General features: G+C 44.0%; 57 protein-coding genes and 1 pseudogene. 7 read left to right on the top strand and 51 right to left on the bottom strand.

The features are described 5' to 3' along the window. Positions 1-220: hypothetical protein (locus tag QM657_RS18630; RefSeq protein WP_415068204.1), on the bottom strand; the 220-nt coding region annotated here is incomplete at its 3' end. Between the two features lie 206 nt (positions 221-426). Here QM657_RS18630 and QM657_RS18625 point away from each other — a divergent pair. After that, positions 427-642, top strand: a complete 216-nt coding sequence (locus tag QM657_RS18625; RefSeq protein WP_415068203.1) for a helix-turn-helix domain-containing protein — start codon at positions 427-429, stop codon at positions 640-642. Between the two features lie 218 nt (positions 643-860). On the opposite strand, the gene QM657_RS18620 is transcribed toward QM657_RS18625, so the two are convergent. The 46 genes and pseudogenes from QM657_RS18620 to QM657_RS18395 all read right to left on the bottom strand — a co-directional run bounded on the left by QM657_RS18620 (position 861) and on the right by QM657_RS18395 (position 35,487). Then, positions 861-1,286, bottom strand: a complete 426-nt coding sequence (locus QM657_RS18620; RefSeq protein WP_415068202.1) for a holin family protein — start codon at positions 1,284-1,286, stop codon at positions 861-863. 5 nt (positions 1,287-1,291) lie between these two features. Beyond that, entirely contained in the window at positions 1,292-1,429 is a 138-nt protein-coding gene (locus QM657_RS18615; RefSeq protein ID WP_415068201.1) for an XkdX family protein, read from the bottom strand. A gap of 3 nt (positions 1,430-1,432) precedes the next feature. Beyond that, the gene (locus QM657_RS18610; RefSeq protein WP_415068200.1) at positions 1,433-1,744 is read right to left on the bottom strand and encodes a hypothetical protein; all 312 of its coding nucleotides are present in this window, start codon (positions 1,742-1,744) and stop codon (positions 1,433-1,435) included. Positions 1,745-1,761: 17 nt separating this feature from the next. Further along, positions 1,762-2,964: a glycine-rich domain-containing protein gene (locus QM657_RS18605; RefSeq protein ID WP_415068199.1), complete on the bottom strand. Its 1,203-nt coding sequence runs from the start codon at positions 2,962-2,964 to the stop codon at positions 1,762-1,764. A gap of 2 nt (positions 2,965-2,966) precedes the next feature. After that, positions 2,967-3,410, bottom strand: a complete 444-nt coding sequence (locus QM657_RS18600) for a hypothetical protein (RefSeq protein WP_415068198.1) — start codon at positions 3,408-3,410, stop codon at positions 2,967-2,969. Further along, on the bottom strand, positions 3,411-3,809 hold the full coding sequence (locus tag QM657_RS18595; RefSeq protein WP_415068197.1) for a hypothetical protein: 399 nt from the start codon (positions 3,807-3,809) through the stop codon (positions 3,411-3,413). Then, the gene (locus QM657_RS18590) at positions 3,787-6,021 is read right to left on the bottom strand and encodes a hypothetical protein (RefSeq protein ID WP_415068196.1); all 2,235 of its coding nucleotides are present in this window, start codon (positions 6,019-6,021) and stop codon (positions 3,787-3,789) included. Before QM657_RS18590 ends, QM657_RS18595 begins: the two co-directional genes overlap by 23 nt. Continuing rightward, positions 6,021-6,398, bottom strand: coding sequence for a hypothetical protein (locus tag QM657_RS18585; protein WP_415068195.1), 378 nt, complete (start codon positions 6,396-6,398; stop codon positions 6,021-6,023). Before QM657_RS18585 ends, QM657_RS18590 begins: the two co-directional genes overlap by 1 nt. Positions 6,399-6,412: 14 nt before the next feature. Beyond that, the gene (locus tag QM657_RS18580; protein ID WP_415068194.1) at positions 6,413-9,622 is read right to left on the bottom strand and encodes a hypothetical protein; all 3,210 of its coding nucleotides are present in this window, start codon (positions 9,620-9,622) and stop codon (positions 6,413-6,415) included. A gap of 15 nt (positions 9,623-9,637) precedes the next feature. Beyond that, a pseudogene (locus QM657_RS18575) lies at positions 9,638-9,958 on the bottom strand (Gp15 family bacteriophage protein); the annotation flags it as partial. Positions 9,959-9,968: 10 nt separating this feature from the next. Beyond that, positions 9,969-10,265, bottom strand: coding sequence for a hypothetical protein (locus QM657_RS18570; protein ID WP_415068193.1), 297 nt, complete (start codon positions 10,263-10,265; stop codon positions 9,969-9,971). A 14-nt stretch (positions 10,266-10,279) separates the two neighbouring features. Further along, a complete protein-coding gene (locus QM657_RS18565) occupies positions 10,280-10,756 on the bottom strand; it encodes a phage tail tube protein (protein ID WP_415068192.1) in 477 nt (158 codons plus the stop codon). Continuing rightward, on the bottom strand, positions 10,740-11,147 hold the full coding sequence (locus tag QM657_RS18560; RefSeq protein WP_415068191.1) for a minor capsid protein: 408 nt from the start codon (positions 11,145-11,147) through the stop codon (positions 10,740-10,742). Before QM657_RS18560 ends, QM657_RS18565 begins: the two co-directional genes overlap by 17 nt. Continuing rightward, entirely contained in the window at positions 11,147-11,527 is a 381-nt protein-coding gene (locus QM657_RS18555; RefSeq protein ID WP_415068190.1) for a hypothetical protein, read from the bottom strand. The genes QM657_RS18560 and QM657_RS18555 overlap by 1 nt, the downstream gene beginning before the upstream one ends. Then, positions 11,527-11,772 (bottom strand): hypothetical protein, encoded by a 246-nt coding sequence (locus QM657_RS18550; protein WP_415068189.1) that lies wholly within the window; start codon positions 11,770-11,772, stop codon positions 11,527-11,529. The genes QM657_RS18555 and QM657_RS18550 overlap by 1 nt, the downstream gene beginning before the upstream one ends. 96 nt (positions 11,773-11,868) lie before the next feature. Further along, on the bottom strand, positions 11,869-12,255 hold the full coding sequence (locus QM657_RS18545) for a hypothetical protein (protein WP_415068206.1): 387 nt from the start codon (positions 12,253-12,255) through the stop codon (positions 11,869-11,871). Between the two features lies 1 nt (position 12,256). Then, a complete protein-coding gene (locus tag QM657_RS18540; RefSeq protein WP_415068188.1) occupies positions 12,257-12,565 on the bottom strand; it encodes a hypothetical protein in 309 nt (102 codons plus the stop codon). 2 nt (positions 12,566-12,567) lie between these two features. Continuing rightward, positions 12,568-13,461, bottom strand: coding sequence for a capsid protein (locus QM657_RS18535; RefSeq protein WP_415068187.1), 894 nt, complete (start codon positions 13,459-13,461; stop codon positions 12,568-12,570). A gap of 13 nt (positions 13,462-13,474) precedes the next feature. Beyond that, a complete protein-coding gene (locus tag QM657_RS18530; protein WP_415068186.1) occupies positions 13,475-14,104 on the bottom strand; it encodes a hypothetical protein in 630 nt (209 codons plus the stop codon). 319 nt (positions 14,105-14,423) lie between these two features. After that, positions 14,424-14,582 carry a hypothetical protein gene (locus QM657_RS18525; protein WP_415068185.1) on the bottom strand — a complete coding sequence of 53 codons (159 nt, stop codon included), beginning with the start codon at positions 14,580-14,582 and terminating at the stop codon, positions 14,424-14,426. Next, the gene (locus QM657_RS18520) at positions 14,548-16,176 is read right to left on the bottom strand and encodes a phage minor capsid protein (RefSeq protein WP_415068184.1); all 1,629 of its coding nucleotides are present in this window, start codon (positions 16,174-16,176) and stop codon (positions 14,548-14,550) included. Before QM657_RS18520 ends, QM657_RS18525 begins: the two co-directional genes overlap by 35 nt. Before the next feature lie 149 nt (positions 16,177-16,325). Further along, positions 16,326-17,888: a capsid protein gene (locus QM657_RS18515; RefSeq protein WP_415068183.1), complete on the bottom strand. Its 1,563-nt coding sequence runs from the start codon at positions 17,886-17,888 to the stop codon at positions 16,326-16,328. Then, positions 17,885-19,246, bottom strand: a complete 1,362-nt coding sequence (locus tag QM657_RS18510; protein WP_415068182.1) for a terminase — start codon at positions 19,244-19,246, stop codon at positions 17,885-17,887. The genes QM657_RS18515 and QM657_RS18510 overlap by 4 nt, the downstream gene beginning before the upstream one ends. Beyond that, complete coding sequence (locus QM657_RS18505) at positions 19,236-19,736, bottom strand: terminase small subunit (protein WP_415068205.1); 501 nt, start codon at positions 19,734-19,736, stop codon at positions 19,236-19,238. The genes QM657_RS18510 and QM657_RS18505 overlap by 11 nt, the downstream gene beginning before the upstream one ends. 83 nt (positions 19,737-19,819) lie before the next feature. Continuing rightward, entirely contained in the window at positions 19,820-20,404 is a 585-nt protein-coding gene (locus QM657_RS18500; protein ID WP_415068181.1) for a hypothetical protein, read from the bottom strand. Positions 20,405-20,701: 297 nt separating this feature from the next. Beyond that, positions 20,702-21,229 (bottom strand): hypothetical protein, encoded by a 528-nt coding sequence (locus QM657_RS18495; protein ID WP_415068180.1) that lies wholly within the window; start codon positions 21,227-21,229, stop codon positions 20,702-20,704. A gap of 90 nt (positions 21,230-21,319) precedes the next feature. Next, positions 21,320-21,751: a hypothetical protein gene (locus tag QM657_RS18490; RefSeq protein ID WP_415068179.1), complete on the bottom strand. Its 432-nt coding sequence runs from the start codon at positions 21,749-21,751 to the stop codon at positions 21,320-21,322. A gap of 80 nt (positions 21,752-21,831) precedes the next feature. Continuing rightward, complete coding sequence (locus QM657_RS18485; RefSeq protein ID WP_415068178.1) at positions 21,832-22,398, bottom strand: phage tail protein; 567 nt, start codon at positions 22,396-22,398, stop codon at positions 21,832-21,834. 72 nt (positions 22,399-22,470) lie between these two features. Then, entirely contained in the window at positions 22,471-22,962 is a 492-nt protein-coding gene (locus tag QM657_RS18480; protein WP_415068177.1) for a hypothetical protein, read from the bottom strand. After that, positions 22,959-23,207: a hypothetical protein gene (locus QM657_RS18475; protein WP_415068176.1), complete on the bottom strand. Its 249-nt coding sequence runs from the start codon at positions 23,205-23,207 to the stop codon at positions 22,959-22,961. Before QM657_RS18475 ends, QM657_RS18480 begins: the two co-directional genes overlap by 4 nt. Before the next feature lie 532 nt (positions 23,208-23,739). Beyond that, positions 23,740-24,309: a hypothetical protein gene (locus QM657_RS18470; protein WP_415068175.1), complete on the bottom strand. Its 570-nt coding sequence runs from the start codon at positions 24,307-24,309 to the stop codon at positions 23,740-23,742. Between the two features lie 24 nt (positions 24,310-24,333). Then, a complete protein-coding gene (locus QM657_RS18465; protein ID WP_415068174.1) occupies positions 24,334-24,540 on the bottom strand; it encodes a hypothetical protein in 207 nt (68 codons plus the stop codon). 585 nt (positions 24,541-25,125) lie between these two features. After that, positions 25,126-26,274, bottom strand: a complete 1,149-nt coding sequence (locus QM657_RS18460; RefSeq protein ID WP_415068173.1) for a hypothetical protein — start codon at positions 26,272-26,274, stop codon at positions 25,126-25,128. Between the two features lie 467 nt (positions 26,275-26,741). After that, complete coding sequence (locus QM657_RS18455) at positions 26,742-26,960, bottom strand: hypothetical protein (protein ID WP_415068172.1); 219 nt, start codon at positions 26,958-26,960, stop codon at positions 26,742-26,744. Continuing rightward, positions 26,957-27,355, bottom strand: a complete 399-nt coding sequence (locus QM657_RS18450) for a RusA family crossover junction endodeoxyribonuclease (protein ID WP_415068171.1) — start codon at positions 27,353-27,355, stop codon at positions 26,957-26,959. Before QM657_RS18450 ends, QM657_RS18455 begins: the two co-directional genes overlap by 4 nt. Further along, entirely contained in the window at positions 27,342-27,632 is a 291-nt protein-coding gene (locus QM657_RS18445; protein ID WP_415068170.1) for a hypothetical protein, read from the bottom strand. Before QM657_RS18445 ends, QM657_RS18450 begins: the two co-directional genes overlap by 14 nt. A 134-nt stretch (positions 27,633-27,766) precedes the next feature. Then, positions 27,767-27,970 carry a hypothetical protein gene (locus QM657_RS18440; protein WP_415068169.1) on the bottom strand — a complete coding sequence of 68 codons (204 nt, stop codon included), beginning with the start codon at positions 27,968-27,970 and terminating at the stop codon, positions 27,767-27,769. Beyond that, the gene (locus QM657_RS18435; RefSeq protein ID WP_415068168.1) at positions 27,942-30,155 is read right to left on the bottom strand and encodes an AAA family ATPase; all 2,214 of its coding nucleotides are present in this window, start codon (positions 30,153-30,155) and stop codon (positions 27,942-27,944) included. Before QM657_RS18435 ends, QM657_RS18440 begins: the two co-directional genes overlap by 29 nt. 13 nt (positions 30,156-30,168) lie before the next feature. Next, positions 30,169-31,752, bottom strand: coding sequence for a DEAD/DEAH box helicase (locus QM657_RS18430; RefSeq protein ID WP_415068167.1), 1,584 nt, complete (start codon positions 31,750-31,752; stop codon positions 30,169-30,171). Positions 31,753-31,754: 2 nt separating this feature from the next. Then, positions 31,755-32,207 carry a DUF669 domain-containing protein gene (locus tag QM657_RS18425; protein ID WP_415068166.1) on the bottom strand — a complete coding sequence of 151 codons (453 nt, stop codon included), beginning with the start codon at positions 32,205-32,207 and terminating at the stop codon, positions 31,755-31,757. A 14-nt stretch (positions 32,208-32,221) separates the two neighbouring features. Further along, positions 32,222-33,358 carry an ATP-binding protein gene (locus QM657_RS18420; RefSeq protein WP_415068165.1) on the bottom strand — a complete coding sequence of 379 codons (1,137 nt, stop codon included), beginning with the start codon at positions 33,356-33,358 and terminating at the stop codon, positions 32,222-32,224. Next, on the bottom strand, positions 33,358-34,632 hold the full coding sequence (locus tag QM657_RS18415; protein WP_415068164.1) for an AAA family ATPase: 1,275 nt from the start codon (positions 34,630-34,632) through the stop codon (positions 33,358-33,360). Before QM657_RS18415 ends, QM657_RS18420 begins: the two co-directional genes overlap by 1 nt. A gap of 48 nt (positions 34,633-34,680) precedes the next feature. Then, the gene (locus QM657_RS18410) at positions 34,681-34,872 is read right to left on the bottom strand and encodes a DUF6906 family protein (protein WP_415068163.1); all 192 of its coding nucleotides are present in this window, start codon (positions 34,870-34,872) and stop codon (positions 34,681-34,683) included. A gap of 12 nt (positions 34,873-34,884) precedes the next feature. Continuing rightward, positions 34,885-35,112 carry a hypothetical protein gene (locus QM657_RS18405; protein ID WP_415068162.1) on the bottom strand — a complete coding sequence of 76 codons (228 nt, stop codon included), beginning with the start codon at positions 35,110-35,112 and terminating at the stop codon, positions 34,885-34,887. Between the two features lie 15 nt (positions 35,113-35,127). Further along, a complete protein-coding gene (locus QM657_RS18400) occupies positions 35,128-35,274 on the bottom strand; it encodes a hypothetical protein (protein WP_415068161.1) in 147 nt (48 codons plus the stop codon). Positions 35,275-35,319: 45 nt separating this feature from the next. Then, a complete protein-coding gene (locus QM657_RS18395) occupies positions 35,320-35,487 on the bottom strand; it encodes a hypothetical protein (RefSeq protein WP_415068160.1) in 168 nt (55 codons plus the stop codon). Between the two features lie 264 nt (positions 35,488-35,751). Between QM657_RS18395 and QM657_RS18390 the strand changes: the two genes are divergently transcribed. Beyond that, positions 35,752-36,378 (top strand): hypothetical protein, encoded by a 627-nt coding sequence (locus tag QM657_RS18390; protein ID WP_415068159.1) that lies wholly within the window; start codon positions 35,752-35,754, stop codon positions 36,376-36,378. A gap of 117 nt (positions 36,379-36,495) precedes the next feature. On the opposite strand, the gene QM657_RS18385 is transcribed toward QM657_RS18390, so the two are convergent. The 3 genes from QM657_RS18385 to QM657_RS18375 are packed head-to-tail and all read right to left on the bottom strand — an operon-like array spanning position 36,496 to position 37,631. After that, entirely contained in the window at positions 36,496-36,720 is a 225-nt protein-coding gene (locus tag QM657_RS18385) for a carboxypeptidase (protein ID WP_415068158.1), read from the bottom strand. A 27-nt stretch (positions 36,721-36,747) separates the two neighbouring features. Next, complete coding sequence (locus tag QM657_RS18380; protein WP_415068157.1) at positions 36,748-37,395, bottom strand: Bro-N domain-containing protein; 648 nt, start codon at positions 37,393-37,395, stop codon at positions 36,748-36,750. After that, entirely contained in the window at positions 37,392-37,631 is a 240-nt protein-coding gene (locus QM657_RS18375) for a hypothetical protein (protein WP_415068156.1), read from the bottom strand. The genes QM657_RS18380 and QM657_RS18375 overlap by 4 nt, the downstream gene beginning before the upstream one ends. Before the next feature lie 193 nt (positions 37,632-37,824). Here QM657_RS18375 and QM657_RS18370 point away from each other — a divergent pair, with 193 nt between their 5' ends. Genes QM657_RS18370 through QM657_RS18355 form a run of 4 tightly spaced genes read left to right on the top strand, consistent with a single transcriptional unit; the run spans position 37,825 to position 40,090 of the window. Continuing rightward, positions 37,825-38,556 (top strand): helix-turn-helix domain-containing protein, encoded by a 732-nt coding sequence (locus QM657_RS18370; protein ID WP_415068155.1) that lies wholly within the window; start codon positions 37,825-37,827, stop codon positions 38,554-38,556. A 15-nt stretch (positions 38,557-38,571) separates the two neighbouring features. Beyond that, entirely contained in the window at positions 38,572-39,042 is a 471-nt protein-coding gene (locus QM657_RS18365) for a hypothetical protein (RefSeq protein WP_415068154.1), read from the top strand. Between the two features lie 53 nt (positions 39,043-39,095). Next, positions 39,096-39,818 carry an SHOCT domain-containing protein gene (locus QM657_RS18360; protein ID WP_415068153.1) on the top strand — a complete coding sequence of 241 codons (723 nt, stop codon included), beginning with the start codon at positions 39,096-39,098 and terminating at the stop codon, positions 39,816-39,818. 2 nt (positions 39,819-39,820) lie between these two features. Further along, positions 39,821-40,090 carry a hypothetical protein gene (locus QM657_RS18355; RefSeq protein ID WP_415068152.1) on the top strand — a complete coding sequence of 90 codons (270 nt, stop codon included), beginning with the start codon at positions 39,821-39,823 and terminating at the stop codon, positions 40,088-40,090. A gap of 326 nt (positions 40,091-40,416) precedes the next feature. Here the strand turns inward: QM657_RS18355 and QM657_RS18350 are convergent, their stop codons facing one another. Further along, the gene (locus QM657_RS18350; protein WP_158377719.1) at positions 40,417-40,632 is read right to left on the bottom strand and encodes a helix-turn-helix domain-containing protein; all 216 of its coding nucleotides are present in this window, start codon (positions 40,630-40,632) and stop codon (positions 40,417-40,419) included. 209 nt (positions 40,633-40,841) lie between these two features. On the opposite strand from QM657_RS18350, the gene QM657_RS18345 reads away from it, so the two are divergent. Then, the coding region (locus QM657_RS18345; protein ID WP_415068151.1) for a hypothetical protein at positions 40,842-41,061 on the top strand (220 nt) is incomplete at its 3' end.

The following is a 41,061-nucleotide window of genomic DNA, read 5'->3' as shown; positions in this document are numbered from 1 at the left end:
CTGTAAGAACTTCAATTACTGCCTGGAAATATTCGATCTCTGCCTTAGCGTTAGCGATTGCATTCTTGCAGGAGGGTCCCTGTTTCCAAGCTGGCTGATTATTCCAGAACTCAACTACTCTTTCTTTCTGTGCAATAGCTTCGTTACAAAATTCAACGGTTAATGCTCCGTTAGCTTCTTTGATGTTTGCCATTACTCTTTCTCTCATCTTCTCTGTCATTGCCGTGTCCTCCTTGATTTGTTGTATCAACCTTATGGACTTATTATAGCACATCAAAATGTGATGTTCTACTGGCAATATCACTATAAAATGTGATGTTTGTTTGTGCACTTTGTCACATTAAAATGTGATATAAACTATTTGACGAAATAGCACTTGCAAACGTGATAATAATTTGATATGATGACCAAAAGGAGTGTGAGATTATGGCAATTAAATATGATAAGCTGATTCAAAAGCTCAATGAGGGAAAATATACATCTTACAAAATGAAGCAGACCAAGCTAATGAGCCAAGGCACCTACACGGCTATCATGAACGGGGGTGGAAGTTTGAGCTCCGAAGTGATTGACCGCCTATGCAAAGAATTTAACTGTCAGCCTGGTGATCTCATGGAATGGGTGCCAGATGAAGAAGAGTAAAGAACCGTGACCTTTTAGGGGCTACGGTTCTTTTAATTTATACCTACATGTATACCTAAGACATTAAAAAGCAATAAAAAATACAGGAAAACATTGGGTATAATGAGATTTAGGTATAGGATAATTTGGCTTATTTACTGCATTTTAAAACCCTATAAAGATAATTAGGTGTTGATTTTTGTAATGTAATGTCACAACCGTTGCGACGTCGCAACAAATTATCCGGTTACTTCTGCTTTCTTTTTAAGTATGTCAATGGCCCTCACCAAAATATCAGGAAGCGGCACTCCCATAAGTCCTGCATTTTCCACGATGGATATAAGCTCATTTGCCATAAAGCCAATGATCACCGCATCTCTTATGTAACTCGTCCCGATAGACAGATCCAACCGGTGAGCCACCAGGACAAACAGGAGGGTCATGCACTTACGACAGAGCCCCTTAAAGCCGGCTTTTGATTCCAGGGCACCAGTTTCAGTCTTGGTACTTCTTTTGAAGATTCCGGCCACGGCTAATCCGGAAAGAAAATCAATACACATAAAAAGAACCAAGGTACCCAATCCGGTATCCCAGCCCCCAAATAATGACGCTATAAAACTACCGCCTACTCCAACAGCTGTGCATAATATACTTTTCACTTTCATTTTCCTCACTCTTTCTCATATTCTTCTCCGGTAATCTCCCGGAATTCCTCCGCCATGATCCAGCGACCTACCGCATTACGGACCATAGCCAGGGACCACAGGCCTGCCTCATAAAAGCCCTTTACCTTATCAAATTTACTCATGGCTTATACCCCCTCTATATCAATATCTGCCATCATGGACATATATGCGATCTGAGCGCTGAGCACTGGAACCATCTGCTCTGCTGTAGGAATATACTGTATTGCTTCCTCTGCTCCATCTTTATTCACACGGTAAAACTCTCCATCATGATACCTATCCCCTATACCACACGGATATTGCAGGCAATCAACTGCAAAAGCCTCGTCCCCATGGGATGCCCTCGTCAGCCAATTAGCCATTTCATAATTGTCACAAACAATAATATTTTTAATTTCCCCGTCATAAATCTGCGCAAAAACCTGATGTACAATCATATTTTTAAGCTCCTTTCTTAATAACCCCATCTAAAGATAACCACACCGCTACCACCACTACCGCCTGGTCGTCCAGCAATACTACTCCCCGCCCCTCCACCGCCTCCTGCACCAGTACCGTTTGTTCCATTAGATCCGGCTGTCCCACCTGACCCAGAAGTTCCCCCGGCTCCTCCCCCAACAGCTCCGCCAGATGCTCCGCCTAGAAACACGTTTGGGTTGCCATACCAAATACCGCCTCCGCCTCCGCCTGCTCCATATAAAGTTCCAGTAGGTTCACCAAACGCCCTAGTAGTAAATCCCTGACCAGCGCTCGTACTAGTGGATGCTCCATCCTGACCTCCGACTTTCGCGTTTTGAGTTTGCGGTTGATCATTCCTATCCAAGTAAAATGTTGAACCAGTGCCACCACCAGAACCTCCACCCGTACTTTGACCACCATTGGCTGATATTAGGGTCGTAGAGGATTTGGTAACTGATGTTGCCCCGCCAGGCAATCCGCTAAACTGTGAATAACTTGTATTCCCACCAGCCCCCACAGTAATGTTTAAGATGTCTCCCGGATTGACTGAGATACCTTTAGTGGTCTTAGTAAATCCACCAGCCCCTCCATTACCTCCCCAACGTGACGCATTATTACCAGCCCAAGATGGTATAGTCTCACCGTATCCACCACCAGCCCCGGCCCCAACACAGAATATATCAACGCTGCGTACTCCAGCAGGAACAGTAAATGTTCCAGATGACGCAAATGCCTGTTGTCCCTTTGTAGTTTCTACCGTTGCAGTATAGCTAGTTGCATGTATCCATTCCGCATCATCTTTGATTGCATAGGAAAAGGCCCGGAAATAGTAGGATGTTCCTCCTGTAAAACTCGTCACCGTAGCACTGGAGCTTCCTGAAGCTACCATATTATTACCAGAGCCTTTATAATACCTAGTCCCATCTGAAATACTCGTTGGATAGCTGCCTGTCTTACCTATAATAATGACCCCAGAAAACGGACCCTTTTCAGGATTTTTCCAAGTGAATGAAATCGCCGTGGACGAGTACACGGCCGCACTAAAAGAAAGGATACTTTGTACCACCATAGTTCCGGTCTTGGGTTCTCCTTCCTTGTCTATAAAAACTTCACCAGCAAGCACATCGCCAGGTTCAACTGTCACCATTTCAAGGTCTACTCCATCTCCACCACCTTTTAAAACAATACATTCTGCCATTTCTACACTCCTTTCATCTGAATCTGGAAGTCTGCCGCTGGCTTTTTGTTATAGCAATAGACTGTTATACTTCCGGTGCCAGTAACCGCCCTGTCCACGCAGCCATAAGCCTTGCTTTGCAGCTTTACTGCCGCCGCTGTAATGCCATCTGGCAGATATAGGCTTACTATGGGCCTGTCAGATTCAGTTATATCCGGAACACTCACTGTCTGAGTATAGGGAGCGGAGCTACTCCAGCCTGAAGCAGGCAGAGTGACTGTCTTTACAGCCTCCAGCTTATTGACTTCTTTATTTGTCTGGTTGATATCATTCGCCCCAAACTTATCCCCCTGCTGAGTGTAGACAGTTGAATCCGGTATGCTGTAGGTCCCATCCTCATTTGGAATCAGCCGGTACCGGCGCTGTCCATCGTACATAGAATCCTTATAATCTGTTTTTAATCCCATTTAAAATGCACCTCCATTCAGTGTAAATTCTAACATCTTCCGGCCATTGATCCTGCTTTGAATGTTGCTGTAGATCAGCCTGCAGGCCTCCTCAATCCGGTTCAGTTCCCTCCAGTCAATAAAAGGCTGGTTATCGTAAAATGCCTGGCGGCTCCCCACATGGAAAGGAAAGGTCCCGGTACAGATGCGGTCCACATTGGACTCAAACCGGTTGATCTCATCTGCGTGAAATCCATAATCCTGATAGGTCTTGTCAGAACCCATTTCCTCATAAGCAAAATCCGGCCAGAGCATCAGAGCCTGGGACCGGATTTCATTTAAGTTTCCTTTTATACGGTTATAATCTTCTATATTAAAGTAGTCGGATTCTTTCCAGTTAGTTTTTGGTTGCTGCCACATGGCCCATATCCCTCCTTGCCTTTACGGTCCCGCTTAAGGCTCCGTTAAATTTCAAAGTATGCTCATACACCCTCAGAAGCAGATCCGGAACGCCTTTATGCTCCAGGAATGCAATATCATTGGCATCAATCCGGGGCTCGCCGCGGTATTGCAGATCATACTCCCGATCTGCTTTCATGTAGTCCCCAATCCAGTCAGCCAAATCTATGGCATGGATCATATCAGACACCAGGGGATTTTCCCACACCTCCAGGCTGCCGGTGGGGTTTAACTGCCTGCCTATCTTGGTCTGGCCTACATTGTATTCCCGGCCTGTTATAGAGACTTCAACGGCTCCTGTCGCCCCTGTAATCTCCACGGTGACAAAGTAGCTGCTACTCTCCACAATGGTCGCCTGCCCCTCTCCAGAAGCCAGGGCGCAGGATAAGTCATAAACAGGGCTTCCAAAATAAAAAGTATACCGGTTGTCAGCAGAGGTAATGGAGATTGTTTCTTTTGCCAATTCCTTGGCTTCCCCTCTCTGGCTATAAATTGTCCGGATCACCTGCAGCTCTCTCACCTTGGGAAGCTGCGTCCCCTTGGGGGTTTTAATAAGTTCCGGACCGTATCCAAAAACATAGTCCGTACTGTCTCCAAAAGTGATATTGGTAAGCGTCACCCGGTTATTGGGGCAGCCTTTTATAAATTCCAGCACCAACTGATCAAACTCTTGAAACTCATGGCTGATCACTGTTGTTGCGGTTAGGCCTGTTACGATGTAATCCTCCACCAACTCCCCGTCCCGGAAGGCATGAAAAATAATTTCAGAGGGGTTGTTGCGGCCAAATTCCAGAGTAAGTCCAAAGCACTTATAAGATGCCTCCAAAGCGATCTCCACCATGGGATTGGTCAAAAAAAAGCCGTCACCGTCTGCCACTTCCTCAGAAACGTATCCGGTATTTAAGTATTCCTCTGCTCCGGGCCTTGGCAGAAAATATTGTGTGGGGCGTATATCGGTGTGGTCCTGCGCTGCCATGGCATAAGTCTTTTTGACCGTCTTATCCAGGATTCCACCGACATTGCTAAAATAAGTCTCATTGGCAGAACTGGCTTCCATGTCCGGGACAAAGCTGGACTTTAAAAAGATGTTCCCCGCCCGGTCCTGGTAAAGAATGCACCGGCCCGCATTGGCAATCATCTGCAGGGCTTCCTTATGGGCCACCACCGGAACAGGATTATTTACCTTTACGGACTTCAAATAAGGATCAATCCAATAGGTTCTGTAATCGACCCCAGCATCGTCAAACACATCAACAGCCAGATCATAAAGGCTGATTCCCTCCGGACGATACAGACCCCTATAATAGGTTCCGTCCATACCGTCAAAGCGATCTGTTGCAGAAAAGCTCATTTCCTCATCATCAGCAGACCATTCCTTTAATTGTACCGTTGCCCCTGGAATCCACTCCACGGACCCGTCATCAAGCTCCTGGCCATATAAGACCGTGATATCCTGCCCGATCTCCAGAAAGTTTACAGAGCTTTCCGCATTTTCAATATCAAAGGCCCGGTCTTTGTTGTTTACAGTCAGGCTAAAATCAATAGAAGGAAGCTCCTCCATGATCGGACTGATGTATTCTTTCTTGGTCGCAGACAGAATCTTCCGGCTGTCAAAATAGATTCCAATTCCCATGGTTATCATGTGTATCCGGAACCGGCTCTGACCGTTTACCATGGCCGATGGAACAAACCGCAGGAAGGTAGCTCCATTAAATATCTCCTCCGTTGCAAAGTGGCCGCCGGCATTCCCGGTGATCTCCACGGTGTTGTTATCGGATTCGATAGTAAAGTCCACCGGGTAGGACTTACCAAATTCCACTGTCAAACCCTTGATGTCATATTGAATCGGAAACCGTATCTCAATCGGCCCCAGGATCTCCTCTGATACAATCCCTTGGTTAAGAACCACATCCGCTCTCTTCCGGGGAAGAAAATACATGCTGCCATTCGTAGTTGTATAATCCTGATCGCAGGTAGCATAAAGCCCCTGGACTTCATAATTATCCAGGGGCATCTTAAAGCTGCTGTAATAGGTATAGTTTTCCCTTTCGGGAATGAAGGCATCTGCCTGGGCCTGCTGATTGATCAGACCGATGGTTACACGAAGGAAGGAAAAAGGGTTCCTCCATTGCCTCCGCATCAGCTCTTTGTATTTCTGGCTTGCCGGCTGCACTATTCAATCACCCCACAATCCACGATATTCACTTTACAATTCTGATACATAGTGGGTAGTCCATCTTTATCAAATTCAACTGGTGTGGCTGTCCGATCTCCTGGATACATGCGGATCGTCATCATGCGGTTATGTACCATATCCGGAATCCGAGCTGTCACAACAAATTTATCAAATTCCTGTAGCATGGACGCCCAAGTAGCAGCGTCCAGGAATTTCCACTGCAGATTTTCAAATTTGTATTGATCTCTCCCCACTCTCTGTCCAATAAATTCACCTTTGGCGCTTTTTCCCTCACTAACGTTAGTTGCTACTCTTAAATTTCCTCCTATATCAGGAGAAGGAAACTCCCGTCCGTTAATTGTAATTACTGCCATCTATATCACCTCCTTTATGTCACTCTCAGGATGTGGCCGCTCCTTCTATCAAGATCAGCCAGCTTTTTCTTAATTTCCCGAATATCAATATTTACAGTTAAGTCCATAGCCTCAATCAGCTCTATGATCTTCCGAAGAAGGTCCACCATAAGAGACAGGTAATGATCTGACATGTTTTCAGTATGTATGGACATAGCTTGATTTGCCATAGCCTGTACCTGATCAGCAGGGCCGAAGCTGCGCCCTGACGTGCCTACCAGGGACAAATGAGGTGTTGCGCTGCTTGCCATATTACTGATGTTGGCAACCAGAGGCGCTATAGCAGTTCTCATACCATACTGTACAGCCCTGGTGATGCCTTCTGTAATCTGCATATTGTTGGCAACAGCGGCCTTTCCTCCCCAGTTGCCGACCATTTCAGGATTGCCATTTTCATTAGCTACGAACAGACTTCCGGAAGTCGGAAAGCCTCCGGTTGCATGGCCTTTTATATCTCCTGGGCCACCGCTTACATATCCCTTACTGCTTCCTGGTCCGGAAGAACTCTTTTTCTCCTCTTTTTCCTCTGTATCTTCTCTGCCTTTTTTAACTGCACTTTTCACACCATCGACGATCTTATCAAATGCTTCTCCAACTTCCTTGGCTATGCCACCAAGCCAGCCCGTAATACTGGACCATATCTCTTTCATGCCGTCCCAAAGCTTCTTCATTACGGATTTACCGATCTCCAGCATTTCATCCAGTCTGAATACATCTTTGATTTTCTGCCAGATTTCTCCGAACCAGTCCTTGATGGCATTCCACTTTTCTTCTATGGTAGCTTTTACACTGTCCCAAATTTCTGACAGCTTATCCCGGAGGGACTCAAAGATTTCTGCCGCCTTGTTTTTTATAGCATCCCAAACATTTGATGCAAAGGTTTTTATGCCGTTCCAAATCAGTTCCCAAATGCCTTTTATCGCACTGAGGACGGTACTAAGGATGGCTTTTATTGTATTTATTATGAGGGATACTATATCCTTCATGGCATCCCAGATGCCACCAAAGAAAGTCTTTATTCCCTCCCAAGCCCTCTCCCAATCGCCAGTAAAAATACCTACGATAAAATCCATCAGGCCGCCTAAAGCCGTTAAAATATCATCAACAACTTTGCTTACCCCCTCGAAGAATGAGAAAAATCCATCAATAACATTTTTTATAAATCCGGATATGATCGGGGCAGCCGTTTCCATAAACCAGATAATAAATGGTTGCAAAACGGTTTCCCACAGTACTTTTATGGCATCTGCTGTCTTTCCTGCAAATTCCATAAATTTATCAATTAGGGGAGACAAGTGTTGTTCTCTGAAATCCTGAAACCTCTCCGACAGATAGGTCAGCACTGGAAGGAAATGCGTATTATACAGTTCTAAAAACTTTGTCCCGATCTCAGTAAATCCTTGTTTGAAAGAATCAAACATAGGTTTTACATGATTATCATAAGTATCATTCAGCTTTTTAAACACTTCTTCAACAATGGATTTCACCTCAGAAAAAATAGGCTCTACTGCCGAAAAGGTACCTTCCAATGTCTGTTTAATTAAATCCCTGTTTTGAATAAAAGGAGCTGTTATTGTATCCAGAACATCCCTAGTCAGTTTGCCGACCAACTCTATCACGCCCATAAAAGCTTCTGCAAAAATACCTTGCAGATCAGCACTAATTTGTTTTGCACTGTCACTTCTTAAAGATTCAAAGATTGTGGCAATGGCAACGCTAAAATTACCGGCAATATCAGCAATGCTCCCCCCAATATCAAACATGGATACCAAATACTCTTTGATCCTGCCACTATTCTGCTCCAAGAACAGGTTGATCCCGCCCAGCAGATTATCAGCTATGGAGGCGCCAACGGAAGCCACGCTTCCAGCTACTTTCCCCAGATTAACAGCTATGCGGTTCCCAAATTCCTCTGCAGAAGCCATGACCGCCGGATCATTGAAGATATCTTTTAAACTCTGCTTAATATTCTGTAGGGAACCTTGAATGCTGTCCAGTACCGACGTATCCCCAAAACCAATACTGAACCCAGTCTTAAAGAGTCCCGCCAATTCCTTGGTACGGTCAATCAGTCCCTGGTACTTATTATTAGCCTCATCCACTCCAGAGGTATCCAGGGACCCCATGTCAAATTCATCCGAAGTATATCCACCGGCACTACCAGCTCCGCCACCGGAATCACCTGTATCCGGTGCACTGATGATATTTAATTCATCAATACCGGTGGACATTCCCTTGATATCCTTAGCTGCTTTCTTGGCAGCCCCGCCGGTTCCTCCGATTGCCCCGGAAGCTTTGTCCGCCGCGTCAGTAACCGCCTCCATGCCAGAGGCAGCTGCAGCCGATACTCCGCCACCAGAACTCTTCTTTCCGGAAATTAAATCCGTAAACGCCTTAAAAGCATTTGCAAGGCTCATCAGCTTTCCAATGATCGTATTGATCACCTGGACAACAGGAGTAAGTACATTGATAAGCCCCTGCCCGATGGCAGCCTTTAGAGCATTGAATTGCTCTGACAGGATTCTGGTTTGATTGGCCCAACTTCCGCTGTTCCTGGTAAAGTCCCCGGTAGCAAGGGCCAGCTGATCCTGTACAAATTTATACCGCAGGGCTACCTTCTCAGCCTCCGACATCTTTGCCGTTACTTTCCCGTATCCATTGGCCAGAGCATAGCTGTCAAGAGCACTCTGGGTCATAACTATTCCCAGATCCTTCAAGACTTCAGTCTCCCCAGAGAACACCGCCTTCAGCTTTGTAAATGCCTCATCAGCAGAAAGGTTATAAAAGGACGCTACGTCTCCAGCGAGCCCAGTCAAGGTCGTGGACATGTCATAAGCAGCACTCTCAGAAAAACCAAAAGCTTTTGCCATGGCCCCGAAGGTACCAGTAAATTTCTTGGCCATGGTTTCTGACATGCCGAAAGATGTAATTGCATTCTTGGCAAACTGGTCGATTTGCTTAGACATCTGGGGGAAGGTTACATCAACAACGTTCTGCACTTCCTCCAGATTAGATCCCAGTTCAATCGCGCTCTTTCCAAAATCAATAATCTTTTTCACTGAAAAAGCAGCAGCCAGGGCAAGGCCCGCCTTTTTTGCAAGGCCTTGAATGCCAGCCATTTGTGCATCAAAACTGTTTTTGTTGACTACAAGATCAAGTCCTATCTGCCCAACACTATCTGCCATAATCTACCCCACCTCCTATCCGAATAATTGCGCAAACATCTTTTCTAAATCTGCCATTTCCTGCTCATAAGCTGCAGGGGCCATAGATTCAGCCTTCCGGTTGCGCCATTCATTGTAAATACGCTTCTGGTCTTTATTGAAATTCTTAATTACATTTTTGTCCGTTTCCGCCCTGATCGCCACGATTCTACCCAGAGGCGTTTCCGGATCGATTCCGGAAAGCAGGGCTTTGAATTCAGCCCAGCTCACCGATTCAAATTCTTTGGTTCGTATTCTCAGCCCGTACTGCGAAAGGAAGCTGGCAATAATCAAGTCCCAGTCTTCAAACAAATCGTAGTACGGGTCACTACTCTCCCTGGTTGTTTACGTCTCTCGTAATCAGCTCTACTGCCTCCTGAACCACTATAATGAGATCATTGAAGTTAAGACCTAACTTCTCAACTTCTTTCTTGGATTTGTCCGGAAAGATCATGTCATAGATTTCTACAACCTCCTTAGGGCCAATATCATTTACGCTCATTAGTGCCATAATCCTAAGCATGGTAGGCGCATCAGCGTTTACCTCCAGCTTTTTTCCCTTAATAATCAAAGACGGATTTCCGTCAAAGGTCAGCTTTTCTGTAATATCAATCATTTTTGCCATCTCTTATTCTCTCCTTAATCCTCTGGTCCACCAGTTCCCGTTGCTGCTGTAAAAGTGGGTTTCCCCTTGCATTTCACTTCAAATTCCAGAGCATCAACTGCCGTGCTGTCTCCACCTGCTGGAGTAGTTACATTGATAATTACATCACACTCCAGTTTTGCACCGGAAGGCATCTCCCATTCAAAAGGTGCCACCACATCATTTCCGGATTTCCATGCAAGACCGGCAATATAATCATTTCCTGGGTCGCCATAGGTGCGCTTTCCTTGGAAGCTAAAAGACAATTTTTTGCTGGTCATCATAGCATCCCCCCAGCCTTCATGCTCCATGGCATTCCATTCCTCCACACCGCCCTCAATACTTGGGGCAAAGTTCGTTAAATTCGCAATCATGACCATGGATGCCTTAAGGCCATTCAGTCCAAATTTAAATTTATTATTGTTAACCGGATACACTTTCGCTTCTGGCATAAAATCACCTGTTCCTTTCATAAATAAAATCCAGCCAGATCACATATTCATATACTCTATCATCATCTGATCCAACGTCCTGTGGCTCAGGAACCATCAGGCGAAGGTAATTGACGTGAGCATCTCCTATGGTCAGGCTGGATACACTTCTTAGTTTCTCAAACAACCTATAAGCCGCCCTCTCCGTCTCATCCTTGTTTTTATTCCAGTGAATAAGAAGAGAAACTGGCTTCGTATCGTAAGTGGTACATTCAAGGCCGCCTATGGCGATGTTAGCTGGTCCAGAGGTTGGGCGGCTGTAAACACCAATGGACTTCTGCTTTTTGCTGTCCAGCTTTCCTGTGTAGACATTATCATCTACTGCAATACCCAGACCGGAAATATATTGCCTGACATCCTTTAAGGTCAGCATCACACATCACCTACCTTTTTATAAAATTTCTTAAATGCCTCTTTTGCAAAGTTTTCGTTAATTCCACCTGGCAGCCATGGATCATACCATTTTCCTCCAGCAAAGGCATTTTCATCTGTTTGGAAATCATACTCTGGATGATAATACATCCGTCTTGCATAAGGTGTGCTTGACACCAGCTGTACTTTCCCTGAGGCAGAATCAGAATTATCAACAAAGGTGCTTTCATTTTGCAAGTTTCCCATCCCGAAAGGCATAATCTCAGATTGCAATACTTCTTTATGCAATGCTTCCGCTGTCATTTCCAGGGCGGTCACCGAGGCTTGTGTTAACTCCTTGATACGAGGCAAATTCATTTTTACCGTAGATTTCACTTGCATCAAACCACCTCCAGAGTACAAAAGTTCACCGTTCCATCAGGATTCCGGTTCTTGGTTCCCTGCTCAATCCGCCTCTCTCGCCCAAACACCGTAACCGTACCACCGCTTAAGCTTGGAATCTCAGGGGCAATGTCACCGGAAAGCATAGCAGTTCCCGCGATCCGGACCATCTTTTTTTCTGCTGTTAGGATTGTCTTTGCCCGGTCCTGGAAGTTGCATTTTAAATCCAGGTCCACTATATACATGGGTTCACCCAGATTATTAAGCTCCTCACTTTCCAGATGAACATGGATATCTGTTTTACATAACTTTTTAGGTACCAAACATGGATACTTCATAGATCACCTCGCTAACCGGCAGCTTAGACCTGTCTGAGAGAGCAGAGCATATACATCACGTTTCATAGCAATACCTTTATCCGTGAATACGTTCCACCCCTGTCCAAACTGCATGGAAGTTCCGTTAATGCTGTAGCTGGATAAGACAGTGTCGATGGCTTCAGCGTTTTCATACTCAAAGTCAGCCTGCAGACAAACAATCTCCCTGATCACATCCTGCTGAAATTCTGTCAAAGAAGAAATTCCCCGGCCCACAATGCGGTTGTAGGTCAGGGAATCAATATGCCGGCTGGCCTGACGAAGAATCCTCTCAAGCTCATCATCGGGAACTATGCTGCCTTTATAGATTTCTTTATAATACTCTGGGGTTGCATAGGGGACGTAAGGCATCTTACTCACCCGCTTTCGCTTTTTCTTTTGCTGCCTTCTCCAGTGCTAAAACCTTTTCTTTCAGGACTTTATTATCTTTCTCCAGTTCTGATACTTTGATTTCTAAGGCTTCATTGGCTTTGTTAGCTCCCTCTGCGGATTCTTTCAGGAACTTAACCGTCGCCAGATGTTCTGCGACGGTGATTTTTTTTAGAGGAGAGTGCTCCAGCAGCTCCCCTTCATCACCATAAATATCATAACCGTCATCAAGATAACGCTTCTTCTCAGTTTCCGTGATTGTGTATACCTTATTTTCTCTTTTTGCTTTCATGCTTACGCCCCCCTGTTAATGATGCAGGCCTGTTTCAACTCCTGGTCCAGTGCAAAAGTGCCGTTGAATCTACGGTTCTGGTACATATAGTTGTCTGCAACCCTGGAATCATGTCCCGGTGTATAAACATTGATGTAGGAGTATTTTACTCTGGAAACCTGTGCTTCCGGATCAATCAGGATGTAGTTAATCTGTTTTCCAGATGCATCCGCCTTATACCCATCGGTGAAATCATAAGTTGTTTTAAATCTCTCAAGCGGAACAGTAACGATCTCTCCCAGGTCATCTAATCCGTGCACCCTGCGATCAATGGCGGTGCTGCCATTGGCTTCAAGTGTCCGCTGAATGCCCTCTGCGTTCTTCAACTCTTTGCGATATGCCGCCGTACAATACAGGATGCAGCGTGATAACGGGATACCCAAATCTTCAAATTTTTCGCAGTTGTCATCAAAGTCTGCCAGGATATTGGCCCTGGTCACTGCATTGGTACGGATTTCCGCTCCTACTCTAACAGCCTCAGAATATACCTTTGAGAAGGTATAACAATCCAGTTCCGGAATTGCCTGACGCTTTTCAAATCTCGCCTGAATATTAGCAATTGACATGATCTGATTCGTTTCATCTACGTCCATGGGGTCGATGAAAAACTCAATATCCCTGTCGTGATCAAGAGACTTGGTTTCAAAACTGTTGGAATAATTTCCGCCGTTAAATCCCAGAGTGTTCCTGTCATGGTCCTTATATCCACTCACCGTAATACGGGGGATTTTAATATCCTTTGCTCCTACAATCTTAATATCCGGATTGCTGTTGTACAGTGCATTTGATTTCAGTTCATGCCCATACATATCAATAATTCTTGTGTGAAATTGTGTCACATAACTTAATAATGCCATAATAAAAACCCTCCTATCGTTTTACACCAAATATTTTATCAAGCTCCGCATCAACTGCGGAGGTAGTACCGCTCTGCCCAGGTACACCTACCTGAACAAAACCAGAAGCCTGCCCTGGCTGCGGTTTCAATGCGGGAACGTCTTCCAGCACTTTGTTTAAGGCATTTTTCATAGCTTCGTCATTGATCTTGCCGTCCTGACCCATGGCCTGACTCAAATCTGCTATCTTAAGGACATAGGGAACTGTTTTTACATCAACTCCCAGCCCGATTGCTGCCAAAGTGGCCGCATTTTCAATAATAGCCTGACGAGCTGTTTCCTGCGCCTGCGTAAGCTGTATCTGAATAGCATTCACATTCGGCTGAGAAGCTGCTTTCTGCTCCTTAAATGCCGCTATGGCCTGGGTCATTTCCTCCTGGCTAAGGCCCTGCTGTTTTAAATATCCTTTCAGGACACTGTCTTCTGTGGCCGCTTGCTTTCCTGCTATTAGCTGGGCTATTTTATCATAATCAATAGCGGGCGCCTGAGCTGTTTGCTGGGTGGGCACTGGAGCAGTAGCTGGAGTAGACACCGGTGCCCCTCCTGATCCTCCCTGTCCCCCGTCAGCCTCAAACAGCGGCATCATAAATCTTCCAAATCTCATTTTATAGTCTCCTTTCACAGTTAAAATGGTGTCTCCATCGTACAGTTTTTAATGTGCTGTCTGCACTTGAACAGTTGATAGCGGTGTGTCTCACCGTAGTTTATAGCGCCTTCGGGCATAAAAATAAGACGCATGACCCCGCGCCTCAAAGGAAGATAATCTGATCGCCTTACCTTTTCTTGTTCTTTTCAATGGAATCTAATAGCATTTTTAAAGCTATCAAGACAGTAATACAGATGATAGCCGTAATCTGAGCACCCATTGCCATGATACCCCTCCTTTCTGTTGCGACGGCCACAACAAAAAACCACCGGCCATTTTACTGACTGGTGGATTCCTTCTTTTTCTTATATTCTTCTATTTCTTCCTTTGATGGCAGAGGGATAAACACATTATCCGATTGAACAAATACTGTTCCTTTGGGATATTCACTAAATGGCCTATCAACTTCGCCAAATTTTACTCTTTTTTCTCCCACTCCTACCTGCCTCCTTAAAATAGGTTAAGCCAAATTTATCTGTTAACTGCTCTACGATTCGTTTCTGATATTCAATGGAATAATCTTGATTAGTATTGATTCTGCCTGACAAATATTCTTCATGCATATCCTTTTCCAGCGCTTTTTGAATGTCTTCATATTCCTTGTACATCTTCTCTAACGTATTAATGGCCTCTGGCCATTCTTTGGGTTGTTTTAGTACATAGATTCCATCACGTCCAATAGCCCGCAACTCCGAAAGTCCCGTATCACCAAGCACACTAATATCATCAGGAGAGAAGGTTGCGCCTTCGGGGTGATTGTGTGTCAGGACTCCACCTCTCATTAATAAGGCCTCCTCTGGCGTATAAACAATCTCATGTTTTCCACCATGCTTCTTGAATAGTCGATTACCGGAAGCATCATACAATATACCATATTCGCTCTTATGGCCAGCAATGGAAGCCTCATCAAGCCTTCGTCTGTCTATCGCTTCATTGGACCAGCCATCTGTCTTTATTATATCAGATTGTTGATACTTAGCAAGTCGCTGTTTCCACTCTTTTTCTTTTCTTCCATAATTCTTTTTATTCTCAGGATCCAGGGAATGCTCTGCCAGGCGCCCGAACTTATCGGCCTGCCGTTTAGCATATTGGTGATCCTGTTCCTGCTTATATTTCTGTCCAATAGAATCCAGCTCTTTCCTTGTCCAGGTATCTTCCGCTGTAGAAATCCCTGGGAAATAGGTGCCGTGGCTATCCTTGCATCTTGGGTGATACAGGCCTCGTTTTATAGCTAAACTCATTAAAGGATATGGGCCGTCACTGGCCTTTCCTCCGGACCATACATCGTCAATCAGGACCTTCCCCACAAAGAGTAAGCACTTAGGACATGGATTTCCACGTTTATTTATTATGACAGTGGATATCCCCCATTCCTGACGCTTCTCACCCTCGCCCTGTAAATATGCCCGCTTAGTGGCTGTCCTGATAGCCATATCTGCGTAGTCTTCCAAGGTGTGGAGGGTGCCGTTTTTATATTCTACGCAGGCCAGGCCACGGGAAAGCATATCCTTGATAGCCATGTCCACTGCTTTTTCATAGGTCCCGGCTCCGGAATTGGCATATACCTGAGCATTAAAAATAGCCTTGCGATACTGGTCATTGGCCCTGCGCAGGATTGCTGTTTCAGCTTTTTTCATATCATGAGTAGTTGCGTTGATCAGAGCTTCCAGCTTCCGGGTATTCAACTTGAAAAATTCTGCCTGCATGGCTGCTGAAGCGGGCTTATAGCTCTTGAATCCATTTTTAATGGCGCGAAGGATCTGAGCTTCCTGCTCCATGCCTCCCTTTTGCCTAGAGTGCCATATCAGTTCCCCCATTTGAGCATTAATACTTTTAAACTGCTTACTGTATTTCTTTTGATTCTCCAGCTTATACTTCTCTAAGGCTTTTAGCTGCTCCACCTGCCACATAGCCCATTCGAATCCTTCTTCTACTTCCTCCGCATGGTGGCGGTCCATGTTCCGGATCATGGAGGCAATCAGATCCTGCTCTATGGCTTCAAAGGCCGCAGAAATATCATATTCATTCATAGGCTTATCTACCATTTGCCAGAACCTTAAATCCCTGGGATCTGAATTGCCGGGTGAGCTCTTTCAGTTTGGTGGCGCTCTTACATTTATCACACCTGAGCTCCGCATAATCCTTTTTTTCAATAGCGTATATCCCAAATGGAACCTGCTCACTGGCTACCTGCAGCAGCCCCTGGTATTTCGCCTGGCTCATCCTGTATAGGCGGCTCATTACTTTCACCTTCATCAATCTTCACCCCTTCCATGTTTAAGCTCGGCTCTTCTACCTCTGCAATTCCAAGTTCTGCCTTTAACCGGTTTACCTCTTCCGCCTTCCATTCCTCATCTTTGCTGTCTCCCCACATTTCCTCCACCTGGGCCTCTATGCTCATGACCGGATATCCTGGCCGGGCCTTTGACATGGTTTCCACTTGGCTTTCAAAGGAAGGATTCGCATATTCTCCGAAAGGTATTTCCACCTTCACCTCTTCCAAGGGTTGCTCAAGCAAGATGTGATATGCATTAATGCAAACCGCAATAACCTCTGGAAGTTCTTCCTGCAGCGCTTCCACAATCGCATTTCTTGTATAAAGAGTGGCTTTTTCCTTTTCCCTCTGGGCTTCTGCATTATCCAGCTTTTTCACATCAATACCCAAGGTACTGGGGGATATAATTCCTTGTAAACAAAGGTCTAGAGCCGTTACATAGCTGGCAAGATAACTTTCATGAGGGATGCCCGGCTGTTCCGTGTTGATTGTGTTTTTTCCGTCCTCGCCCATATTGTCATCACCAGCAATAAAGCGGTTATCAAACGGATTAGGCCTTAACAGTTCACCGGTCCGGGGATCTCTGGGTATGTAGGATTCCGGGATGTATGTCCTTGCCCGTCCTGCCCTGAGCGCGTCCATCCACTGACTCCAGGCCTCGTCAAAGGCGTCAAAACTGTCCAGCTTTCCATCAAAAACAGACCCACCGCGACCTTCCCATTTCGTACTTTCGTATACTTTCAGAGGAACGGCCAGCATAACGGACTTATCAAACTCCCAGTTGGAAATATTCTTTGTGGCCTCTATGGTTTTAATGTCCACCTGATGATCTCCACGGTAAAGCTCACTTCTGATATAACCGCGGCCATAATGCTCATACAATACATACTGCTGTCGGTGGTCCATGTAAGGAGTCTTAAAGACCACCTCTTTTAGACGGCCATGCTCCTCCACAATCTCTATCCGTTCCCCTGGATACCATTCCAGGATTGGGTACTTACTCAGAGCAGTATTGATCGTGACCTTGTAAGCCCCATCACCGATATACAGTACTTCTTTCAAAGACTTCTCCAGGGCCTTCCGGAACTTATTTTCTTTCTCGATTTCTTTCCATAGTAGTTCCTGCGCTGGCACTGCAAATTCAAAATCATTCATATCTGCCAAGACGATTCCGGAAAGAATACGAACAATCAGGCCCGGCAGTCCAGTATGGATTTTTCGCATTTCCATTCCCGGTGTACACTTGGAGGCCCAGAATTTATACTTATCAGCATATTCATTTACACTACTGTAAAGCTGCTCCAGTTCGTTTCCGTCTCCCCGGTACCAGATGCGATTCCTAATTGCGTGAAGTTCAAAGTCCATAATCTCATTTATCTGTATGGAAGTTCCTCCACTTGGCTGAATTTGGAGCCAGCTACGAATCCCTCTTTTTATATTATCGCTCAATACTGTTGCCCACCTCATTTCTTTTCTTCCTCCTCAAATCCTATTAAATTCCGGTACGGAATCCACCCGTACTGGCTGGCATTGATCGTGTGATCGTTGCGGTCCTCTGGTTCGTCTTTATCTTCCTGCCATGAATACCGGTCAAGCTCCCCCGGATGCTCCGTACAGGTGTCCGCAACCAGGTAACAGCCTTGTGTGATCCAGCCTAACATGAAGTTAATACGGTCTATAATCTCCACTTTTTTGTATGAGTCATGGAAATTATACAGGCAGCCTTTCAGGCGCTTATATTTTTTCAACTCCGTGATCGTTGCCTGATCTGCGCAGTCGATGAAGACATCTTTTGCAAGACCCCATTCCTTTCGGTTCCTTTCTAGGAAATCCAAGAACTTCACAACCGTGTCTGATGGAGCCAGTGGGATAGACAGATCGGCGTTGCTGTACACCTTCTCATCAAGGATAATGACCTTACGATCCATCGTGATGGCTTGGAAGATCATGGCAATGGTGTCCGGGCTTTTACTGGAATAAGAGGTATCCAGTGCCGCCGAAAATTTCCTGACCTTTATCTTTCCGGATTCAATCTGCTGTTTTATCCAGGCCTTACTGACCACATGCTTTTTCCGGTCAAAGTTGGGGAAGATCAGGCCGGTTGCTTTTCCTCTTAAGCCCTGGATTTTATTCTTATACAGCTTTGTTCCCGGAGGAGCTGATCGGATCTTCTTCTCTATGTCCTCCTCCGACAGAGAAAGATTGTCCCGGAACGTAAAAAACCAGTACCTCCACTTTGGTACTGGTGCTTCCGTAAGCTCTGCCATAATCTCTTCCGGCACATCTGCAGCGTATTTCTTATATGGCCGGGATCGGTTTATAAATTCCTTGTAAACTGGGAGGTTAGGGTCATCTGGGTTGAGAGTGGCCATGAGGTAATCGTTTCTGGTGGAAACCTCTCGGATAAAATCAATGTTGGCCGTATTAATCTCGTCAATGTAGACACAACCAAACTGTGAGCCAAGGACCAGCTCCCATTTATCCCGGTTATCATATCCCAGAACAAAGATGATCTTCCCTTCAAACACAATATGGGGGATTTTGTAATCCTTATCCCCATTTCCGTAATATCTGGCCCCTGGATGAATATCCAGGATTCCATTGTCCTGCTGGATCACGTTTTTTTCAGCTGTACCGGTAGTTTTAGATGCGATAATATGGAGTTTCTTACTGCTCCGGCTTACCATACGCATGAACTTAACTCCGGCCCCTACCGTGGTTTTACCGCTGGCAGTAGTTCCCTCCAAGAAGTCCGCATCTACTCCGGCTACCGTGTTTATGAAATCAAGATATTTCTGGGACAAAGGAAAGCTGCTACTCTTCAAGGCCCTCACCACCCATCTGGGACATGATATCGTCAAGCTTCTGGGATGTCTGCACTGTGAGGTCCACCTTTTCCTTGAACATTCCCATGTGCTTACCCAAGAGTTCCAGAGCCTTGATCTTGTCGGCCATCTTGATTTCTCTTTCAAGGCCATCTTCCCCGAAGGTCTTAACCTTTACTGAAAGAATCGCAGCTGTATCCTCCGGAAGGGCACCTTCTTTTACAGTTGCTGTTTTGGGATCAATTACATCCACGGCATTCACAAAGGCTATCTTAGCCAGTTCCTGCACTACCCGATCAGAATTTACACCAGTGCGCCGGGACCTCTCCGCCATGGCTTTGTCTATACGTGTGCGAATGTCAGGTTTTGTTAAGTTCTCAGAACCAATCACTTTTGCCGTATCAGAAGAATATCCCGCTCTTATAGCGGCCTGAGTAGCATTAAGATCAATCAGGTATTCTTCTACAAATAATTTTTGTTTCTTGGTCAATGCCATCAGGCTCACCTCACCTTCCTATCTGGCTGTTTTTCTATATTAAAAAAGAGACGAGGTTGGCTGTCTCTTTAGTCGATTTAAATATCTATTTTTGCATTTCGCTTTAAAACTAGATTTATCATGCTTGCTACTTCACTTAATTGGGAAAGGGCATTACTGTGCGCACTGTCTCTATCATTCCTGCTTTCTCCTTTACTTGTCATTACGATTTCACCCCAGAGATACTTTAATTCTTCGGATAAGGTTCCATCTGTATATGCCTGAGCTTTATAAATGCTAGACAATGCTACAGAATATTTACTTAAACTTTCCATATCGCTCAAATAATCTCCAACATCATTAAGCAATTGCTCAAATATTACAGTTTGATTCTTGTAATATGAATCATATTTATGCGTCTGAATTTTATAATCGTATTCAATTTTTTGTCTTTCCATTTCAGCATTTAAATCTTGCTCCCGTCTCTTCAGCTCATGCTCGTGCTCTTTTCTCCGCTGGTCCGCCTGAGACGTATTGTTTATCACTGCAACAAATATAGGCGCAACCAGTGACATTAAGGCCACAATTATAGCTAATGTGATACTAGAATCAAGCCTTACCCGTCCACTGTTTATAATACTTGGCGAACTCACGGTTAATAACATAGTTAACCCGCTACTCATATTTTCTCCTCCCCTATTTTTTCTTCCATCATACACCATATTTTACCAAGAGAAAACACCCGTCAACTAAAAATCGACAGGCGTTTTCAAAAAGGAGGGTACCTATAGCTGAAAACCAATCGGAAACCCCCCGGAGTTGAACCGGGATCTCCCTCAGGGGGATGGGAGCTGCCATCATGCGTTCCGTGCCCGGTTTTTGTTTGGCTTTTCAACAGATGCTCAAAGAAACCAGGAAACAAAGAACTGTAGTCAGCCGCCAAGCTGTTATGCCTGGCAGCCGTAATTTCATTATTAAATCTATGCTTCTGTGGTCGGCAACTCTGCAATCCGAATGATCGATGCATACACATCTTCTATGGCTGGATCTCTCTCCACATAAACACCATTGATGCACAGTTCAACTTTTTCAGTAAACCTTATAATCCCTAACCCTTCAGATCCTGATGTGCTAACAATATGAGTTGGAGTTATTCTTGAACATGTATACCCCTCAACGTCTTTACCGCTAACTAAATCATGGAACGATAGGCTCACATATGCCAGCTCAGCATTTGTGGCAATCTGGCAGTTCAAAAACATTAGATAAACTCCCGGATTCAATATCACTGCGCCCTCAGCGGTTAGTTCAAAATCCCCAAAAGATTTGTTATTAAAATAAATCTTTTTTTCTGCTGTTATAATACTCTGCTTACCCGCTTCAAGCTGCATATATTTCAGCGCTCTGAACGGAACAGGTATAGATGTATCCGTGTCTGAGCTATCTCCACATCTACAACACCCATAATACTGATTATTGATTACAGTACAACATTTCTTTTCATCCATAAATAAATCCTCACTTCCATTTTCGTTCGTGGTCAGATATTTGATCAAATGTGGCTACCAAGCAGTTAAACCTGGCAGCCGCAGGAGGAATTACTTCTTTGTATATTCGATAACTACATAAGCTGTGCAGCCTGAATAATCCCCTCTATTATTTGAGAAAAAGCAGTATATATACTCGTTCTCCACACCATAATACATAACTACTGCTGCAGAAGATCCATCTGCACGAGTAATTGTTGTCTGCATAACTACTTGGAACTTATTGTACTTATCAACCATGTTTCCATATAAATTAATTAATTTATCAACCTTAAGATCAGAAACATTTGCAAACGCATATTTTTCAGCGCTGTCGACCGGAAGCTTCCCAGAAATCACCTTCCGATAAATCGGCTTACCGTCAATCCATGTACCGCATACTGTCTCTTCCGTAGAATAAACATTCTCTACAGGTTCACCACCGTTTTCTTCGCAACATCCACAATTAATTGTAATGCAGCTTCTTTTTTCATCATTACACATATTTGTATTTCTCCTTTGTTTTTAATAATCTGATCTATATCTAAACATCAACTGCCAAGTAGTACGCTATTAGCAGTGTTTTATTCGTACTTAATACAATATAAAACTGCGGTATTAGTGGGTCTAGTAGAAAAAGACCCTAATCCATCTGCTGGGGATGCAACGTACGATGTTGTAAGTGCAAGGTATCCCGTTCTTTTTGTAGTAAAGTCTTTGTTTAATGCATATTCCGTACCTGTAGTACTATTTAAAGATGTATTTAATTGAATCTTTCCATCTGTTCTGCCATAATCCGTTATAAAAGTAGGGTCCTGGTGAGTACCAACAGAAGCACCAGCTCCAGTATTATTTGAAGACACTCCAGTACCGCGAAGAAATTCGCCTCTCAAATCAGGTACGGCAAAGGTTGTAATTCCGTCACCTCCGAAGAAGTCAAATGATCCAAATTCATCTTTTATAAATTGGGAAAAACCTTCATAATCAGCGATGTTATAAATAGCCCCATCACATACCAAGTAATGAGCGGGCGCCTTAGTTCCCATATAGGAAATTACGGTTCCAATCGGTGTGCTATCGCCACCACCATTTCCATTGCCACCGCAGCCCTCATCACAACTTACCATCTGTAAACAAAATCTATCTTGCATAAACTTTACCTCCTTGTTTTTTTGTTTCCCAGCTTAAATAATATCACTAAAAAACCGCCGTAACCGCCGTTTTCAATCTTTTTCCAAAAACCTATCATGTTTCTGTCTACAGCTACTATCCGTATAACATTTCATCTTTCCTTTGAATATCTGTTCCTTGTACAGATCATTTATTCTATGAGCCACCTGAACCCAGTTCATATTCTCCACATAGTACAGGGTCATGATATTTCGGATCTCCACCTTATCAATCCCCGCTATGTATTCCTCCACCCGTCCGATCAGCTCCAGAAGCTCCTGTTCCTCGTCCATCAGGAGGGCGTAACTTCTTTCATAGGCCCTGGACGCTCTCTGAGACTCCGGGATCGGATACCCAACGATTACCGCTGTCCCCAAGGGCTTCTTGCCTCGTTTCCCCAGGGTTACGGTATCAGCCACTACATATCCCCGTTCCCTTAGCCTGTCCAGATGATCCTGCTTCTTTTGCAACTGCTCCCGAAGAAGCTTCACTCTGGCCAGGGCATCGGAATACTCAATCAAAATGTCTTTATCTATTTCAGTCACCTCCCTACTGTCAATATCCTCAGTCTAACCTCATCCCACTCCTTAAGCAGCGGCTCCTTCCTGGTTTTCCCGACTCCTTCACAAACTGTATCAAATAAAAATCGCCCTTTATATAGCAACCCAGTGTCTGAATAATTCGAAACAATTTCCTGCCGAATCTTCAGGAGACCTGCAATCTCCCTGGAACTGTACTCACCTACCTTCGTTCCATCGGCATACATGGCGTACAATTTCTTAGCTCCCATTCTCCCGCTCCCTTCTCACCCTGAGATATGCCGCTGTACAGGCCGGAGAGGTCCGCAGGGACGAATCAGGACATAAGCTCGAATATGCATAAAGCGGTAAACGTGCGGAGAGGGGGAGGCTATTGGGGCTCTTTATTGACATGGCAGCCTCCGCCATGGTGATTCTATGTACCTGCGCCTGCTCCTCCCGGCGCTCTTTTGATGATTTTCTCAATTTATCACTCCTTAAAATTTCAGTTTAGCGTCCTACCGCACATAGGGCAATTATTGATAGGCAGCAACAGAACTGTTCCTTCGTCGTCCGCAAGTTCTGTTATCAGACTATACCTATTTTCGTACTTGCGTATGTATTGCACTGGATTATCTCCATCACTTTCGATAAGCTTTTCGCTGAAATCATCAATGATTGGTAGGTTTTCCATAAGTTCGCATTCTATCGCTTCTTTGACATGCTTTCCAATAGCAATTACTTTCTCACAATATTTACACATGGCTTCTCCTTCCTCTGGTAATCCCGGAAACCCTAGTTTTATTAATCAACTTCCTCCAGGATTCTCAATTCATTAATTCCGTACTTTTGTAAAACCGCACGGTAAAGCCTGTTATAATCTTTTTGTGTTTCTCTCTGATCGCTTTTAAGGTGCCTTATTTCCGTATAAAGCCTATTTAATATATCTTCGCTTTCTGTCTTGTACAGTTTGTCACTGTCACGATGAAGAGAACGTATCATACTATCTTTCAGTATGGTTTCCGGTACACTTAGCTGCTGCTTCTTGGCTCTTTTCACACAATAACCGCCTGTATAAACTCCAATATGAGGAGGAATCTCATCTTTTACTGCATTATACAGGTTTTGAGGCATGACATAAAAATTGTAATGTCCCACGAAACTTTTTGCAGCCTTGCTATGGAAGTCAGATTTTGAAACCTTTATTTCATAACAACGGAAAATACCTTTTGTGTCATAGGTCATGTAGTCAACACGCTCCGAACCGCCAAAGCCTATTGTCACCTCAAAGCACCCAAACGTACCCATTTTATAAGTTGCTAATCTTATTGACCGTTCAAGTGCTGCTGTTTCCTCGGTCTTTATATCACTCACTCCCTTCCCAGTATAAAAGAGTTATCATTGATTATGGCTTATTGCATGGCGCATTTCTTTAGCATAATCTTCACATGCCTGTATGTATCCATCTCTATAAGCCGTCGCTCTTTCAACTTCTTTGGTATGCTGTATCTTAGCCTTATGTTCCAGGGTATCTGCTATTTCATGAGTCTTGTCAACCCATTCTCCTACTGTCAGCATTTTAACCTCCCTCTCTTTCTTCTTCACGAAAATCCTAATTGGACGTATAAGAACCACGGTCACCTCCCGTAAGAGTTATGTCGCCACTGTACCGTATCTCAGCAGGCATATCTTATAATCCGCTTATCGGTTACCCTTTAAGCCGTCCAATCCTAATCCGAGAAATTCTGATTTACTCCTCCAAAGGCTCCTCATATTCTTCGATGATCCAGGATGCGATCCGTTTCTTGCTGCCGGGGTAGTGTAATAATGATTTCATTTCTCCTTCTCCCAACTAAACATATGACCGGTTATTATTTACGAACTGCATAACCTCACCATCAGGACAGTGCACGATCAGTAAGCGCGGTTGCTGCTTTCCTTTATTGAAAATCTGTTCGATTTCGCAATCATCTGTAATGCGCCTATGGTTTTTCTGACACTCCTCAATTTTTGTTTCTGATTGAGATGTTTTTCCACAAGTTTCACACACATAATAGTTTTTTTGTATCGTTTTCATTTTGTCTCCTTTCACAAATAGGCAGAAGCCTTTATACATATATCTCTTTTCACTCTCAGTTGGTAAGATTACCTCTTGCCGGCCCCTTCTCCTTTACAGATTAACATTTCCGGTTAATCTTCCCAGCCAACCCCTATGTAATCCAGTACCTTGCCCCAGCCGAATCTCTCACTGGTTTCTTTATCTACACAACATCTGTACATCCAGAACTCCCATTCCTTTGGATTCCGTTCTCTCAGCTTATCAAACCTATGAGGACGCTTTTCCAGGTGGATACCAAAACCACACATGCTACAGCCAGTACGCTGAGCCCCGGTAGTATAAAGCAATCCCTTCTCATTCTTCTCTATAGAGCCGTAAATCTCCGGTATGATTGATTCCGGGAAATGATCCCCGTTCTTAAACCAACCTTCTTTCCTTGCCTGCTCCTGTGCCTTTTCTCTTCCACCGTTCTTCCATTCCTTATCCATTTCTAAACCAAGTCGCAGTATGTCATCTCTCAAAAATGGCGCAAATGGGGCGCTTCGGATTACTGTCTTTCCAAAGTAATTACACCCATGATCTATAAGGGCCTCTTCTCTCTGGCCTCCTTCACTCGCCATCAGGCCAAGGAAAGGACAGCTTTTATGCTCTTTGGCCCACTTATCGCATGGCTGTTCTTTCATGTACAGGCAACACTTGTTTGAAACAAGGAAATCCGGCATCTGGTAATTTACACCTTCATTCTCATTTTCATATCCTCCAAACTTATTTAACCATTTCTGTGGCAACTTCATTCGGCTGTTCTTGGCAAAGTGCCCTTGTGCTCCGCATTCCCCGGTAATGATTGCATGACGAACAGTCTTATTCTTCTCTGTAGGGTGTTGAAGTGTATCAATGCGTCCAGCTATCTTTTTCGATATAACCGGAAATCCCACCTCATTTAAAACTTCTACCTTTGATTTTCCTGGTGCAATAGATATAATTCCCAGGGCCTTATGTATTCTTCTAATACTGGCATCTTCCAAAGAAGATACAGACACGGCCGGTGCATCTATTCCGATGCTCTTAAGCCACAAATACAAGATTATACTATCAAGACCTCCTACGCTTACATGGGCATTTAATCCCCGTTGATCCAATTCTGCTATAAACTCATGGGCTCTCTGCTCCGCCCGTTTGATCTTTACCTCATAGGGGAGATTCTGCATTGCAGTAAACTGTGCCCTCTTTTTCTTTTTTTCAGCCTTCCACTCTTCTGTGGTTAATTCTTTCTTTTCCATTTTTTTGAAAGGAGCCAGGATACCCTGTCACGGTGGCCACCGCTCCAGCCTCCTTTCTATGTACTATAAATTGTTAATAATTGCTTTTATTAATTCAATAAACCCAAACAATAAAAACTTCATAAGTATCTTTTTCACAAATTCTCTCATATCAGCTATTTGCTCCTCTCTAAAATTTGAGCTCATAGCCAATATGTAAGAATTAGTGCACTTAGAGAAATTATAATTCTTACGTTTTTCTTACGTTGTTAGAAATATCTCAACTTTTCTCCACATCAATTAATTCTAATCTATTTATTTAACTTCCTCCATTTTTCCTCATTGCCTCCCGGCATACAGCCAAAATGTATATGCAGCTTACTCTTTCTCTTGGTTTCTATGTACACATGCTCCCCGTGGATCTCCTTGCCGCAGATATGGCAGAGGTGAGTCTTTTCCTGTTGGGGGGGGGGGCATTGTCTTTCTTTTTACTGGTCATCTTCTTTTCTCCACATTCTCTGTCCAAACTCTGCTACCATTTCCGCTACCAGTTGCTCCATGAAGGGATACTTCTTCATCAGGACCGCCGCCCAGCTGTTCATTCGTTCCCATTCATCGGATTGCCTTGGTAGAGGCTTATCCCGGTAGTTGAGCCAGAACTTGTTATACACCTCATCAAAGGCCTTCTGTACTTCCTGATCTGTCATAGGCTTTCCACCTTCACATAAATCCCAGGGAGATCCGCCCAGTACTTTTCAATCACCTCAGAGGCCACCTGCGCATCATCGTTCCAGTAGCGCAACTCTGTCATGACGTCCTTAAGGAGCTTGATCAGATTGTCAGTATCAGGCTTACTGGTTTTGTATTCTCCGTTCTTGTGCTTACCAGTGACGGGAAAACACCACCACGTTGTCAACCTTACTGGACCAGTGAACTTCTCTTCCGGGATGTGTTGTCCCAAGTGTGCCAACAGTTTCGCCCTAGCCGCCTTGAGCTCATCAGGTTCATAAAAGACCGGTTTTCCATTCACCACATGCACCTGCTTCTCTTGATGGGTCACGGTGGGCGGCTTCATTGCCATGAAAAAATCAATCGTCTTCATTGTCTTCGGACTCTTCATAAATCTTCACCTCAATCCCACAACTGACCATAAGCCTAACGAAATCCACAACTTGCATTGAGATTAAGTGATATTCACCTTTCCCGCCTATTGTCTTACAGGGAATCCTGTTAATATATTGTCGGTACCTTGGACCCCTGGGTAGCTTAAATACTACTGGAAGCTCAGGCATACACCCCTGTGCGTGCTGCTTAAAAATATCTACCAATTTTTGCTGTTCCAAAAGATAGCCTTTTTCAATTATCTCAATCACTTTCAATTACTCCACTCCTTTAACGTGTGAAATTCACCTGTGAAAATTTTTATTTGTCAAAGGACAGGGGAAGGAAGGAGGGTGGGCAGCGCTTGAGCCCACCTTTCTTTCCCCCTTTGACCGTCAGGGAAAATGCCTTATTACTCTCTGTTAAGAGAGTACATTTTCCCTTCCCTAGAAAATCTCGGTATTTTGCCGACTTTTTCCCTTTGAAGGAAATTCCCGATATTTTTCGAGATTTTCATTTTTAGAGGGAAAGGAAAATCTTCGTGTTTTTCTTCATAAGGGAAGCTCTTCCCTTTCGACTTTTTCCCTCTACTTTTTACCCACATAACCTTCATCAATCCAGAAGCCTCCGTGCTCTTTGATGCGGTTCCGGACTGTTTTTTCAGTCGTTCCCATGCCTTCTGCAAGATCTTTTATTGTCACTTTTCCGTCTTCATTGAAACTCTTTAAGGATTCAAAATGTGTTTCCAGGCTCTCCTTCCGTTCCTTCTTGGCTTCTTCCGGAGTTCGTTTCTTACTGAAATTCTTCTTCCAGGAAGGCGTATCCGCCTCTGGCTGAATGTCTCCCAGGACCCCGGACTGATCCAGTAGATGAACCGGATAATTAAACCATAGATTCACCGGATCAAACTTTGAAAACTCCCGGAGCGTCCCTTCAATGCGCCATGCGGTCATAGTCCGTACTCTGTCCTTGGCCGCCTCTATATTGCGCTCCAGGGCCACCATTTGCCACTTGTCCAGCTTCTCCTTGCAATAATTAAGCATCTGGAAGCTACTGCATAAATCGTCTTGAGAAAGGTCGTCCTCCCACTTAAAATGCGCATCAAGGTACTGCCTGCAACAATCGCAGATTGTCCGGTTCTCCTGCTGTTTCATCAACTCTTCTGTAGCTTCCAGCTCGATAAGGTCAATCAGCGCATCCGGATCCCTGGCAAACACACCGGAGCCGCTGGCCCGGTCCATGGACTTCTTTCCGCCCTGGCTCCCCTTGCTGTGATGATGGCAATAGATCACGGCCACTCCCAGCTCCGTACACACCTTGTCAAACTGATTACAGAAATTGGACATCTGGTCTGCACTGTTCTCATCACCGGTAATGACTTTATATATCGGGTCAATGATAATGGCTATGTAATTCTTTTTCGCCGCCCTGCGGATCAGCATGGGCGCCAGCTTGTCCATGGGACGGGACTTTCCTCTTAAATTCCAGATATCTATGTTCTTTAGGTTCTTAGGCTGCCAGCCCAGGGATTGATACACATCCTTAAAACGATGGAGACAGCTGGCCCGGTCAAGCTCTAAGTTCACATACATGACCTTTCCCTGCGCACAAGCCCAATTAAGCCATTTTTTACCCTCTGCTATGGCAATACACATTTCTATCTGTAAAAACGATTTCCCGGCCTTTGACGGGCCAGCAATCAGCATTTTATGACCTTGTCTCAGTAGGCCATCAATTAAGGTAGGGGCAAGGTCCGGAAGGTTCTCCCAGACATCTTCCAGGCTTTCCGGATCGGGAAGATCATCATTAATGGAGTCGATCCATTCCTTCCACTCTGCCCAACTCTCCTTCCCGATATTAGTATCAACAATGAACTGCTTCTGACCGCCTCGTATGACACCAGGCATTCTGGAAAGTCTGGAAGGATTTTTGTTCTGCTGGTCAATGGCGAGTCCATTCTTTTTGCAGATATCATAAAGATAATCCACCCGTTTCCGGTACTCTGTCTGATCTGCAGCATCGATCCTCACAATAGCGTGAAGGCTTTTTCCTCCACTATGGACCAGACAGGCAACTGGAAGCTCCAACTCCCGGATAATGGCGTGCTGCTTTTCAATCTCCATAGAGTCTGATTCCACCAGTGCATATTTAAAATCAGTGACGTTCTCATTCTTGGCCCCTTTTCCGTCCATAGGATTGAAGCGGATCCAGGCTCCGCCCTCAGAGTCATAGTCTCCTAACACACTGCCGATATCGCCTTTACATTGTGATAACAGTTCAATCAGCTGCCCTGCAGTTCGGTCATAGGCCCCACGGTCTGCCGGCACCCATTTATTTTCATCTTCTTTTTTATAGCTTTTAACAACATAGCCAACGTTTTCTCCAGCTTCAAAAAGTGTTTCCAGATATTTGATCAGCTCTTTTGACGGGTCCCACTGCCTCGGTTCCACCACTTCCCGATCTTCCACCCAGCTTCCATCAACAATAACACCCTCAGCAGATATGGGATCGTTCCAGTCAAGAGCCGTACCAGGATCATAAGGTGGTGTCCAGCCCTGTTCCCTGGCATACTGGACAATGGTCCCACCTGTTACCGGAGTACCGGCCCCGTGGAAGCCCCGCCACTTCTTTTCGCATTCCCCTGCATGATAGCGCTGATCATTCATGCTCCAGCGGTCCCATACATCAACGGAATATCCCTCATGCTGTAAAGCCATTCCTACATTGATCCAGTCCTGATAAGAAAGTTCTGAGGGATCTATATGATTAAGGACCTCCAAGAGGTCGTATGTACTCTCCATGTTTCAAGTCTCCTTATTCCGGTCTATAATCCTGCGGATTGACGCCTGCAGGAGCGCTTCTCCAGCCTGCCGCCGCAATGCGGTCAATCATGTGTTTGGCTGCATCAAAGTTCCACGTCCCCACGTGCTGAAATCCGTACTTTTCCAGGCAGCGGATCTGCTTTGGTGTACTTAAACCCTCTTCCTGACGCTTGTGTAAACGATCCAGGATGAGACTGGCTTTTCCTGCATTGTCTATTTCATCAGGTAGAATGCCCCGCTTTTCCAGTTCTTTCTTCTGTCCCTCAGAGGGAGGTGCCATTTCCCAGCCAAATGCCGGGACATATCCGGATAAATCCTCTGCCTGAATGCTCATTTCAAATTGCAATGGATCCACCAGCTTTTTCTTGCGCTTTCTCATTTCTTCCAGCTTCTTAGCGAGGGCTTCTTCTCTTTGGGCCACCACATCCTCAGCAGCCTGTTTCTCTGCTTCTTCAATATCCACCGGGCAACCGGCTTTTTCGATGTTCTCAGTCATTTTCTGGGCCACTTCCTCATCCTGACAGATCAGACTGGCAGGGTGGCAAAGCTCGTGTCGTTCCGTATGCCATAGGAAGTCTAACAATAGTAAGTGGTCCTTCCCCGGAAATAATCGGGTGCCACGGCCTACCATCTGACTGTACAGGCTGCGCACCTTTGTAGGCCGGAGGACCACGATGCAGTCAACACTGGGACAGTCCCAGCCTTCCGTAAGCAGCATGGAGTTGCAGAGGACGTTATAATCGCCCCTTTCATAAGCTGCCAGGATCTCCGCCCGGTCCTTGCTGTCTCCGTTGACCTCTGCGGCCCGAAATCCTTTTTCGTTTAAGATATCCCGGAATTTTTGGCTTGTTTTGACCAGAGGAAGGAATACAACCGTTTTTCGCTCCTTACAGTATTTTTCCATTTCATCAGCAATCTGATAAAGGTACGGGTCCAAGGCTGTGGCAATATCCCCTGATTTGAAATCCCCTGACTGCATGCCAACGCCTGATAGGTCAAGTTTTAAGGGAAGAGTCAGGGCTTTGATCGGAGATAAATAACCGGCTTTGATTGCCTTTGGAAGGGTATATTCATAAGCCAGACTGTCAAAACACTCCCCTAGGTTCCGCATGTCCCCACGGTCTGGTGTGGCTGTAACACCTAAAATATTGGCCCCTTTAAAATAATCCAGAATCTTTTGATAACTGTCAGATAGGCAATGATGTGCTTCATCAATGATGATGGTATTAAAGTAGTCTGCCGGGAACTGCTTTAGTCTTTTTTCCCGCATGAGGCTCTGAACAGAGCCAACCGCAATCCTAAACCAGCTCCCCAGGCAGGATTCTTCTGCTTTTTCCGTAGCGCATCCCAGACCCGTGGCTTTCCCGATTTTATCAGCAGCCTGTTCCAAAAGCTCCCCACGGTGAGCCATAATGAGGACCCGGTTTCCCCGGCGCACACAATCCTCCGCTACTTTGGCAAATACAATAGTTTTACCACACCCAGTAGGGAGGACCAGGAGCGTCCGCTTGACGCCCTTGTCCCATTCTTCAAAGATAGCGGCCTTTGCCTCTGATTGATATGGCCTAAGCTCCATAATTAAAACTTCCCTGGTTCAAATTTTTTAGGTTCGTGGGGAAAGTATCTGGAAACTTTATTGTTCTTTCTAGGTTTTCCCTCTTTATCTTTATACTCATCTATGTAAAGCTCTAATCTTCCGGTAGACCCAGGAACTGTATTCCAGTTGGGTTTCAATGATTCCCCCTTCTTTTTTTGCCCAATTCCAAGGAAGAACTGGCTCAGTTTCCATTCAGCTTTGGAATTCAAGTACAAGGTGTCATATACATGACGGTCATTGCCATCTGCGTCCTTAACGATTAAATCCAGGTTAGCCATGTTACAGGCCGTCATCTTGGCACTACCCGCAAATCTTCCGCGCTCCATAGAAGCTACTGTAAATTCATATTCTCCAGCCGGTAAGGGCTCAAAATCCTGGCCCTCATTTTCAATCTGGTCGTCCCAGCCTATTTCTCTTCCCATTTCTTCACTCATAAATCATTACCTCCTTAATTAAATACCAAGCTGTCAGTTTTTTTCATTTCTTTAACCATGCCATGAACCTGTTCCCAGGCCCCCACCAATACACCGGCAATAAAATCCTGTGGATAATCAGCAACTGCCATATCTGCAGGGAAGTACCCCCTGGCGGCCACTACATTCTGAATATCCCACTCGTCAACCTGATGAAGAATCATCAGATCACGGAGAGCTTTCGGAATCCGTTCATCAACCTTCACATCCGGGGGATTCATAGGTTCTGACTTATCCTCCACCGGTGGAGTTGTCTTTTCTTCCTTTGGCAGTTCCTGAGCTTTCTCGCTGACCGGATTTTCGTTTTTCTCCTGTTTCGGCTGTGAAACCGGAGGATTTACTTTTATTTCTTCCGATATGGGGATTCCCATATCGGAACTTTCTATGATATGGCGGATCGCATCATACTCAAAAGGCAGTTCCTCCGGAAGTCCATACCGGTTCTTAGCGTCCCAGCAAGTATGATGGGCCGTATACATAACCCGTTTTCCACCCTGGGCTTTATTCTTACCTTTCTGGGCTCCCTGTCCGTCTACATTAACCACCATGGTCTTGTAATTGCAGAACAGGACCATATCAGCCCATTCCTTTAAAAGCGGCGCTGTCTGGGAACTGGTTTTCTTTCCCAGCTTTAATTCCCAACGATCATAGGAGCCAAGCTCATCCGGTTGATCAAACTTTTTAATATGGGCATGGGCTGTCACAACAACATTGATTCCTGCCTCCACAACTTCCTCCAGGGCATTGAGAAAACGTCCAAATTCTTCTTTTGCATATACATAACCATTTCCATATCCAAAATCTTCAATACCCTTTTTCCCATTTTTAGCACAAAGATCTGCAATACTCATCTGCTCTGCCCAGTCGGCAGTATCAATGACCAGTGTTTTACATATTTCCGGATGCGCTTTGGTGTAGCGAATCTGCTCCATGAGCATTGTCCAGCTTGACGCTTTTTCAAACCTTGCCACATCCATGTCTTTGGTGCTGCCTTCTGTATCGATAAATACCGGCTCTGGGAACTGTGCGGCAAATGTTGATTTTCCAATTCCTTCCGGACCATACACGATCACCTTTTTGGCGGAAGGGATCTTCCCTTTTATAATCTGCATTAAAATACTCCTTTCTTCCATTCTGTCTTTTTATCTTCCATGAGTGGGTGTTCCTCTCCTGCCACATATCCGTCCTCTATAATGATAGAGCATTCCTCTCCAGTGCTTACCCTGGTAGCAATGGCCTGCAGACCCTCTTCTTCCAGCCACTCCCCAAACTCCTTAAGTATCTCTAAATCCATCTGCTCAAGCTTGTCCAGAAGCACAAAACCACACTCCGGATTTAATTTCCGGACAATGGCGGCGGACACCTTTAGACGGTCCGAACCAGACATGTTGTCCCACTGCTGGCCTTTGTAAACCAATTCCCCATCTTTTACGGAGAGCTCTGGAAGGGGAAGCTTCGCTGTCTTAAGCAGATCACTCTTTTTCTGACGGGTATCTTCAAGCTGTTTGGTAAGCTGGTCATACTGTCTTCGGTACTCCCTGGCATCGTCCTCAGCCTTTTCTTTATCAAGGTTGGCCCGCACTTTACGATTAATCTCTTCAATGTCAGAAATACTCTGCTCCAGCGCTGCGGTGGACTGGTCCTTTAAATCCTTAGCATCCATTCTGGCAAAGGCAAGATCAGCGCGGACAGCTTCCTGCTTCTTTAACAGCTCCTGAATCTGCTCCATAAGCCTCTGGTCTTCCTGTTCCAGTAGATAAAGCCGTTCTCGCTTCCTCTGGTCCTCTCCATTCTGGGCCAGAATATCCTGCTGTTTTTTGATAAGCTCCGAAGCTGAGACTATTTCTGCTGGGGCATCAGTATGATAAGGCTGCTCTTTAGCGTACTTTTCTTTCTGATCTGCAATGCGGCCAATGGTAAGCCGTTCATTGTATTTTTCCTGTTCTTCCCTCTCTAATTCTGCCAGCTTGTCTCCCACTCCGATGATCTTAAGCAGGATTTGAGCTTTCTCTTTCGATCCCGACTCCATGAACTTAGGAAGATTAAGGGCGAACTGCTCTACAAAATCATTAAGAAGCTGCTGGCCTCCCTTCTCTCCATTTGGATCAGTAACTTTTAAGGCACTATTCTTCCCCCTTCGCTCCACTACAAGGCCATTGCTCATAACAATGCGAAGGTTGGGAGGAATCACGGACTGTTCCCGCTGAGGCTGAGAGGGACGGTACTTGTCCCCTCCCAAAGCCCAGGCAATGGAATCCAGTACAGAGGTCTTCCCCTGGTTGTTCCTGCCGCCGATAATCGTCAGGCCGTTTGCTGATGGTTCTATCTTTACAGCCTTAATGCGCTTTACGTTCTCAATTTCTAATTGATTAATTTTCATAGACATCTTGATTTCCTCCAACTTCCCATGTATAATAGGGTTATAATCTGTTTCTTATCTACTGACCTTGGTGGTTACAGCCACCGGGTCTTTTTTAATTGCCCGGCTTCTCCCGGATCCACGGCTTACCAGCTTAAGCTCCTCAGGTGACTCACTGATCACCAGCCAGCTCTCCGGCTTAAGTCCTGCGCCGGTTATAATGACCTTCTGCTGGCGGGTAGGACTCTTTGCTTTACTCTTTCCCATCAGGATCCCTCCTTATTTACAATGCAGATCAAAAAGGTAATTAATCAATTCTTTAACCTCTTCCACGGAGTAAATTAAGTTCGGCCGTGTCTCCGCTTGGGAATTAAGATATCCTGACGTCATGGCAAACACAGCGTCAAAATCACAGCCTTCATGGCTTTTACTTTTAGCATACTCCAATATACTGCTCGGAAAGCTCACAGGGCTCTTTGTTTCTGATACTTCTTCCTTAGTTGGCATTATTCTTTCCTCCTCTCACAAACTCTCCAGCGCTCCACAAAACGCAAACACCAGTCCAACGGCTCCAATCACAATAACTCGGCTCACAAACCACTCCACCCAGTCAAGAACTGGAGATCGGCTCCCGTCGTCAAAATCGTCTAAGTTTTCATAATACTTCATAAATCCTCCTTCAAATCCGTTAAAGCTTGTCCACCAGTCCCGGCCTCAGCCGGTTTTCTCCTCGCGCAGGTATTTCGCCCTTAATGCTGGGTAGGCTATTTCTCCAAGTCTCTTTTTACTGGCCTGAACCTCTTCGGGCGTTGTGTCTTTACAAAAATCATCATGAAAAATAAAAGTTGTCTCTCCTCGCTTTACTTCCTTTACTACGCCCACATTACCACCCCTTTCTAACTGATTTTATGTAACAAGGTTTGTACACTTTTACAGGTTTTTAATTTATAGTCTTTACACGGATACCGCCGGCTGCGATCTGGACAACGGGGCTGGTGCCGGCAGGACTTACAGGATCGGCCTGTTACCGCGTTAGGTGCTTCTTTTTCTATTGATTTTATATGTATCACCATTCCTTTCTTGAAAAATCTTTGTTTTAGGCATATAATAAATATCAAATTTACTTTTTAATAGGGAGATAAGAAAATGGAATTAATTAATCAAATTATTAATAATCCACAAGCAAGCTTCGACCCATTGAACTTTATAGGCATATTAGCAACCGTTATTGTTTCCTTTTACATCTTTAAGTCCGAAACTTCTATTTCTTTTACAAAAGAACGTCACGAAAAATTAATATTCCCTCTCTTTGATGTACTTGAACCCATTCTTTATCAAAGTCCGGATTCTGAAATACTTTCGAAAGCTTTAAACATAATTGAAAGAAACAAAAGTTTGGCAGATGGAAAGTTGCTGAGTGTATATTACTATTGTAAGAAAAATCCCAATACCGAAAGCTTTAATTCGCTTTGCTCATATATAGACAAAGCATTTGATAAATCCTGCCGTAGATTACAATTAAAAACACGCTCTCTTGAATATCGTATTAACAGAAACCAGTACAAAAGCAAGCTTTTCCTTGTGTTTTATACAGCAATTTGGGCAGTACTATTTATTTTTTCACTTATATCTGCACTCATTATTTTTTCTATACTAATTACAGCAGGAGGACTTTTTTATAATTCCGCAAACGGAACAACTCAAATAATTTTCACCATTTTAGGATTGGTGTGTATTTTGGGGCTGTTTAAGATTTTAGAAAAGCACCTCTAAATTACCGGTTTTTCAATACTAATACACAAACAGAGAATGTTATTAAACCTAAACCCATTCCGTATTTCATAGTTATTGTATAACTGGCTATAGCTGTAATTAACGCATACAGCATATTCACCTAACCCTCTCACCTCCCATATTCTTTACTTTTTCTTCTGCACACGGATCATTCTCTGCCAGCAAATTTCCTTCAAAATCCCAATATTGAATAACACACCTGCACTTATCTTCATCTGTTCCAACACCGCGTAAAGAGCGTGTTTCAATAACTTGAATCACTTTAGCTGCGTCTGTTCCACGAGGCCTGATCGGTTTTCTATAAGCCTCCACCTCTCTCACCTCCTATCCTCTTCTGCCTTAGTCATATCATGCTGACTGATTCTCTTTTTGTCCTGCCGCCAGTTTATAAACTTCTTCACTTACAGATAAATTGAGGTTATATTTTTCCTTGACTCCCATAAGTTCCACGGTACTGTCAAGCAACTCCTGACGATCTACCAGCATTTCCGGTGACATGGCTCCCTTTTTAATCATCTTGGGATATCCATGTTTACTGGATACTGCTTTATTGGCTATCATATTTGCTTTGACAAAATCCACTCTTACTGGATTTCTTAGTGCTTGGCTGAGTTTTGCCATGGCTTCCTTCTGATGGTCCTTGTCCAACAGCCGAAATATCTGAAACCCCTCCAGTCCAGTTGACTGACGAAGAGCCTTAAGCATTTCAAAAACCCAATCTTGGAATTCTTCAGCTTCCGGCTTATGACTTCTCATTATTAATCGATATAAGCCTTTTTCATTGAGTACAATCATTTCCTGTGCTTCTGGTGATTTAGTCTTATTTGATGTGGTCGGTACTTTGTACCTACCCTTATATTTTTCAGGCATTTTCCTCGTGCCATCATGAGCCTGCGCAAAACCAAGCGCATCTGTTACATCTTTAGCAACCGCCCACCATTCACCATCTTTTTCTACGAAGCGAACTGGGTATCCGTTCCATATTTCAGTTTTCATAGGTTTTCCTTTTGTGAATTTAATTCACCTTTATGAGGAAAAAAAATTCTATCTCTATCGCTTTTGCTTAATTTAAGCACCCTCGTCAACGCTGCAATTTCTGAGGCCTTAAAATCTGCATTAGGATCTAAGCGGTTATATAATGTTTCCCTGAGCATTCCTGCTCGTTTTGCAATAGAGGTTACGGTCATTCCTGATGACACCATCCTTTCTCTTAATAAATCAATATCTGCCAAACTTCTCGCCTCCTTTTGTTGAATTTTATTCACATTCTTACAATAGCATAATTGTGAATCAAAGTCAACACCGTTTGTGAATTTAATTCAATAGTTTATTTATCCAAAGATGTGAATAACTTTCAACTTCAGCAATATGGCTGTTGATTTTATTTCACACTTATGTTATTATAAATTACAGAAAGGCGGTATTATGATGCTTAATTTATATATGAATATTAAGAGAAAAAGGGAAGAATTAGGATTGTCACAAGATGATCTTGCTCAAAAAACCGGATACACAAATCGCTCTTCCATTGCTAAAATCGAAAAAGGGCTAGTAGATTTACCGCAAACAAAAATTAAAGCTTTCGCAGAGGCACTTAAAACCACTCCACAAGAATTAATGGGCTGGGATATTTATGAAGATGAGAATGTTGTTCGATTTGATGACGAATTGGAAGAGGCCATGAATATATTAGAAAAAGCAGGGTATTTTCTTTCTTTTTCTGATGCCCCCAACGATGATGTTATAATTATAAAAAATAAATCTAATGAGATCATTGCCTGCATGCATGATTATGAGTTAGTTAACAAATACGAATCCTTGGCACGTAAAGGGGTTGCTGACGCTAAGTTACTGGCAGAGGTTGACCCAGAACTTTTCTTCAAGCAAAAGGAAGCAATGATGACCTTTGCGAAATCTTGGAATATTCAGTATTATGAAAAGGAACTCCTAAATACCTTTTCTAGACTTAGTAATTCTAATAAGAAAAAGGTTATCAACTATAGTCAAAACCTTCTGAACATACAGGAGGCTGAGGCTGAGCAGGAGCATCTTATACCAGATGCTGCTCAGCAGCGCACCGATCTTTCAAAAAAGGAACTAAATGACAATGCAAGAAACAAACATGATGATGATATCATGGATGATCCAAATTTCTAGGGGGGATAATTTATATTGAGTTATGATGACTTATTGGAGGAAGCAGACGCTGCAGGGCTTCTTGTGAAGGAAAAACCTCTCTTAAACAATAATGGACGCTTAAAGGGCAAAAGAATTGCCATAAGGCAAGACATTCCTACCACTGCGAAAAAAGCCGATGTCCTGGCAGAAGAAATGGGACACTATTATACTTCAGTGGGACGGATCGTGGAGCAGGATACTGTTGAAAGCAAAAAACAGGAAAGGGCTGCCCGTTTATGGGGATACAATAAGAGGATTGGTTTGTTCGGCCTTGTACGGGCCTATAATGCACATTGCGAAACTCTTTATGATATGGCAGAATATTTAGATGTATCTGAAGATTCTTTGATCGAAGCACTTGAATATTACCGCCAGATATATGGTGTTAAAACTACATATGGGAAATATATGATTCAATTTGAACCGAATCTTCAGGTACATACGATGATGTTTTCAATTGAATAGGGGTTAAATAGCCAATGGCTTTTTAATAAAACAAAAGAAATGAGGAAATGAGTATGGGAATAATGGATAACTTGGTCGGAATGGCCAAAAACGAAATTGAAAACACTAAAGCCAGGGTTCTAAATCAGGCAGAGTATTCCAAAGACAGAAGTTTATCATTAAACATAATCTTTGGATTTAAAGAAGCTAACATCCCTCAACTTTCCACGCTTCGCCAGAAATTAGATGGCACTACATATTTCAATTATAGTGACTCTATTGCTTACAAAATTGTAGGTTATGATTGGGGTGGCCCCAAATATGAATCTGTTATGACCGCAAATACACAAGGCGTGGCCAGCAGCGAAACAACGAAAAAAGGAAAGTCCGGAAAAATGGCCGCTGGCGCCCTCATTGGAACAGCACTTTTTCCTGGCGTGGGCACTATTGTAGGGGCTGCCATAGGGGCAGGAGGGAAAAATAAGGCAAAGACTGAATCCGCCCAGCAATCATCTACACAACAAGTACATAAACAAATTGAGAAGCCAAGTAACGCCATTATTAAACTACAAAGAATAAGCGACAATGTGATTTTTTCGTTTACCATTGCTTGTAATTCAACTATTGATTCCCAGATTCGATGTTTTGTGATGGAAAAGGAAGTTTCAGTTTCCTCAGCATCAAAGGAGATGACAGATGCCCTTAAAGGAATAAAGGCGTTGAAAGAACTCTTGGATATGGGGGCTATCACTCAGGAAGACTTCGACAACAAAAAGAAACAACTACTTAATCAGTAAACATGGATAGAGAACTTGAGAAAGGAGAAACCTTGGAAAAAGCATATTTAAGCATCGAAGAACAGTTTAAGGAAACATTAAATAACGAAGAAATTAGCAGGATAGAAGACTTTGAACTTAGGGAAATTCGGCATGCTCACTGGGCATATAGATCGAAAATCTTTCTTGACGAACAAAATATTTCAGACCAGGAACTGTGCAGATTGACAGATATTGATTATGCGCAGGAAAAAAGAGAATTAGAAGCCTATAAGAGACGAAAGGGTCTTTAAGTTAATAAATAAATTGAAAAACCGCCCCGACTGCAATCGGAACGGCTTTACATAGATTTTCTCTTGCCGGCATTCCGGAAAGATATATCCACCTTAGACAAGTGAATTATATCATTTCCAAAGCGTCCTGGCAAGAGTGTCGGAGGCGTTTATTGCACACCCCATTATATTTATTACACTTCAAAAGCCCCATTTTATGGGCTTTTTTTGTTTCTAAAAATTCACTTTACCCCATTATCTCCCTTTATTTCTATTACTTTTTTTCCTCTTGGGTATACAAATGGGTATAAATTAAAAGAACCGTGACCCCAAAAAGTCACGGCTTTTTACTCTTCTTCATCTGGCACCCATTCCATGAGATCACCAGGCTGACAGTTAAATTCTTTGCATAGGCGGTCAATTGTTTCTTGGCTCAAACGTCCCTTACCTTCCATGACAGCCTGATAAGTGCTTTGACCCATCAATCCTGTTTTTTTCATTGTATAAGAGGTATAATTCCCCTCTGTTAATTTTTGAATCAGCTTATCATATCGAATTGCCATTATATCACGCCTCCTTTTTTAGTGATTCTAGCACAAGAATGTCACTAATACAAGAGACAATTTATAAAAATCACAAAGTCCCTAAAAATAGTGACAATATGCACAATTCAATATCTCCAACTTTAGTGATAATGTCAATAGGATATCCCTGATTTTAGTGCTATAATAAGTCCATAAGGTTGATACAACAAATCAAGGAGGACATGGCAATGACAGAGAAAATGAGAGAAAGAGTTATGGCAAACATCAAAGAATCCAACGGAGCATTAACCGTTGAATTCTGTAAAGAAGCTATCGCACAGAAAGAAAGAGTTGTTGAGTTCTGGAATAACCAGCCAGCTTGGAAACAGGGACCCTCCTGTAAGAATGCAATTGCTAACGCTAAGGCAGAGATCGAATATTTCCAGGCAGTAATTGAAGTTCTTACAG

The organism is Lacrimispora sp., assembly GCF_047605665.1.
Lineage (GTDB): Bacteria > Bacillota > Clostridia > Lachnospirales > Lachnospiraceae > Lacrimispora.
The sequence above is the reverse complement of the archived record's forward strand: the minus strand, read 5'-3'. Positions and strand labels throughout refer to the sequence as shown.

Coding starts and splice junctions, on each gene's coding strand:
- QM657_RS18625 (WP_415068203.1), top strand. CDS start 427: ATGGCAATTAAATATGATAAGCTGATTCAAAAGCTCAATGAGGGAAAA.
- QM657_RS18620 (WP_415068202.1), bottom strand. CDS start 1,286: ATGAAAGTGAAAAGTATATTATGCACAGCTGTTGGAGTAGGCGGTAGT.
- QM657_RS18615 (WP_415068201.1), bottom strand. CDS start 1,429: ATGAGTAAATTTGATAAGGTAAAGGGCTTTTATGAGGCAGGCCTGTGG.
- QM657_RS18610 (WP_415068200.1), bottom strand. CDS start 1,744: ATGATTGTACATCAGGTTTTTGCGCAGATTTATGACGGGGAAATTAAA.
- QM657_RS18605 (WP_415068199.1), bottom strand. CDS start 2,964: ATGGCAGAATGTATTGTTTTAAAAGGTGGTGGAGATGGAGTAGACCTT.
- QM657_RS18600 (WP_415068198.1), bottom strand. CDS start 3,410: ATGGGATTAAAAACAGATTATAAGGATTCTATGTACGATGGACAGCGC.
- QM657_RS18595 (WP_415068197.1), bottom strand. CDS start 3,809: ATGTGGCAGCAACCAAAAACTAACTGGAAAGAATCCGACTACTTTAAT.
- QM657_RS18585 (WP_415068195.1), bottom strand. CDS start 6,398: ATGGCAGTAATTACAATTAACGGACGGGAGTTTCCTTCTCCTGATATA.
- QM657_RS18580 (WP_415068194.1), bottom strand. CDS start 9,622: ATGGCAGATAGTGTTGGGCAGATAGGACTTGATCTTGTAGTCAACAAA.
- QM657_RS18570 (WP_415068193.1), bottom strand. CDS start 10,265: ATGGCAAAAATGATTGATATTACAGAAAAGCTGACCTTTGACGGAAAT.
- QM657_RS18565 (WP_415068192.1), bottom strand. CDS start 10,756: ATGAAAGGAACAGGTGATTTTATGCCAGAAGCGAAAGTGTATCCGGTT.
- QM657_RS18560 (WP_415068191.1), bottom strand. CDS start 11,147: ATGCTGACCTTAAAGGATGTCAGGCAATATATTTCCGGTCTGGGTATT.
- QM657_RS18555 (WP_415068190.1), bottom strand. CDS start 11,527: ATGCAAGTGAAATCTACGGTAAAAATGAATTTGCCTCGTATCAAGGAG.
- QM657_RS18550 (WP_415068189.1), bottom strand. CDS start 11,772: ATGTATATAGTGGACCTGGATTTAAAATGCAACTTCCAGGACCGGGCA.
- QM657_RS18545 (WP_415068206.1), bottom strand. CDS start 12,255: ATGCCTTACGTCCCCTATGCAACCCCAGAGTATTATAAAGAAATCTAT.
- QM657_RS18540 (WP_415068188.1), bottom strand. CDS start 12,565: ATGAAAGCAAAAAGAGAAAATAAGGTATACACAATCACGGAAACTGAG.
- QM657_RS18535 (WP_415068187.1), bottom strand. CDS start 13,461: ATGGCATTATTAAGTTATGTGACACAATTTCACACAAGAATTATTGAT.
- QM657_RS18530 (WP_415068186.1), bottom strand. CDS start 14,104: ATGAGATTTGGAAGATTTATGATGCCGCTGTTTGAGGCTGACGGGGGA.
- QM657_RS18520 (WP_415068184.1), bottom strand. CDS start 16,176: ATGAATGAATATGATATTTCTGCGGCCTTTGAAGCCATAGAGCAGGAT.
- QM657_RS18515 (WP_415068183.1), bottom strand. CDS start 17,888: ATGAGGTGGGCAACAGTATTGAGCGATAATATAAAAAGAGGGATTCGT.
- QM657_RS18500 (WP_415068181.1), bottom strand. CDS start 20,404: ATGAGTAGCGGGTTAACTATGTTATTAACCGTGAGTTCGCCAAGTATT.
- QM657_RS18495 (WP_415068180.1), bottom strand. CDS start 21,229: ATGGATGAAAAGAAATGTTGTACTGTAATCAATAATCAGTATTATGGG.
- QM657_RS18490 (WP_415068179.1), bottom strand. CDS start 21,751: ATGTGTAATGATGAAAAAAGAAGCTGCATTACAATTAATTGTGGATGT.
- QM657_RS18485 (WP_415068178.1), bottom strand. CDS start 22,398: ATGCAAGATAGATTTTGTTTACAGATGGTAAGTTGTGATGAGGGCTGC.
- QM657_RS18475 (WP_415068176.1), bottom strand. CDS start 23,207: ATGGGAGCTAAGAAATTGTACGCCATGTATGCCGATGGAACGAAGGTA.
- QM657_RS18460 (WP_415068173.1), bottom strand. CDS start 26,274: ATGGAAAAGAAAGAATTAACCACAGAAGAGTGGAAGGCTGAAAAAAAG.
- QM657_RS18455 (WP_415068172.1), bottom strand. CDS start 26,960: ATGACAGATCAGGAAGTACAGAAGGCCTTTGATGAGGTGTATAACAAG.
- QM657_RS18450 (WP_415068171.1), bottom strand. CDS start 27,355: ATGAAGACGATTGATTTTTTCATGGCAATGAAGCCGCCCACCGTGACC.
- QM657_RS18435 (WP_415068168.1), bottom strand. CDS start 30,155: ATGGAGAGTACATACGACCTCTTGGAGGTCCTTAATCATATAGATCCC.
- QM657_RS18430 (WP_415068167.1), bottom strand. CDS start 31,752: ATGGAGCTTAGGCCATATCAATCAGAGGCAAAGGCCGCTATCTTTGAA.
- QM657_RS18425 (WP_415068166.1), bottom strand. CDS start 32,207: ATGAGTGAAGAAATGGGAAGAGAAATAGGCTGGGACGACCAGATTGAA.
- QM657_RS18420 (WP_415068165.1), bottom strand. CDS start 33,358: ATGCAGATTATAAAAGGGAAGATCCCTTCCGCCAAAAAGGTGATCGTG.
- QM657_RS18415 (WP_415068164.1), bottom strand. CDS start 34,632: ATGTCTATGAAAATTAATCAATTAGAAATTGAGAACGTAAAGCGCATT.
- QM657_RS18410 (WP_415068163.1), bottom strand. CDS start 34,872: ATGGGAAAGAGTAAAGCAAAGAGTCCTACCCGCCAGCAGAAGGTCATT.
- QM657_RS18405 (WP_415068162.1), bottom strand. CDS start 35,112: ATGCCAACTAAGGAAGAAGTATCAGAAACAAAGAGCCCTGTGAGCTTT.
- QM657_RS18400 (WP_415068161.1), bottom strand. CDS start 35,274: ATGAAGTATTATGAAAACTTAGACGATTTTGACGACGGGAGCCGATCT.
- QM657_RS18390 (WP_415068159.1), top strand. CDS start 35,752: ATGGAATTAATTAATCAAATTATTAATAATCCACAAGCAAGCTTCGAC.
- QM657_RS18380 (WP_415068157.1), bottom strand. CDS start 37,395: ATGAAAACTGAAATATGGAACGGATACCCAGTTCGCTTCGTAGAAAAA.
- QM657_RS18370 (WP_415068155.1), top strand. CDS start 37,825: ATGATGCTTAATTTATATATGAATATTAAGAGAAAAAGGGAAGAATTA.
- QM657_RS18360 (WP_415068153.1), top strand. CDS start 39,096: ATGGGAATAATGGATAACTTGGTCGGAATGGCCAAAAACGAAATTGAA.
- QM657_RS18355 (WP_415068152.1), top strand. CDS start 39,821: ATGGATAGAGAACTTGAGAAAGGAGAAACCTTGGAAAAAGCATATTTA.
- QM657_RS18350 (WP_158377719.1), bottom strand. CDS start 40,632: ATGGCAATTCGATATGATAAGCTGATTCAAAAATTAACAGAGGGGAAT.